Annotated in this window: 61 protein-coding genes, 1 tRNA gene, 1 pseudogene and 2 CRISPR repeat arrays (1 of these 65 cut by a window edge); of the genes and pseudogenes, 37 read left to right on the top strand and 26 right to left on the bottom strand. The window is 61.4% G+C overall.

What is annotated here, in order from left to right:
• The 6 genes from AC1AXT_RS00005 to AC1AXT_RS00030 all read right to left on the bottom strand — a co-directional run.
• Window positions 1-1,228 (bottom strand): IS481 family transposase (locus AC1AXT_RS00005; RefSeq protein WP_476552960.1); only part of this gene is annotated, 1,228 nt, incomplete at its 3' end.
• Between the two features lie 122 nt (window positions 1,229-1,350).
• A CRISPR array of direct repeats spans window positions 1,351-2,297; the repeat unit is 29 nt; unit sequence GTCTGCTCCGCACACGCGGAGATGATCCG.
• A gap of 72 nt (window positions 2,298-2,369) precedes the next feature.
• Window positions 2,370-2,732 carry a DUF2513 domain-containing protein gene (locus AC1AXT_RS00010; protein ID WP_476539466.1) on the bottom strand — a complete coding sequence of 121 codons (363 nt, stop codon included), beginning with the start codon at window positions 2,730-2,732 and terminating at the stop codon, window positions 2,370-2,372.
• Window positions 2,722-2,865 (bottom strand): hypothetical protein, encoded by a 144-nt coding sequence (locus tag AC1AXT_RS00015; protein WP_476539468.1) that lies wholly within the window; start codon window positions 2,863-2,865, stop codon window positions 2,722-2,724. The genes AC1AXT_RS00010 and AC1AXT_RS00015 overlap by 11 nt, the downstream gene beginning before the upstream one ends.
• A 72-nt stretch (window positions 2,866-2,937) precedes the next feature.
• Window positions 2,938-3,210, bottom strand: a complete 273-nt coding sequence (locus AC1AXT_RS00020) for a hypothetical protein (RefSeq protein ID WP_476539470.1) — start codon at window positions 3,208-3,210, stop codon at window positions 2,938-2,940.
• Window positions 3,211-3,292: 82 nt separating this feature from the next.
• Window positions 3,293-3,541 carry a hypothetical protein gene (locus AC1AXT_RS00025; protein WP_476539472.1) on the bottom strand — a complete coding sequence of 83 codons (249 nt, stop codon included), beginning with the start codon at window positions 3,539-3,541 and terminating at the stop codon, window positions 3,293-3,295.
• Window positions 3,542-3,543: 2 nt separating this feature from the next.
• Window positions 3,544-4,113, bottom strand: a complete 570-nt coding sequence (locus AC1AXT_RS00030) for a toxin glutamine deamidase domain-containing protein (RefSeq protein ID WP_476539474.1) — start codon at window positions 4,111-4,113, stop codon at window positions 3,544-3,546.
• Between AC1AXT_RS00030 and AC1AXT_RS00035 the strand changes: the two genes are divergently transcribed.
• From AC1AXT_RS00035 to AC1AXT_RS00105, 15 genes and pseudogenes are all read left to right on the top strand, one after another.
• Entirely contained in the window at window positions 4,067-4,696 is a 630-nt protein-coding gene (locus AC1AXT_RS00035) for a hypothetical protein (protein ID WP_476539476.1), read from the top strand. The genes AC1AXT_RS00030 and AC1AXT_RS00035 overlap by 47 nt on opposite strands.
• On the top strand, window positions 4,623-5,828 hold the full coding sequence (locus AC1AXT_RS00040) for a VG15 protein (RefSeq protein ID WP_476540478.1): 1,206 nt from the start codon (window positions 4,623-4,625) through the stop codon (window positions 5,826-5,828). The genes AC1AXT_RS00035 and AC1AXT_RS00040 overlap by 74 nt, the downstream gene beginning before the upstream one ends.
• A 12-nt stretch (window positions 5,829-5,840) precedes the next feature.
• Window positions 5,841-6,131 carry a hypothetical protein gene (locus AC1AXT_RS00045; RefSeq protein ID WP_476539478.1) on the top strand — a complete coding sequence of 97 codons (291 nt, stop codon included), beginning with the start codon at window positions 5,841-5,843 and terminating at the stop codon, window positions 6,129-6,131.
• On the top strand, window positions 6,121-6,483 hold the full coding sequence (locus AC1AXT_RS00050; protein WP_476562915.1) for a DUF2513 domain-containing protein: 363 nt from the start codon (window positions 6,121-6,123) through the stop codon (window positions 6,481-6,483). Before AC1AXT_RS00045 ends, AC1AXT_RS00050 begins: the two co-directional genes overlap by 11 nt.
• A 44-nt stretch (window positions 6,484-6,527) precedes the next feature.
• A tRNA-Trp gene (locus AC1AXT_RS00055) sits at window positions 6,528-6,599 on the top strand.
• Window positions 6,600-6,732: 133 nt separating this feature from the next.
• The gene (locus AC1AXT_RS00060) at window positions 6,733-7,332 is read left to right on the top strand and encodes a capsid assembly scaffolding protein Gp46 family protein (RefSeq protein WP_476539482.1); all 600 of its coding nucleotides are present in this window, start codon (window positions 6,733-6,735) and stop codon (window positions 7,330-7,332) included.
• A 28-nt stretch (window positions 7,333-7,360) separates the two neighbouring features.
• On the top strand, window positions 7,361-8,005 hold the full coding sequence (locus AC1AXT_RS00065) for an SU10 major capsid protein (protein ID WP_476539484.1): 645 nt from the start codon (window positions 7,361-7,363) through the stop codon (window positions 8,003-8,005).
• Window positions 7,924-8,808 (top strand): hypothetical protein, encoded by an 885-nt coding sequence (locus AC1AXT_RS00070; RefSeq protein ID WP_476539486.1) that lies wholly within the window; start codon window positions 7,924-7,926, stop codon window positions 8,806-8,808. Before AC1AXT_RS00065 ends, AC1AXT_RS00070 begins: the two co-directional genes overlap by 82 nt.
• A 122-nt stretch (window positions 8,809-8,930) precedes the next feature.
• Window positions 8,931-10,379 (top strand): IS21 family transposase, encoded by a 1,449-nt coding sequence (istA, locus tag AC1AXT_RS00075; RefSeq protein ID WP_476539488.1) that lies wholly within the window; start codon window positions 8,931-8,933, stop codon window positions 10,377-10,379.
• Window positions 10,380-10,383: 4 nt separating this feature from the next.
• Window positions 10,384-11,164, top strand: a pseudogene (istB, locus tag AC1AXT_RS00080) (IS21-like element helper ATPase IstB).
• Between the two features lie 122 nt (window positions 11,165-11,286).
• Complete coding sequence (locus AC1AXT_RS00085; protein WP_476540479.1) at window positions 11,287-12,078, top strand: IS3 family transposase; 792 nt, start codon at window positions 11,287-11,289, stop codon at window positions 12,076-12,078.
• Window positions 12,079-12,245: 167 nt separating this feature from the next.
• Window positions 12,246-12,410: a hypothetical protein gene (locus AC1AXT_RS00090; protein WP_476539489.1), complete on the top strand. Its 165-nt coding sequence runs from the start codon at window positions 12,246-12,248 to the stop codon at window positions 12,408-12,410.
• Between the two features lie 90 nt (window positions 12,411-12,500).
• Window positions 12,501-12,674, top strand: a complete 174-nt coding sequence (locus AC1AXT_RS00095) for a hypothetical protein (protein WP_476539491.1) — start codon at window positions 12,501-12,503, stop codon at window positions 12,672-12,674.
• Complete coding sequence (locus AC1AXT_RS00100; protein ID WP_476539493.1) at window positions 12,671-12,871, top strand: hypothetical protein; 201 nt, start codon at window positions 12,671-12,673, stop codon at window positions 12,869-12,871. Before AC1AXT_RS00095 ends, AC1AXT_RS00100 begins: the two co-directional genes overlap by 4 nt.
• A 696-nt stretch (window positions 12,872-13,567) precedes the next feature.
• Complete coding sequence (locus tag AC1AXT_RS00105) at window positions 13,568-13,945, top strand: hypothetical protein (protein ID WP_476539495.1); 378 nt, start codon at window positions 13,568-13,570, stop codon at window positions 13,943-13,945.
• 190 nt (window positions 13,946-14,135) lie between these two features.
• Here the strand turns inward: AC1AXT_RS00105 and AC1AXT_RS00110 are convergent, their stop codons facing one another.
• The 5 genes from AC1AXT_RS00110 to AC1AXT_RS00130 form a co-directional block, all read right to left on the bottom strand.
• Window positions 14,136-14,447: a hypothetical protein gene (locus AC1AXT_RS00110; protein ID WP_476539497.1), complete on the bottom strand. Its 312-nt coding sequence runs from the start codon at window positions 14,445-14,447 to the stop codon at window positions 14,136-14,138.
• A complete protein-coding gene (locus tag AC1AXT_RS00115; protein ID WP_476539499.1) occupies window positions 14,444-14,767 on the bottom strand; it encodes a hypothetical protein in 324 nt (107 codons plus the stop codon). The genes AC1AXT_RS00110 and AC1AXT_RS00115 overlap by 4 nt, the downstream gene beginning before the upstream one ends.
• Before the next feature lie 109 nt (window positions 14,768-14,876).
• Window positions 14,877-15,575: a VG15 protein gene (locus AC1AXT_RS00120; protein ID WP_476540481.1), complete on the bottom strand. Its 699-nt coding sequence runs from the start codon at window positions 15,573-15,575 to the stop codon at window positions 14,877-14,879.
• Window positions 15,496-16,035, bottom strand: a complete 540-nt coding sequence (locus AC1AXT_RS00125; RefSeq protein WP_476539501.1) for a hypothetical protein — start codon at window positions 16,033-16,035, stop codon at window positions 15,496-15,498. Before AC1AXT_RS00125 ends, AC1AXT_RS00120 begins: the two co-directional genes overlap by 80 nt.
• 28 nt (window positions 16,036-16,063) lie before the next feature.
• Entirely contained in the window at window positions 16,064-16,324 is a 261-nt protein-coding gene (locus tag AC1AXT_RS00130) for a hypothetical protein (RefSeq protein WP_476539503.1), read from the bottom strand.
• A gap of 63 nt (window positions 16,325-16,387) precedes the next feature.
• On the opposite strand from AC1AXT_RS00130, the gene AC1AXT_RS00135 reads away from it, so the two are divergent.
• A complete protein-coding gene (locus AC1AXT_RS00135) occupies window positions 16,388-16,735 on the top strand; it encodes a hypothetical protein (protein ID WP_476539504.1) in 348 nt (115 codons plus the stop codon).
• Window positions 16,736-17,299: 564 nt separating this feature from the next.
• On the opposite strand, the gene AC1AXT_RS00140 is transcribed toward AC1AXT_RS00135, so the two are convergent.
• From AC1AXT_RS00140 to AC1AXT_RS00150, 3 genes are all read right to left on the bottom strand, one after another.
• Complete coding sequence (locus tag AC1AXT_RS00140; protein WP_476539507.1) at window positions 17,300-17,458, bottom strand: hypothetical protein; 159 nt, start codon at window positions 17,456-17,458, stop codon at window positions 17,300-17,302.
• Window positions 17,459-17,849: 391 nt separating this feature from the next.
• Window positions 17,850-18,029 carry a hypothetical protein gene (locus AC1AXT_RS00145; RefSeq protein WP_476552820.1) on the bottom strand — a complete coding sequence of 60 codons (180 nt, stop codon included), beginning with the start codon at window positions 18,027-18,029 and terminating at the stop codon, window positions 17,850-17,852.
• Window positions 18,030-18,325: 296 nt separating this feature from the next.
• Window positions 18,326-19,153 carry a tyrosine-type recombinase/integrase gene (locus tag AC1AXT_RS00150; protein WP_476539511.1) on the bottom strand — a complete coding sequence of 276 codons (828 nt, stop codon included), beginning with the start codon at window positions 19,151-19,153 and terminating at the stop codon, window positions 18,326-18,328.
• Window positions 19,154-19,617: 464 nt separating this feature from the next.
• On the opposite strand from AC1AXT_RS00150, the gene AC1AXT_RS00155 reads away from it, so the two are divergent.
• Together AC1AXT_RS00155 and AC1AXT_RS00160 are read left to right on the top strand one after the other, a co-directional pair.
• On the top strand, window positions 19,618-19,818 hold the full coding sequence (locus tag AC1AXT_RS00155; protein ID WP_476539602.1) for a hypothetical protein: 201 nt from the start codon (window positions 19,618-19,620) through the stop codon (window positions 19,816-19,818).
• Window positions 19,811-20,176, top strand: a complete 366-nt coding sequence (locus AC1AXT_RS00160; protein WP_476539604.1) for a type II toxin-antitoxin system HicB family antitoxin — start codon at window positions 19,811-19,813, stop codon at window positions 20,174-20,176. The genes AC1AXT_RS00155 and AC1AXT_RS00160 overlap by 8 nt, the downstream gene beginning before the upstream one ends.
• A 676-nt stretch (window positions 20,177-20,852) precedes the next feature.
• Here AC1AXT_RS00160 and AC1AXT_RS00165 read toward each other — a convergent pair.
• The 4 genes from AC1AXT_RS00165 to AC1AXT_RS00180 all read right to left on the bottom strand — a co-directional run bounded on the left by AC1AXT_RS00165 (window position 20,853) and on the right by AC1AXT_RS00180 (window position 24,953).
• Entirely contained in the window at window positions 20,853-21,017 is a 165-nt protein-coding gene (locus AC1AXT_RS00165) for a hypothetical protein (RefSeq protein ID WP_476539606.1), read from the bottom strand.
• Window positions 21,014-21,322, bottom strand: coding sequence for a helix-turn-helix transcriptional regulator (locus AC1AXT_RS00170; protein WP_476539608.1), 309 nt, complete (start codon window positions 21,320-21,322; stop codon window positions 21,014-21,016). The genes AC1AXT_RS00165 and AC1AXT_RS00170 overlap by 4 nt, the downstream gene beginning before the upstream one ends.
• 318 nt (window positions 21,323-21,640) lie before the next feature.
• Window positions 21,641-24,354: a CRISPR direct-repeat array (repeat unit 29 nt; unit sequence GTTCGCTCCGCACGCGCGGAGATGATCCG).
• Window positions 24,355-24,363: 9 nt separating this feature from the next.
• Window positions 24,364-24,699, bottom strand: a complete 336-nt coding sequence (locus AC1AXT_RS00175) for a hypothetical protein (protein WP_476552818.1) — start codon at window positions 24,697-24,699, stop codon at window positions 24,364-24,366.
• Window positions 24,700-24,758: 59 nt separating this feature from the next.
• Entirely contained in the window at window positions 24,759-24,953 is a 195-nt protein-coding gene (locus tag AC1AXT_RS00180) for a hypothetical protein (RefSeq protein WP_476539612.1), read from the bottom strand.
• A 596-nt stretch (window positions 24,954-25,549) separates the two neighbouring features.
• On the opposite strand from AC1AXT_RS00180, the gene cas3 reads away from it, so the two are divergent.
• From cas3 to cas2e, 8 genes are all read left to right on the top strand, one after another.
• Window positions 25,550-28,675 carry a CRISPR-associated helicase Cas3' gene (cas3, locus tag AC1AXT_RS00185; protein WP_476539614.1) on the top strand — a complete coding sequence of 1,042 codons (3,126 nt, stop codon included), beginning with the start codon at window positions 25,550-25,552 and terminating at the stop codon, window positions 28,673-28,675.
• On the top strand, window positions 28,665-30,353 hold the full coding sequence (gene casA, locus AC1AXT_RS00190; protein WP_476539616.1) for a type I-E CRISPR-associated protein Cse1/CasA: 1,689 nt from the start codon (window positions 28,665-28,667) through the stop codon (window positions 30,351-30,353). Before cas3 ends, casA begins: the two co-directional genes overlap by 11 nt.
• The gene (gene casB / locus AC1AXT_RS00195) at window positions 30,350-31,090 is read left to right on the top strand and encodes a type I-E CRISPR-associated protein Cse2/CasB (protein ID WP_476539618.1); all 741 of its coding nucleotides are present in this window, start codon (window positions 30,350-30,352) and stop codon (window positions 31,088-31,090) included. The genes casA and casB overlap by 4 nt, the downstream gene beginning before the upstream one ends.
• 81 nt (window positions 31,091-31,171) lie before the next feature.
• Window positions 31,172-32,356 (top strand): type I-E CRISPR-associated protein Cas7/Cse4/CasC, encoded by a 1,185-nt coding sequence (cas7e, locus tag AC1AXT_RS00200; RefSeq protein WP_476539620.1) that lies wholly within the window; start codon window positions 31,172-31,174, stop codon window positions 32,354-32,356.
• 19 nt (window positions 32,357-32,375) lie between these two features.
• Window positions 32,376-33,233, top strand: a complete 858-nt coding sequence (gene cas5e / locus AC1AXT_RS00205; protein WP_476540483.1) for a type I-E CRISPR-associated protein Cas5/CasD — start codon at window positions 32,376-32,378, stop codon at window positions 33,231-33,233.
• 4 nt (window positions 33,234-33,237) lie between these two features.
• Complete coding sequence (gene cas6e / locus AC1AXT_RS00210; RefSeq protein ID WP_476539622.1) at window positions 33,238-34,008, top strand: type I-E CRISPR-associated protein Cas6/Cse3/CasE; 771 nt, start codon at window positions 33,238-33,240, stop codon at window positions 34,006-34,008.
• 197 nt (window positions 34,009-34,205) lie between these two features.
• The gene (cas1e, locus tag AC1AXT_RS00215) at window positions 34,206-35,192 is read left to right on the top strand and encodes a type I-E CRISPR-associated endonuclease Cas1e (RefSeq protein ID WP_476539624.1); all 987 of its coding nucleotides are present in this window, start codon (window positions 34,206-34,208) and stop codon (window positions 35,190-35,192) included.
• Window positions 35,193-35,233: 41 nt separating this feature from the next.
• Window positions 35,234-35,671 carry a type I-E CRISPR-associated endoribonuclease Cas2e gene (gene cas2e, locus AC1AXT_RS00220; RefSeq protein ID WP_476539626.1) on the top strand — a complete coding sequence of 146 codons (438 nt, stop codon included), beginning with the start codon at window positions 35,234-35,236 and terminating at the stop codon, window positions 35,669-35,671.
• Between the two features lie 90 nt (window positions 35,672-35,761).
• Here the strand turns inward: cas2e and AC1AXT_RS00225 are convergent, their stop codons facing one another.
• Window positions 35,762-37,279, bottom strand: a complete 1,518-nt coding sequence (locus AC1AXT_RS00225; protein WP_476539628.1) for an ABC transporter permease/substrate-binding protein — start codon at window positions 37,277-37,279, stop codon at window positions 35,762-35,764.
• The gene (locus AC1AXT_RS00230; protein WP_476539630.1) at window positions 37,276-38,019 is read right to left on the bottom strand and encodes an ABC transporter ATP-binding protein; all 744 of its coding nucleotides are present in this window, start codon (window positions 38,017-38,019) and stop codon (window positions 37,276-37,278) included. The genes AC1AXT_RS00225 and AC1AXT_RS00230 overlap by 4 nt, the downstream gene beginning before the upstream one ends.
• Window positions 38,020-38,286: 267 nt before the next feature.
• Between AC1AXT_RS00230 and AC1AXT_RS00235 the strand changes: the two genes are divergently transcribed.
• The 3 genes from AC1AXT_RS00235 to brnA all read left to right on the top strand — a co-directional run bounded on the left by AC1AXT_RS00235 (window position 38,287) and on the right by brnA (window position 39,626).
• Complete coding sequence (locus AC1AXT_RS00235; RefSeq protein WP_476539632.1) at window positions 38,287-38,673, top strand: hypothetical protein; 387 nt, start codon at window positions 38,287-38,289, stop codon at window positions 38,671-38,673.
• A gap of 430 nt (window positions 38,674-39,103) precedes the next feature.
• Window positions 39,104-39,379, top strand: coding sequence for a BrnT family toxin (locus AC1AXT_RS00240; RefSeq protein ID WP_476539634.1), 276 nt, complete (start codon window positions 39,104-39,106; stop codon window positions 39,377-39,379).
• Window positions 39,357-39,626, top strand: a complete 270-nt coding sequence (gene brnA, locus AC1AXT_RS00245; RefSeq protein WP_476539636.1) for a type II toxin-antitoxin system BrnA family antitoxin — start codon at window positions 39,357-39,359, stop codon at window positions 39,624-39,626. The genes AC1AXT_RS00240 and brnA overlap by 23 nt, the downstream gene beginning before the upstream one ends.
• A 296-nt stretch (window positions 39,627-39,922) precedes the next feature.
• On the opposite strand, the gene AC1AXT_RS00250 is transcribed toward brnA, so the two are convergent.
• Window positions 39,923-40,087, bottom strand: a complete 165-nt coding sequence (locus tag AC1AXT_RS00250; RefSeq protein WP_476539638.1) for a hypothetical protein — start codon at window positions 40,085-40,087, stop codon at window positions 39,923-39,925.
• 406 nt (window positions 40,088-40,493) lie between these two features.
• On the opposite strand from AC1AXT_RS00250, the gene AC1AXT_RS00255 reads away from it, so the two are divergent.
• Window positions 40,494-41,225 (top strand): hypothetical protein, encoded by a 732-nt coding sequence (locus tag AC1AXT_RS00255; protein WP_476552814.1) that lies wholly within the window; start codon window positions 40,494-40,496, stop codon window positions 41,223-41,225.
• Between the two features lie 200 nt (window positions 41,226-41,425).
• On the opposite strand, the gene AC1AXT_RS00260 is transcribed toward AC1AXT_RS00255, so the two are convergent.
• Window positions 41,426-41,776: a nucleotide pyrophosphohydrolase gene (locus AC1AXT_RS00260; RefSeq protein ID WP_476539642.1), complete on the bottom strand. Its 351-nt coding sequence runs from the start codon at window positions 41,774-41,776 to the stop codon at window positions 41,426-41,428.
• A gap of 156 nt (window positions 41,777-41,932) precedes the next feature.
• Between AC1AXT_RS00260 and AC1AXT_RS00265 the strand changes: the two genes are divergently transcribed.
• Window positions 41,933-44,128, top strand: coding sequence for a DNA/RNA helicase domain-containing protein (locus AC1AXT_RS00265; RefSeq protein WP_476539644.1), 2,196 nt, complete (start codon window positions 41,933-41,935; stop codon window positions 44,126-44,128).
• A 73-nt stretch (window positions 44,129-44,201) separates the two neighbouring features.
• Here AC1AXT_RS00265 and AC1AXT_RS00270 read toward each other — a convergent pair whose 3' ends face one another.
• Window positions 44,202-44,678: a GNAT family N-acetyltransferase gene (locus AC1AXT_RS00270; protein WP_476539646.1), complete on the bottom strand. Its 477-nt coding sequence runs from the start codon at window positions 44,676-44,678 to the stop codon at window positions 44,202-44,204.
• 365 nt (window positions 44,679-45,043) lie between these two features.
• Here AC1AXT_RS00270 and AC1AXT_RS00275 point away from each other — a divergent pair, with 365 nt between their 5' ends.
• From AC1AXT_RS00275 to lepA, 3 genes are all read left to right on the top strand, one after another.
• Window positions 45,044-49,312, top strand: coding sequence for a S8 family serine peptidase (locus AC1AXT_RS00275; protein WP_476539648.1), 4,269 nt, complete (start codon window positions 45,044-45,046; stop codon window positions 49,310-49,312).
• A 173-nt stretch (window positions 49,313-49,485) separates the two neighbouring features.
• The gene (rpsT, locus tag AC1AXT_RS00280; protein WP_476539650.1) at window positions 49,486-49,749 is read left to right on the top strand and encodes a 30S ribosomal protein S20; all 264 of its coding nucleotides are present in this window, start codon (window positions 49,486-49,488) and stop codon (window positions 49,747-49,749) included.
• 161 nt (window positions 49,750-49,910) lie between these two features.
• Window positions 49,911-51,791 (top strand): translation elongation factor 4, encoded by a 1,881-nt coding sequence (lepA, locus tag AC1AXT_RS00285; RefSeq protein WP_476539652.1) that lies wholly within the window; start codon window positions 49,911-49,913, stop codon window positions 51,789-51,791.
• A gap of 695 nt (window positions 51,792-52,486) precedes the next feature.
• Here lepA and AC1AXT_RS00290 read toward each other — a convergent pair.
• Together AC1AXT_RS00290 and AC1AXT_RS00295 are read right to left on the bottom strand one after the other, a co-directional pair.
• A complete protein-coding gene (locus AC1AXT_RS00290; protein ID WP_476539654.1) occupies window positions 52,487-52,948 on the bottom strand; it encodes a type II toxin-antitoxin system VapC family toxin in 462 nt (153 codons plus the stop codon).
• Window positions 52,902-53,135 (bottom strand): DUF6364 family protein, encoded by a 234-nt coding sequence (locus AC1AXT_RS00295; RefSeq protein ID WP_476539655.1) that lies wholly within the window; start codon window positions 53,133-53,135, stop codon window positions 52,902-52,904. Before AC1AXT_RS00295 ends, AC1AXT_RS00290 begins: the two co-directional genes overlap by 47 nt.
• Window positions 53,136-53,330: 195 nt before the next feature.
• On the opposite strand from AC1AXT_RS00295, the gene AC1AXT_RS00300 reads away from it, so the two are divergent.
• Window positions 53,331-53,486 carry a hypothetical protein gene (locus AC1AXT_RS00300; protein ID WP_476539657.1) on the top strand — a complete coding sequence of 52 codons (156 nt, stop codon included), beginning with the start codon at window positions 53,331-53,333 and terminating at the stop codon, window positions 53,484-53,486.
• A gap of 43 nt (window positions 53,487-53,529) precedes the next feature.
• Window positions 53,530-54,063: a GNAT family N-acetyltransferase gene (locus AC1AXT_RS00305; protein ID WP_476539659.1), complete on the top strand. Its 534-nt coding sequence runs from the start codon at window positions 53,530-53,532 to the stop codon at window positions 54,061-54,063.
• Window positions 54,064-54,285: 222 nt separating this feature from the next.
• Here the strand turns inward: AC1AXT_RS00305 and AC1AXT_RS00310 are convergent, their stop codons facing one another.
• Entirely contained in the window at window positions 54,286-54,471 is a 186-nt protein-coding gene (locus AC1AXT_RS00310) for a hypothetical protein (RefSeq protein ID WP_476539661.1), read from the bottom strand.
• A 16-nt stretch (window positions 54,472-54,487) separates the two neighbouring features.
• Between AC1AXT_RS00310 and AC1AXT_RS00315 the strand changes: the two genes are divergently transcribed.
• Window positions 54,488-54,898: the 5' portion of a PepSY domain-containing protein gene (locus AC1AXT_RS00315; protein ID WP_476539663.1), read on the top strand. The gene runs 51 nt beyond the window's last position; 411 of the gene's 462 nt are visible here — the first part of the coding sequence; the start codon lies at window positions 54,488-54,490; its stop codon lies off the right edge, out of view.

Genomic DNA, 54,898 nt, shown 5'->3' on the forward strand with positions numbered 1-54,898 from the left:
CTTGCTGTCCGGCATGCGCGCAGCCGACGCCCAGGCGCAGCGTGTGCCTGCCGAGATTGGGCGTCTTCACCGTGCCGTTGGCGCGCACGGTGACCGTCACGGGTCCCGCTTCGGGGCATTGCTGGCGGACGGGGTCCCATGCCGGCCGGTAGCGCCGGTAGTCGCCATGCGCCGCGTCGGGTTCGCCCGCGGCGGGGCGCATGGCGACCGCTTCCGCCAGCTCGCCGTCGGGCGTGGCCTTGGCGCGCTCCGTGTAGGCTTCCCATGGCGTGCGCCCTGCCAGCGCGCTGTGGGGCCGTTCGGTGTTGTAGTAGCTGACGAACTCGGCCAGCTGGGCGTTGAATTCATCCAGGTTCGCGGCCAGGGGGCGCGCGTCGAGCCATTGCTTGAGCGTCTGGTGCCAGCGCTCGATCTTGCCCTGGGTCTGGGGATGGTAGGGCCGTCCGTGCTTCTGCCGCACGCCGTGCGAATCCAGCAGCCCCTCGAGCCGGTGGCGCTGGCCGGATCCCGGCAGGCTCCTGAATACCTTGCCGTTGTCGGTCAGCGTGCTGGCGGGGATGCCGTGCTCCCCGCACGCCTCGAGGAACAGGGCGGCCACGTCGTCGACCCTGACCGGGTCGTAGGCGCGCGAGGCGAGCACGAACCGGGAGTGGTCGCCGAACCAGGTCAGCACCTGCGCGTCGGTGCCGTCCGCGAGGACCCAGTGCGTGAAATCCGACTGCCAGGTCTCGTTGGGCAGCTCCGCCTCGAAGCGCTGCACGCTGGCGCGCGGCCGCTTGGCCGGCTCCGGGGTCACCAGCCCCTCGTCCACCAGGATGCGGTGGATCGTCGACGCCGCCGGCGCCGCGCCGTCCCGGCGCAGCATCAGCGTGCGAATCGACCTGGCTCCTGCGTCCATGCCGCCGTCGCGCAGCTCGCGGCGAAGCTGCGCCACCCGCCGGCGCGTGTCTGCGTCGGTGCGGTTGGCGACCCGGCGCGCCGCGCGGCTGGCCGGCACCAGCGCCGCCTCGCCGTCCTGGCGGTAGCGGCGCTCGAGCTGGTAGACCCATTGCCTGCTCACGCCATAGCGGGCGGCCACCCTGGCGACCGCCTCGCCTTCGGCGAGGGCCTCGATGATGCGCACGTTGCGCTCGTAGAGGGAACGCGCCTGCCGGCTCAAAGCGGACGGATCGACCTCACGGGTAGTCTTGTGATTGTCGTTGCCTTGGTTGTGTTTGCTATTGACCATACCAATCACAACCACGGCAACGGCCTGAAAAATGTCAACCATCCCCTCGGACCACTGTCAACCATCCGCTGACACAGCTGTCAACTATCCGGTCGAACAGGACATTCGCCCCGCTGGTAGGAGTCTGCTCCGCACACGCGGAGATGATCCGGGTCAAGCATGGTGGGTTGTTCGTGCGTTTCCTGGTCTGCTCCGCACACGCGGAGATGATCCGAGCAATGAGATGGGCGACGACGAGCTACGCTGGTCTGCTCCGCACACGCGGAGATGATCCGGCCGTCACGGTACGCGCCAGTGTCAACCGGCGGTCTGCTCCGCACACGCGGAGATGATCCGCTGATTTTGCCATCGGATGCCATTTTCTTGACGTCTGCTCCGCACACGCGGAGATGATCCGGACACGCTTCCGCACCCATTGGCCTGACGCTCGTCTGCTCCGCACACGCGGAGATGATCCGAATTGAAGCGGCTGGAAAGGAAGAATCGTCATGTCTGCTCCGCACACGCGGAGATGATCCGTCGGGATCCACGGTCATTCGGACAAGCCACTCGTCTGCTCCGCACACGCGGAGATGATCCGTGGCTTTACTGATTTTTCCCGATAACCAGCGCGTCTGCTCCGCACACGCGGAGATGATCCGACACCACGACTGCTCAACCTGATTTTCACGACGTCTGCTCCGCACACGCGGAGATGATCCGACGGCATGATCAAGACCGTGTTCGTCAAGACCAGTCTGCTCCGCACACGCGGAGATGATCCGGAGCAGAAATGAACGAGGAACAGATCGAGCAGGTCTGCTCCGCACACGCGGAGATGATCCCACGTCGGTCAGCTCGTCGCACAGACCGGCGGCGTCTGCTCCGCACACGCGGAGATGATCCGCCGTGCGCAAAAGCGAGGAAGCCCTCGCCAACGTCTGCTCCGCACACGCGGAGATGATCCGCATCCTCCTGCACCTGTGGCACGACCACCGGGGTCTGCTCCGCACACGCGGAGATGATCCGCAGATTTCTCCGCCGTTGAGCATTTGAAGCACGTCTGCTCCGCACACGCGGAGATGATCCGTCCCGGCGTCCTTCCGGTTGGGCGAACTGCGTAAAGCAAAAGCCACCCCGATGGGGATGGCTGTAGGAATCCTTATAGGCCGAGCATGAGCCGTGCGACGCTGACGGCCACTTCCTTGACGACGGCCAGCGAAACGGAGCCTACCGTGCCGCCTATCCGCTCCTTGACCCTATGCCAGACCTTGTCGGACCTGACCGCGTCTAAAAAATCTTTGCCTTCCCATGTCAGGGAATGCGCTTCGGCGCGGATGACATTGCCACCGATGTCGCGTACCAGGGACGCGTCGATGAGGCCGGCCTGCTGCATGATGTCGAAATGATAGGCCACCTCGTCGAAACCATGCCGTTCGTCGGCGAACATGCCGGCGGACACGTCGCCCCCGGCATCCGCAATCCCCGTGAGTATCGTACGCACCAGATCCATATCACGTCGCATCGCATTCTCCTCCGTCTTGGCCGTCCTGCCGTTCGTATTCGTCGATGACGGCGATGAACGCGAGCGGCATCTTCCTGATCGCGCGCATATCCGGCTTCACCGTCACGTGCAGTTCCGACGCATTGCGCATCATGGTTCCTTTTCCCGGCATAACGGTTTTACTTAAAACAAAAGCCGCCCGGGTAGGCGGCTCGTCATCTTGTCTTTACGAATCTCTTTTTATTGGCTTGAACCCTGCATCGGGGTCATCACTAGCAACGGGGTCCAAACCCGGACCGTGATAGCAGGGAACGACTTTACCTGTCTGGAGATTAACCGCATAGAAAATCCCGCTGGCTGGGATTGCGACACTCAGGTATCTCATATCGATCTCCGCAACCGCATAATGGTCCATGATCGTTTCGGTTTTGCCTGTGTACCATTCTTCCGGCGTCCCAGTTGCGCGACTGAGAAGCCTGATAATCTCCTTGGATTCCATCTCATTCCTCCCAGGTATCGTATGCGTTCCACATGTCCCATCGTTCATCGGCGCGAATCATCTCCGCGCGTGCGGAGCAGACTCATACATACCGATATGGCACGTCATCGTTGAAGCATTCATCGAACTCCGGCGAGTCAACCAATACCATCTTTATGTCTCCGGTTTCCTTGTCGATTCTGTACTCCGGAATGTCAAGTTCCATCCGCGTGGCCTTGTCTTCCGTGTTAAGGAGGAAAAACCATGCAAAAGGGGTATCTTTCACCGCTTCCACGACCAGATTCGGGAAAATGGAGTTCGCCTTGGCCACTGCCTGCTCGTAGGTAACCATCTCTACCTCTCTACCCTGACTAGCCTTTTAATCAGATCGGTTGATGGGGCATTGTCTACTCTCATTATAACGGTTTGCCCTTCTCGCGCACGATCAAAATAGAACCCTACGTCATAGGCGCCAGTCTGCGGATCTAGGTATGCGATGCCGTCATCAAGGTACTCCGCGACAAAAGCATGGCCACCGGGCCTGTTTCTGTACCAGATTTCTATGATGGCCTGACAGCCTTCGCCCCAATCTTCCATTAGCGCTTCCAGCTTTTCCTTTCCGTTTCCCTCACTGCATTGAATAGGTGTCGCCTTGAACGCCTTGAGGTAGTTTCTGCCATCAATGTCATGAAGCTCGTCTGGAATGCCAGCGGAAAGCATCGGCCTCGGGCATGCAACGACGTTGTATCCACGCCTACGGAGAATGTAGGCGTCCACGCACCGCTGGCAATTGCTAGAGAACGCAGGGTCTTCGCCATAATGCGGATTGGTCCGTCTGCTCCGCACACGCGGAGATGATCCGGACGAGGACGGGGACGTGCCCAAGCTCGAGCAGGTCGCCCAGCAGAACGTGCAGCCCCACATCGAGCAGTTGCGGGAACTGGCCTGCCGGTTCAGCGGGGAAACCAGCGTGCCCGTCTCCTCCCTGGGCGTGGTGACCGACAACCCCAGTTCCGCGGAAGCGATGCACGCCGCGGAAAAGGATCTGTGCGTGGACTGCGAGGCCGCTACCCGCGTGTACGGGGCGAGCCTGCGCCGCGTCGCGCAGGACATCGTCATGCTGCGCGACGGGGTCACGGAAATCGACGATGAGCTCGCATCCCTGATGGCCCGCTGGCGCAACCCGGCAGCGCCCAGCGTGATCGATGCGGGCGACGCGATGGTCAAGCTCATCTCCGCGTTCCCGTGGATGGCGGACACGACCGTCGCATTGGAGGAAGTCGGGTTCACCGACGAGCAGATCATCCGCCTGACCAGCGAAAAACGCCGCGCACAGGCCAAAAGCACGATCGACGCGCTGATCGGCGGGCAGGGAGGTTCCGATGGTGGACAGGACGCAGGTCAACCTGCTGCTGGCGAGCCAGAACGCGGCGGTGGGGTACTGCCAGCAGCTTCTGGGCGACCTGTGGACGCAACTGCAGGGGCAGGCGCCGCAGACGCAGCGTGACCTGCTCCTGGACGCGGTTCCCGGCATCGTCGACCAGTTCTCCAACGTGGCAGCCACGGCCGCAGCTGAATGGTACGAGCAGGTACGCGACGACGATATCGGCAGCACCGGCTACCACGCCACGGTCGGCAGCGGATTCCCGTCCGAAGCCGTGCAGGATTCCATCCGCTGGAAAGCCGGCGTCCTATGGGACGATCCCGAGCAGATGGCGAGGTTCCTGCGCAACGCGTCAGACCGGTGGGTCAAGTACGGCGGACGCGCGACCCTGTACGAGAACATGTACCGGGACCAGCGGTGCACGTCGTGGGCGCTGGTACCGGCCGGCAAATGCTGCGCATGGTGCACGATGCTCGCCTCCCGCGGATTCGACTACGTCACCCGGGACACGGCATGCAAGTCCATGCACAATAACTGCGACTGCATGCCCACCCCGTCCTTCGACTCGAAGAAGGCGTTCATTTCCGGCTATGACCCCGACGCGATGTACGAGCAGTACGAGAAGGCATACGACACGCTGCATTCCAACGACCAGCCGGCATGGCTGCAGGACCTGAAAGGCGACGATCAAAGCAAGATCCTCGAAATCATGCGACGGGAATTCCCCGACGAATACACCGACGGGGAACACGGCTGGGTCAACAACAAGCAAAAGAGACAGAAGAATACTGTTGGCAACCTCAATCTTGCCAACTGGAACGACTACAGGGCGTCCTTGGCAGAACGCTTCATGGCCGCCAACAACCCAGAATGGAAGATGCCGCCAGAACAGCCGGTGAAAGTGCCTTCTTCATGGCGCCAGAGTCTGGGAAGACTGTCGGAGAAACACCTAAACCATATTCTGTATGGGAATATGGATTACCAAGACGATGAGTATGTTTACGAGGGTGGCCATCTCTACGGGTACGGATGGATTGGTAATCGTGATGAGTTCTCAAGTGGAATGACAGTGGATGATGTTCTTGATCTCTTGGAAAGGACGCTCGACGGCAATACCGGCATTACGTTCAATGTGAACGGTGAGGATGATGGAATAACCCGCTATTACAAGACGATCGACGGGAGAAAGTACGTTGCATTGTCGACCCCTAAACAAGGTATAATTAGCTTCTACCCAATCCACGTCTCAAAGTAGGAGGTGCCTGTCATGAATGCCAAAATTGACGGCAAGTACCTCGTCCAGAGCTTTGACAAGGCGTTAAGAGACGCAGGTTTACCTGACGAAGCCGATGCTCTGATGATGGATGCAGAGGCGGGAGAGGCACATGCTGGTTTAGTCTGGGCCGCATATGTTGCAGCTGATAGGAAAGTAGAGGTCCCGCGGGACGTCTTAGTCAAAACCATTGAGCTGTTATCGTCTAGTTCCCTCTACTCATGCGGTGTTTCGCCGTGTAAAGCCCTACTGAAACAAAGCGAGGATGCTGATTATGCGTCGTGACATGGATCTGGTCCGTACGATCCTCAAGGGCATCGCGGACGCTTCCGGCGATGTGCCGGCTAGCGTGTTCGTTACGGAACGGCATGATTTCGACGAAGTGGCCTACCATTTCGACATCATGCAGCAGGCTGACCTTATCGACGCTTCCCTGGTACGGTCGGCCAGCGGTTCGATCGTGCGCGCCGACGCGTATGCGCTGACATGGGAGGGCAATGATTTTTTAGACTCGGTCAGGTCTGACAAGGTCTGGAGCAAGGTCAAGGAGAGGATAGGCGGCACGGTCGGGACGGTGTCGCTGGCGGTAATCAAGGAAGTCGCCGTCAGCATCGCCAAAACCATGCTGGGCCTATAAGCCAGATCCCGTTAACCAAGCCACCTTCGGGTGGCTTTTGTTTTAGGCATGTAGCTCAACGGCAGAGCGCTGGTCTCCAAAACCAGAGGCTGCGGGTTCGATTCCCGCCATGTCTGCGAAACACGCCGCACGGCGTGGACGGAACCCTACCGGCCATCCGCAACAGGCCGGGCGTTTGCCATGCGGGATACGGCGCCCCGCTCCAATGCCGCCGGAAACCAGAACCACTCAACGTTTTGAGGAGCCATCATGTTCAAGACCAAGCACCGTCTGCACCGGCTGCATGCCATCGCCGCCGAACCGGAAACCGGCAGCGATACAGCCACGGAGGAAACCGCGGCCGCGGATGAAACCGGGGACGCGCCGGCGCGCACGTATTCGCAGGCCGAAATCGACCAGATCGTCGAGAAAAGGCTCGCCCGCGTCCGCAAGCAGTACGGCGACTACGAGGACATGAAGGCCAAGGCCGCCCGCCTCGACGAAATCGAAGCGGCCAGCAAAAGCGAGCTCGAACGCCTCGAAGACGCCAACAAGGCCCTCGAAGCGAAACTCGCGCAACGCGAGCACGAAGCGCTCATCCAGTCCGCATGCCTGAAGCACTCCATCCCCGAGGAATACGCCGACCTCGTGGCCGGCGCCGACGAGGAAGCCATCGAAGCGGCCGCGAAGAAGGTCGGCAAGCTCGTCGCCGCGAAGGCCAAGGACAAGCCCCGCCCGGTTCCAGGCGAAGGGGACATGCCGCAAGGCAAGCCAGTCCCGGACCTCGACGCGCGCATCCGCGCCGCCGAACAGTCGGGCAACGTGCGCGAGGCGATGCACCTGAAGACCATGAAGCTCGCATCCAACTAACCAGACCAACCAATAGACCAAGGAGGCCATGATGCCCGGAATCACCGGAATGGGCTTGACCTACAACCTGCCCAACTACGTCGGCGAACTGTTCGCCGTCTCGAAGGAAGACACGCCGCTGCTGTCCGCTATCGGCGGCCTGACCGGAGGCCGTTCCACCGGCCGGTCCACCACGTTCGAATGGCAGGGCTACGACCTGCGCGACGCGGCCAGCGACCGGCAGCGCCTCGAAGGCGCCGCAGCGCCCGACGGCGAGGAACGCGTCCGCTTCAACGCGTCCAACGTCGTCGAAATCCACCAGGAAGCCGTGGAACTGTCCTATACCCGCCAGGGCGCGCAGGGCATGGCCGACGTGTCCGACCAGGACACCGTCAACATCGGCGGCACCGTCGTCCCCGCCAACGAAATGGACTGGCAGCTCGAACAGCAGTTCAAGCAGATCGCCCGCGACGTGGAGCTCTCGTTCATCCAGGGCACCTACCAGAACGTTCGCTCCGCACGCGCGGAGATGATCCGCCGATTTAGGCGGAAGGGAGGTCGTTCCCTTTTCTTGGACTTTTGCGAAGGCCTTGGAAAGGGGCGTGATGGGAAATGTATTCGGCAGCTGAGCGCATACGCGCGATGGAGGTGCTGGAAGAGACGCGCAGCATCAGGGAAACGGTCCGCAGGCTAGGCTATCCGGGCGAGACGGCGTTGCGCCAGTGGCGGCGCCAGTGGCTGGCACGGGAGCCGGGCAGCCGGATGCCGCAGTCGTGGGCCAAGTGCTTCGGGACGACGGAGAAGCGGGTCGCGGTCGCGCACTGGCTCGAACACGGCCGGTGCATGGAGACGACGGTGCGCGAGCTTGGCTATCCATGCCGGCAGAGCCTGGCGGAGTGGATAGCCGAGCTGGTGCCCGACGCGCGTTTCCAGAAGAAGCATTCGGCAGGGCAGCGGCGCGCGGCCGCGATGCGGGTGCTGGCCGGCGAGAGCCGCGAAGGGATCGCGAAGGAGCATGGCGCCCTGGTGGCCACGGTGGCAAACTGGGTGAGGGAACTCAACCAGCAGCGGCAGGAGGCGATCGTGACGGCCATCGGGGAGGACGCGCACCGGCAGGACGCCGTGGCGTCCGGCATGGATGCGGGCATGCGCGAAGGCGGCGGCGCGCCGCCAGGCGTGCGCGAACGCGAGCTTGCCGAACGGGTGCGCATGCTTGAGGAGCGCCAGAAGGGGCTGCAGCGGCGGATCGCCGCCCTGGAGGAGGAGAACGGCGAGCTGCGCATCGACGTGGCAGTGGCCGAGGAGACCGCCGCGCTGCTGGGAAAAGAGCTGGGCACAGACCCTGACAACCTGGACAACGCGGACAAGGCCGCCATCGTCGACGCGGCCCGGGAACGATGCGGCGCGACGGTCGGGCAGCTGGCCGCGCGGGTGGCCGCGCGGGTGGTCATCTGTTTGTGTTCAATAAATATTGAACGGTGTGATCGCTGGATTTGAACAGGGTCAGCGTTCATTTTGGTCGGTAGCGTCGATGGCTGAATAGAACGCATCGGCGCCGCTGGTTTCCTGATAGGTTCCCGAGTGCTATCAACCATTTCGAGGTTCTCGGGAGGAAAGGAATGACGACGCCGATGTGCGTGCAACAGCGTATCAGGCAACTTGACCGGCAGGGAAGGACCCATGCCGAAATCGCGCGGGGCCTGGGGGTCTCGCGCACGACCGTGGCCAGGTACGCCGACCGCGAGGACTGGTCGCCTAGGCCGTCCGACGGCAAGGCGGGGCGCCCGTCGAAGATGGATGCCTACGCCGGCGTGGTCGACGCGTGGCTGCGCGAGGACCAGGGGCGCCGGCCCAGGCAGCGGCATACGGCCGTGCGCATCCATGAGCGCCTGGTCGCCGAGTACGGGTTCGAGGGCTCGTATCCGTGCGTGCAGCGCTGGGTGAAGAAGTGGCATGAGGAGCATCGCGCCGGGCAGGAAGGGTTCGCCGGGCTGGCGTGGCCGCCGGCGTCGGCACAGGTCGATTTCGGCCAGGCCGACGCGGTGATCGGCGGGGCGGAGCGCGTGGTGCATTTCCTGGTCGTGACGTTGCCGTATTCGAACATGCGCTACGTGGTCGCGCTGCCCGGCGAGGGCGCCGAATGCGTGTGCGCGGGCCTGCAGCAGGTCTTCGCCCATATCGGAGCGGTGCCCACGCTCCTGGTGTTCGACAACGCCACCGGCGTGGGCCGGCGCAAGCCGGACGGCACCGTGCCCGTCACGCGCCTGTTCGCGATGATGACGGCGCATTACGGGTTCGAGGCGCGGTTCTGCAACCCGCGGTCGGGCAACGGGAAGGGCAGCGTGGAGAACGCCGTCGGCTTCGTGCGCCGCCACCTGATGGTGCCGGTCCCGTCAGCCGAAAGCCATCGCGCGCTGGGCGAGGCGTGGCTGGCGCAATGCGACGCGCTGGCCGACGGCATGCACTACCGCAAGGGCCGCACGCTGGGCGAGCTATTCGAGACCGGCCTGGAGCACATGCTCGCCCTGCCGTCCACGCCGTTCGACCCGTGCGACTGGCGCACGCTGCGCGCCGGCCGGACCGGCACCGTCACGGTAGGCCGCGACCGCTTCCTGGCCGGCCCCGGATGGCACGGCATGCGCCTGCAGGTCGGGGTGCGCGCCTTCCAGGTCGGGCTGCGCGGCCCCGACGGCGAGCCGATCCGCACGTTCGAACGGCCCTGGGGCAGCGGCGAAACGACGCGGATCGACCCCGCCAGCCTGCTGGCCCTCCTGGCCCGCAAGCCCCGCTCGTGGCCGCAAAGCCCCGTCCAGGAACGCTTCCCCGCCACGCTGCGCGGCCTGCTCGACCACATGGCCGGCGCGGACCGGCGCGCCCTGATGGGCGACCTGCACCACGTCGCCGCCGCCTGCGGCTTTGACGCGACCATGCAGGCCGCCGGCGAGATCATCGCCGCCGGACGGCTGCTGGAACGCTCCGGCCTCGAGACCTGCGCCCGGCGCATCCGGCAGGGCGCGGCCACGGGAAGCGTCGGCCTAAGCGGCTACGACCGGTTCATGAAGGAGTAGGAACATGACGGATGCCGACACCACGGCCACGGCCCGGACGCGCGGCATGCGCACCATCGCCAAGGCCAGGCCCGAGACCGTGCTCGACCTGGCCCGCGGGCTGCCCCTGACCCGCAGCGTCCTGGCCCAGGCGGTCGAGAACGCCACGCCCGGCCAGCTGGGCTTCCTCGCGCAGTTCCTGCAAGCCGAACGCGACAGCCGCGCCGCGGCGAAACGCCGGCGCCTGGACAGGCAGGCCGGGTTCCCGCAGCGCAAGGAGCTGGACGGCTACGACTGGAGCATGGCCAGCTTCCCGCCCGACTGGGGGCGCGCAGCTGGCCAGCCTCGGGTTCGTCGACCACGCCGAGGACCTCGTGCTCTACGGGGACGTGGGCTGCGGCAAGACCCACCTGGCCATCGCGCTAGGCATCCAGGGCTGCCAGCAAGGCATCCCCACGCGTTTCTTCACCGCCTCGTCGCTGATCATGCAGCTGCGCCAGGCCAAGGCCCGCGACCGCCTCGAGCGTGAACTCGCCTCGATCGGAAAGGCCCGTCTCGTCATCATCGACGAACTGGGATACCTGCCCATCGACATCGAGGGCGCGCGCCTGCTGTTCCAGGTCATCGCGGACTCCTACGAGAAACGCAGCCTGATCTTCACCTCCAGCCTCGAGTTCTCCCGCTGGGCGGACGTGTTCGGCGACGGCGACATGGCCGCCGCCGTAATCGACCGCATCGTGCACCACGGGCGCATCATCCGCTTCCACGGCGACTCGTACCGCAACACCCACGCCCTGATGAAATAACCCCCCCCCAACCAACACCCCAACCAGGAAAACCATCAACCGATCAACGCGACCACAATGGACGATGAAAGCGTCCAATTCCCGTGATCACGCCGTACACGTCAATTTGACAAAACACAGGCATCGCGCGCAGCACCTATTTCCACCAGCGCCACCGGCGCTTCGGGCGCGACCAGGCCGCGCTCGTGCTGATCCGCGACGTGCTGGAGCAGTCCGGATTCCGCTACGGCGCCGAACGCATCCACGCGCAGCTCAAGTCCGCCGGCGTCACCGTGGGACTGCGGCGCATCAAGCGCATCATGCGCGAGAACGGCCTGCGCGTGGCGATGAAGAAGGCGCGCGGCCTGAACACGTACCGGGGCGCCGTCGGCACGGTGGCGCCCAACCTGCTGGAGCGCGATTTCACGGCCGAGGCGCCCAATGTCAAATGGGTGACCGACATCACCGAGTTCCGCCTGCGCGACGGCTCCAGGGTCTACCTGTCCCCGGTCATCGACCTGTTCGACGGGATGCCGGTGGCCTGGACCATCGGCACGCGCCCGGACTCGAAGCTGGCCAACGACATGCTCGAGCAGGCATGCGCCACGCTCGCCGACGGCGAGTATCCCCTGATCCATTCCGACCAGGGCCACCACTACCAGTGGAGCGGATGGGCGGCGATCTGCGAGAAGCACGGGCTGGTCCGTTCCATGAGCACGAAGGGATGCAGCCCGGACAACGCCGCGGCGGAAGGGTTCTTCGGGCGCCTCAAGCAGGAGTTCTGGCACGGGCGCCCGCACGTGCAGGCGCTGGCCGTCGACGGCTTCATCAGCGCGCTGGACGAGTACATGCACTGGTACCGCGACGAACGCATCAAGACGAAATTCGGCACCAGCATCCGCGAACATAGACAGCAACTCGGGCTTATGGCATAATCGAAACGCAATGCTCAAAGACGAGTCCAACAAAAAGGAACTATCCCCAAGGCTTCGCTTCGCCGACGTTCGCTCCGCACGCGCGGAGATGATCCGGCGACCGCGAATGAAGCAAAGCGCAAGGCTACGTTCGCTCCGCACGCGCGGAGATGATCCGGCGACCGCGAATGAAGCAAAGCGCAAGGCTACGTTCGCTCCGCACGCGCGGAGATGATCCGTGGCTGGTCTTCTTCGCGATTCTAATCATCGCATCACGAGAGGCGAGGAAATGGGTCAAGCTTTTGAAGCCGCCCAAGAAGAAGGGCAAGAAGACCGAGAAGGCCGAGAAGTAAGAACAGGTTCGGGATATGCCAGGTATCCCGAACCGCTTTCCATTTTCCTCAACCCTTTCCATTTCCGCAACTCTTAGAAAGGATGAAACCATGAAGAAGGTTCTGGACTCCATCAAGCCGAGCGAGGCAATCGAGGGGCTCGCCTTCGTCGGACTGGCAGTATTATCCCATCGGGAAGGATGGGGAGCCGCCTGCACCATCGCACTGGTGCTTGGCTCGCTGCTGACCACGGTAAGCCCGGCTGCCAGGAGGCTTATCAAGTGACCAAGCATTATCTCAGCATTACCGAAGCGGCCGAGCTTCTGGGGATTACCCGTGGAGCGCTTGGCGGATACAAGCTGCCTGAACCCGACGCGACAATCGGAACCGTGCGCGGCTGGAAGCGGGAGACCATCGAACGCTGGAACGCCGAGCGCCCCGGCAGGGGCGTGGACGGCGGCCGCCCGAGGCAGCGCCAGTGAACCCCATGGGGCGCCGCCACTCCCCTAGCACGGGACAACAGAAAAAGGCCCCGTTCGCTCCGCACGCGCGGAGATGATCCGAACTGCACTTTCACGAGGGTAAGCGACACGCAGTTCGCTCCGCACGCGCGGAGATGATCCGTACTATCCGCCGAAGAGCGAGGACGGTAAGGAGTTCGCTCCGCACGTGCGGAGATGATCCGCGTACGGCGTCGCGCCGAGACGTTCAGGCGGCGTCCGCTCCGCACGTGCGGAGATGATCCGTGGCAAGACTATCGTGCGTCCCTCGCCCAGCGGTTCATTGAAGCCAACAACCCGGAGTGGAAAATGCCGCCGGAAATGCCAGCGACCCCATCCAGACGGCTTCTTGAACCGCTTGAAGGGAAACTCACGGATAGGGTATGGAACCACATTCTTTACGGAGACCGAGTCTGGGCTAAGGTAAAGGGGGAAAAGAAGAAGGACTGGAAGCACAGGGGCGCGCATAAAAGCGGGTACGGATGGACTGCTAATGGGGACGAGTGGCCCAGCGATTATTCCGATGAGGATATAATAGAGGCAATCCGTCAGGTTACGCCGCAGAATCATAAGACAGAGCGTGGGACATACCCTGGTAGCGTTGACGGATTCAGCATCAAGGTATCCACATCGCCGGATGGGAAGATTACCAGCGCATATGTGTCAAGGAGGTAGGCCATGGAAACGATGGTTATAGAACCTCGTCAATCCGCTGATCTGGATGAAATAGACCTGCTTGTAGACTATTATGCGAAAACCCTGATTAACGCCGACCTGACTGACCTAGCGAGCGATATTTTGCAGGATTACCATGCTGGAGAGCCGACGATAGCTCTGGACGGTGGAGTTTTCTATGTGATTCGCAACAAGCTTCCGGTCAGCGTTGAAAAAGTGGAGGAAACCGTTCAATATCTCGACGACGATAGCTACGGGATGATCGAATGCAAAAAGTTCCTTGCAGGGAAGGGGGGTTCGCTCCGCACGCGCGGAGATGATCCGGCCGCCACATGCCCGACCAAAGCCTGCATGACGTTCGCTCCGCACGCGCGGAGATGATCCGCGCTCAACGTGCTCGGCTACTGCCCGGAATGCGTTCGCTCCACACGCGCGGAGATGATTCGAAGAGAGGGTGCCTGCGGTTCTTCATCATGGTGCTCCTTGATGGTGGTGGGCCCGTTCCGGGCATGAAAAAACCCACCCGTGCGGGTGGGCTGGGAAAAATCTTGGATGCCGCAGCTAGCGGCGTCTAGCCGCGTTCCTTGCGGCGCGCCCGGTCGTAGTATTCCTGGGCGAGGGGATAGTCGGTGTGTGGCCGCTTGTAGTAGAGGCACCACAGCATCCACAGGCGCATTTCCTCGTCGGATGCGTCCGGGAAGGGAATTTCGTTTTCAGGACGCGGCCCCCCAGTCTCGCCGCCGCATACGGTTTTCGGGGTGTACAGCGGGGTGTCGCTTAGCCTGCTTTCCATGTACTCGTACATAAGCATGTTCGAGTTGAAAAACGAACGCGCTTCGGCATATCGGAGGAATTCAGGCTCGTAGTCCATTGTTGTTTTCATGTCGCCTCCTTCGCCATTCCTAGGAATATTTTAGTCCCTTTGGGGAAGGTCTTGTTCCATGCGTCCCATCGTTCCGGTGATGCGATGACGGCGGAGACCAGTTCAGCCCACGCTTCCTGCTCGATTGCTCCTCCAGTGTCGTAGTAGCCTGCCGGATGCGACCACGTGGCGTAGGGCCTGCGGCCTTCGCCGAGACAGCCGAGGAGGATGTCGTCGAACTGGCTGTTCTCCTGGGAGATGCCTTCGTGTACGGAGTATGCAACGTTTTTGTATGCTGATTCGGAATACTTTGACGCTTCCTCCCTATGTGCATCTAGCACGAGTTTCAAGAGCCTTCGTGACCGTCCCCTTCCATGCTTGCCGGGTTCGTAATCCAGTCTTTTGACGTCATGGCATTGAGCTGGCTTGTGGTCAGGTGGCCGTTCTTCTTCAAGCTGGCGGACAGTTCGTTGATGAGCTCGATGTCCTGCTGGTTCTTGCGTACGAGTTCTGCGGCCGTCTTGCGGTAGTCCTGCGCTTCCTTGAACAGCGTGGCGCCCAGGCGCGAGCCAGTGCCGGAGGACAGGTAGCGGGCTTCGTCGCCGAGGATCCAGTCGAGCATGTGCCCGGTTTCGTGGAAGAACGTCGTGTGGTCCTTGTCAGTGACCCAGCTGAACCGGATGCCGTTGTCGGCGGGGGGAGAAGTAGGCGGTGCCGTCGTAGGCGAAGGTCGAGGATGCGGTACCCGTTGGCGTGCCTGCACCATAAGCGCGCCACGTCCTTGTCGGGCGCGTCGGCGAGGGCGCGGTTGATCTGGGCGGTGCGGTTCTTGCCAAGGGCGCGCGCCAGGGCGCTGTTGGGCGGGATGCTCAGGTCGGGGTCGAAGACGCTGCCGTCCTTGAGCAGGGATGCCAGGTTGTGGCGCAGCTGGGCGAGCATGTGCTTGACGCTGGCGGTCACGCCGCTGTCCTTGCAGTCCTGCCGGGCGGCCTGCACGGCCTGCTGCATGGCGCCGGGATCGTAGCCGCCCAGCACCGTCTGCTGGCCCCAGCTGGGCACGATCTTGCAGTCACAGCCGTCGTGGTAGCGGGTGCCGTCCCTGCCGGCGGTTTCCTCGGACAGGTGGACGAAGCCGTGGGAGGCGAGCAGGTAGCAGAACGCGCACGTTTCCCTGCCTTGCGGAACGCGCGCCCAGGGGGGGGCGGGACAGGTCGGCGGCGATGTTCTCGCGCATAGTGGTGCGCGCGGCGGTGGCGACCATGTCGCCGAGAAACTGCTGCCAGTCGTCGGCGGACTGCAGGGACGGCCACAGGTCGTCGATGCCCACGCCGGCGCGGCTGCGCCCATTGACGGCGTCCTCGTATTTGAGGCCGTTGTAGTCGGTGCCGGAGAAGCCGCCCTGGTTGTCCCACAGGATGCGCGACACCTGGGAGCCGATGGCGGCGTAGTCGTCTTCGGCGCCCCACATCTCGCGCAGCGTCCCGTAGTATCTGGAGGTGAGTTCCGCGGCCTGTGCGGCGTAGTCGGAGACGATGTCCTGCAGGTCGAGGGGGCTGGTTTTCCATGCCTCCTCGACCAGCTTGCAGCCTTCGTCCTCGATGGTTTCCATGAAGGACTGGTAGCGGCCGTATTCGGCGTTAAGCAGCCGCTGTGCCGGCGGTTTCGTTATCGGGGGTTCCGCCTTCCTCCTGGCCGAGCACGCGGGCTTCGAGTTCCCGGATGCGCTGGCGTGCCTGCTCGCGCTGTTCGTGGGCGCGCAGGGACTGGATTTCGCCCTGCGTCAGCCCGGCCTTGGCGAGCCCGACGTCGCTGGACGCGAGCGTTTTGCATTCGCCGGCGACCTTGGCGTAGTAGCCGGCGCGGGCCGCGTCGGACACTTCCCGGGTGGGCTCCCACACGCAGCGCAGGGCGGCCAGCCCGCCGGGGGGGGGGCGTCGAGGCCGTCGCGCAATTGCACGGCCATGTCCATCGCGTCGCGGATGGACGCGGAGAACAGCCGGTTCTGCCGGTCCGCTTCCCGCGACAGCTTGCGTTCTGCGGCGGACATCGCCTCGGCCGAGGCGGGGTTGTCGAGCGCGATGCCCAGGTCGTTGACGGGCAAGCTGGTTTCGGACGCGACGAGCATGGCGATGGTCTTGAGCATGTCCGAATGCGGCTGCATGGAGGCTTGCGACACCTGCTTGAGTTCGGGCTTCTCCCCGTTCATGTCGACGTCGATGGCGTTGATGACGCTCACGGCGCTCTGCCACAGGTCCTTGTTGAACGCGTCGCCGCTGGCGCCCAGGAACCACAGTTTGGGGGCGCTGTAGAATTCCGCGGTCGCGTTCGCTCCGCACACGCGGAGATGATCCGATGAGGGAATGGGCGAGCCAAGCCGCCCAATCGTTCGCGCCGCACGCGCGGAGATGATCCGGTTTCGGGCCCGTCGGCCGTGTCGATGATGGAGTTCGCTCCGCACGCGCGGAGATGATCCGCCAACGGAGCCGCGCGCCGCCGCATCCAGGCCGTTCGCTCCGCACACGCGGAGATGATCCGTCCTCCTCGTCGTGGCCACCTCCTGCGGCCTCGAGGAGTATTTCGGCGCATTCCGCCGCTAACAGATAGAAAAGGCCCCTCCGGTTCAACTCGGAGGGGCCTTTTCCTGTTGTTCCGCGCTAGTGGGTGCGCTGCGGCCTGTGAGCCTCACTGGCTCTTCTTCGGTCGGCCGCCGACTCCGCGCCTTGGGCGCGCGTTGTTCCACGCTTCAATCGACTCGCGCGTCCACCCTCTGGCGTGGCCCACCATTACGTCCGGTTCGGGCATGTTGTAAGAGGAAATCGCCGATTTGGACACGCCTAGCAACTGCGCAACCTCCGTCAGGCTTAGATACCGTTTCATTCCATATCCTCCATTAGCGCGGATGCCAGCGAGATAGCTGCGGCCGCAATCCAGCAGCCTGCAATCCAGCCAGCCCTATGGGTGGCGATGCTGTAGATGGCCATGACTGCCGCCCCTACGGGGACGAGCGCCTTCTTCCAGGCGTGTGCGTTCATAACGCCTCCTTGATTTCTTGCCGATGATAGCGGAAGATGGGAGGGAGGGGCTCTGGATACTTCCGCTATCCGGAACCCCTGTTTTTACTCCTTCCTATTTCCTATGTTTCCCCTGCGATGGCCGCAAGGCTTTGATGAGCCATTTGACCACCTTGAAGAGGAATTTCGCCGTCTCGAGCGCAACCGTGGCAATCGCCGCGATTCCAACAAGGTCGTGGTCCATAGGAACCTCCGCTATTCGGTTATTGCCAGGACCTTCCCAACACTCTTAATATCACCAAAGTTCAAACTGAATGGCAAGAAAAACCCAAGAAAAAAACAATCCTGCACAACTTACGCACAAACGGAAAAGACGCCCCGCGTCCGAAAGGCGCGGAGCGCTCGCAGGCACCTACCGGCGGCGCCAGATGATGGCCAGCACGCCGGCGACGGCGAGCACGCAGATAGCGTCCAGCGCCAGCGAATCCGCCCTTGTGGAACAGATCGCCAGAATCGCCAGCAATGCCGCCCACGCGTCATTGCCGCCAGAAGGTTTCCTGTGTTTTGGGCTGTGATATGTAGACATATCCATGTCCTATACTGTTAGGACCACGCCCCCGTAAGGGGACGCGGTAGCGTCGCCCCAACGGTTGTCGGTGCGGCCGCGACGTCCCCCCGCTAGAAGGGCTGTCTCGACAGCATCAATGCTACCGGATATAATGGGCCATGCAAGGTTTCGGCACCGCTAGCCTCCCCATCGCTGAGGGCGAGCACCAAAGCTTTCGGGGAGGAGCCAGACCTCGCGGGGTGAAACCGGGCTGTGGTATGCACCCCACTGTTAGAACCACGGGAGCCCCGCGCCGCAAGGTGCGGGGCTCCTGCGTTGTTTCAGGCAATGCGCACGGCGTCGGCCGCAGCCCGCATCCTATCCTCCGACAGCGCCACATACCGCTGCGTCGTTTCGGTAGACGCGTGCCCCAGCAGCTTCGACACCAGCATCAGGTCATGCGTAGCCTCATACGATTTCGTCGCATACCTATGTCGCAGGCTATGGCATGTGTATTCCGGGCCGAGCAGCCGCGAGACGTGCGAGCCGATATAGGATTCCTCCACATGGCCGCCGAAGCGCCCAGGGAAAACGTAGCCGCCGGCAGCCAGCAGCTCCTGCGCCAGATCCTCCGGCAACGGCACCAGCCGCAAGACGCCGCCCTTGCCGACCACGCGCAGCGAATGCCCGAGAAGATCCTCGACGACATCCTCCGACCGCACCTTTGCGATCTCCATGCGCCGCAACCCGCACTCAGCGCCAAGACGGATCATCAGGCGCTCGCCGTCAGTGGCCTGCGCCAACGCCTGCAGGATGACCTTGTCGGGACATGGTTTCGGTTTGGGTTTGGCGCGTTGTACCGGCGGCAGCCCTGCCGACGGATCCGCGCCGATCTGGCCAGATGTGTGCAGCCAGCCGAAAAAGCCGATGCACGCGTTGCGGAACCCCTTCCTAGTTTCCAGCGCCCAGTCTCTCGACGCGAACCAGTCGACGAGCATGTCGGTCGTCACGTCTCCCGGCGACGCTGCCAGAACATTGATTGAGACGAGAGCGATCTGGTGGTAGCGCGTCTTCAGCGTCGCCGACGAATAGCCTGCGGCCTTCAGACGTGCGAGCCAATTCCTTATATAATCCGCCCATCCGGCGGGAATCATCACCTTATCTACCATTGCCTAATAATGGCGCAAACCGGAAAGCAAAAAGCCCCTCTCGAATGATTCGAGAGGGGCTCCTCGCGGCATAAATCGTAGCGGGGCAAGGATTTGAACCTTGGACCTCTGGGTTAGTCTGCTCCGCACACGCGGAGATGATCCGACATTCGCGGAAACGGCTGCTGGCATGCTCACGTCTGCTCCGCACACGCGGAGATGATCCGCGACGGCGGTTCCAGCGGAAAGGCAGAGGCGCATCGAGGTGCCCCGCATCGGGCGCTTGACGTGCGCACAGCGGTTCGAGGGCATCCAGCGCGTCGCCGAAGAGCTCATCAACATCACATGACGGGGGAGGAGCCCAAGGTCAACGTGAGCGTCGCTGCCGCGGTTCCGGGGGTGACGGCTGACATCTGGCAGATGAAGCCCGAGACGCATAGTCTATATCTATTGACTTTTATGATAAATGCTTATAGACTATAATCATGAAACGCAAGGAACTCGAGAAGCGCATCCACGCCATCGCCAAGGCGCACGGGCAGACGGACATCTGGAGCGAAGGCGGCAACCACAGCAAGGTCGCCGTCGGCAGCCTCACCGCCATTGTCCCGCGCCACGGCGAAATCAACGAGCTGACCGCGAAAGGCATCATCAAATACCTGGAGAAAGGACTCGAGGATGACTGAACGCATCACCGCGCAATGTACGCGCAGCGGGGGATGGTGGGCCATCGAATGCCCCGAAATCCCCGGACTGTTCACCCAGACGCGCCGCCTCGACCAGGTCGAGGACATGGTACGCGACGCCGCCCGTATGCTCGGCCACGACGACATCGCCGTCACCGTCGAGCCCCGCCTGTCCGCAAGCGACGTCGCCATGCTGGAGCATCTGGAAGCCGACCGCAGCGACGCCGCCGAGGCGCAGGCCCGCGCCAGCGCCTCCCTGCGCACCACGGTAGGAAGCCTCAGGAAGGACGGCTACACCGTGCGTGACATCGCCCGCCTCATCGGCGTCAGCCCCCAGCGCGTCAGTGCCCTCGGTTGACCGTCTGGCGGCCGAGCAGGCATGGCGAGTGTAGAGAAGTACGAGACGAAGAACGGCTTCCTGTGGCACGTGCGCTGCAGGAAGCCCGACAGTTCAGCGGGTTCCAGGCGCGGGTTCGTTCGCTCCGCGCATGCGGAGATGATCCGAACCTGAAGGTGACGGCGCAAAAGACTGGGGAGTTCGCTCCGCGCATGCGGAGATGATCCCCTCTGACTGGCGCCGGTTCGTCAAGATCCAGGTCTGCTCCGCACACATGGAGGTGATCCGGACGTGTGATAACAACGGGGAGGGTTTCGGATTGGTCTGGAATCCGGAACCCCATCTCGCTTCTTCGCGTGTATACCTCGCGGCTTCCGCGGCCTGTCCTGCCGGTCCACGGTTTCCGAATGAACCTTAGCGGTTCAATCAGGGCGGCTGTAACGCAATCGCATTTTTCAGATGAGCTGTCTACTTTGCCCACGCGGAGATGATCTGCACGCCGCTAATCTGCTCGTGGGGCACCCCGTTCGCTTCGCGCACGCGGAGATAACCGGGCTTGGAGAAGGTACCGATATCGACGTAACGCAGTGGGTCACGCTGCGCATGCAGAAGCAGTGCTCCTATGCGCGCAGGGCTATCGCTATGCCCCGTTCGCACTGCTGGCTTACTCCGTCGATAGGCGCGGAAGCCATCTTTCCTATCTGGCTCCTCGCCAGATGGCAGTGGTGCGCGGCATTGAAACGGACGGTGGCAAGCCGGCGTCGTCATCGTAATGAAGCTCATGGCGTCCGGTGCCGTTTTCGATGAGCGTGCCGACATGCTCGCCGTAGAGATAGACGCCGAGTTCCTTGGCCGCGCTCATGACTCGCTCCCTTCGCGCTGCTGTGCGGCCGGTCGCGCTCGCATCTGTTCATACGTGAACAGCTCGGGCGCGGCCTTCGGCCCTTGCGCCGGCATGGTGTGAACGTTCATTTCCAGCCCGAGGATCCGGAAGATTTCAAACAGTCGCCCTATGCCCGGATTGGCCAGCCGTCCCTTCTCCAGCAGGCTTACCCAAGATTTGCTGACTTCGGCCTGCCGGGCAAGCTCTTCCTGCGTCAAGCCTTTTTGATGGCGTGCCGCTGAAACCGCATGTCCGAGCGACGCAAGGTTGTTTACTTTCGTCACGGCCGCCATCCTTTCCGCGCATAAGAATGAATATATTCATATCTTATGAAATGTTAATATATTAACGCAGACTGGAAGGGCAATCCGAGGGAGAGCATTCAGGGCATCAGCTTTCCCGCATCCATTCTCCGCACGCGGAGATGTAAAGAGATCGACGAATCGAGTGAATCATTTCTAGCGTGGTGCGGTAGACTTGTTTTCCAATGACCAGATTTTTGGGCCCGCGAAGCGAATCCCTTCCCTGGACTTGAAGGAGCGGTTGTGCAAATCCAATTTTTCAATAGGATCGCCAACCGGTTTTCCGTGTAATCGCAGACCGTTCGCTCCGCACGCGCGGAGATGATCCGGGCATCCGGCCGATGAACGCGACCGGCAAGCCGTTCGCTCCGCACGCGCGGAGATGATCCGCGATCGCGCACAATCACGACGTGAAGCACCTTGTTCGCTCCGCACGCGCGGAGATGATCCCGGCTGGTACCGGGACGCTTCCGGCAGCGTCGAGTTCGCTCCGCACGCGCGGAGATGATCCCGAGCACGCCAAGAAGCAGGACGCGGCCACCAAGTTCGCTCCGCACGCGCGGAGATGATCCGGCCGAGCGCGCGTTGCTTAGCGCGCTGTGCGCGTTCGCTCCGCACGCGCGGAGATGATCCGGTGTGCATCCGTGCATACGCTAGACCCTGCACGTTCGCTCCGCACGCGCGGAGATGATCCGTATAAGTGCGGAAAGCACGCGACCTACACCGAGTTCGCTCCGCACGCGCGGAGATGATCCGCATATCCGAAATGGTAGCGCATGAATGAGGTCGTTCGCTCCGCACGCGCGGAGATGATCCGTTCTGATTCATTCTTCTTACGTTTATCATTCCGTTCGCTCCGCACGCGCGGAGATGATCCGAACGCGGAATAGTCGTGGCCGTAGATGCCGAAAGTTCGCTCCGCACGCGCGGAGATGATCCGTTCATGTGCCGCTGCTGCTACGACCGGGCGCGGTTCGCTCCGCACGCGCGGAGATGATCCGTAGGTGTCCGGGTCGGTATGGTCGGAACCACCGTTCGCTCCGCACGCGCGGAGATGATCCGGACGTGCACAACCGGCATGGAATGCACGGAGAGTTCGCTCCGCACGCGCGGAGATGATCCCAGTGGCTGCGGGACAACGGCATCACGTACCGTGTTCGCTCCGCACGCGCGGAGATGATCCGCAGGTGCACGACCTGATCGCCGCGGATGACATGTTCGCTCCGCACGCGCGGAGATGATCCGATGGTCGCGCAGCTCGAGGCGCTCACCGGCGCGTTCGCTCCGCACGCGCGGAGATGATCCGCTTCCCTCGCCGACGAGCCGCTGCACGGCGCCGTTCGCTCCGCACGCGCGGAGATGATCCGCCGCGCCTGCCCGACATCCTGCGCGACGACATGTTCGCTCCGCACGCGCGGAGATGATCCGAACGCTACCTCGCCCATGAAAGCTTCGGCAACGTTCGCTCCGCACGCGCGGAGATGATCCAGCGGCGCACAACAGCACGTCCTGCCGCACGCCGTTCGCTCCGCACGCGCGGAGATGATCCGGCGGCGGCCCAGGTCGGCCAGGAACGGCAGGCGTTCGCTCCGCACGCGCGGAGATGATCCGAGCGGCCACGACAATACGTGTCTTGCCCGTCCGTTCGCTCCGCACGCGCGGAGATGATCCGAACAGGTCAACGCCCGACGGACAATCGTAGGCGTTCGCTCCGCACGCGCGGAGATGATCCGAGCTGGACATTCCCTCGTTTTCGTGGTCTATGGTTCGCTCCGCACGCGCGGAGATGATCCGCGTTTCATCAGCGTAGCTGACGCCCAGACGGCGTTCGCTCCGCACGCGCGGAGATGATCCGATACGCGGAGTAACGACGCCGTGCGCGTCGTCGTTCGCTCCGCACGCGCGGAGATGATCCGGGCGCCGCCGAACTGGCGCGCAGCCTGAAAAAGTTCGCTCCGCACGCGCGGAGATGATCCGGGGGAGCTTATAGACGTGGCCGCTGGCAGTCAGTTCGCTCCGCACGCGCGGAGACGATCCGACGAGACCATGCAATCCGGGGTGGACCAGCAGGTTCGCTCCGCACGCGCGGAGGTGATCCGTGGGCATGGCGCGGGCACGGCGGAGCTTCGCAGTTCGCTCCGTACGCGCGGAGATGATCCGGCCGCGGTTTCCGGCGGCCTGAACGTCATCCGGTTCGCTCCGCACGCGCGGAGATGATCCGGCTTTTGCGGCTGTGACGCTCGGCCTGAAGTCGTTCGCTCCGCACGCGCGGAGATGATCCGGCGAGCCATGACATTCTCAGCCATGCGTTTTCGTTCGCTCCGCACGCGCGGAGATGATCCTGAAACGGCTCAGTTCAAAAACCATCACGCTAAGTTCGCTCCGCACGCGCGGAGATGATCCGTACTGGTAGAGTGCGGCTGGTTTGACGGCCTGGTTCGCTCCGCACGCGCGGAGATGATCCGAAGGGGTTGACTCAACAACAGTTGGCGGAGAAGTTCGCTCCGCACGCGCGGAGATGATCCGTACAATCCCCTCACCATCGAGGCCATCAGCTAGTTCGCTCCGCACGCGCGGAGATGATCCGCGTTGGCGATTCCAGCGAGCGCTTCCGCTATGGTTCGCTCCGCACGCGCGGAGATGATTCGAACTGGCAAGCCTTCGTGATGCGTTGGGGCCTGTTCGCTCCGCACGCGCGGAGATGATCCGCGCAAATCGAAATCACGGCGCCTGACGATACCGTTCGCTCCGCACGCGCGGAGATGATCCGAAGACGCTGCAAACCGCCTGTAGGACGATACGGTTCGCTCCGCACACGCGGAGATGATCCGGCGTTGGCGTTGAGGGGCAGGGGCGGGTGTGGGTTCGCTCTGCACACGCGGAGATGATCCGCGTTGATTCGTGAAGCGTTCACCGAGCTTGGCGTTCGCTCCGCACGTGCGGAGATGATCCGGCGAAGCAGGCGCACCTGGGCGGCGACAACTGGTTCGCTCCGCACGCGCGGAGATGATGAGGTTTGCTGATCAGGTGAGGATGATGGGCAGGCAGACGGCCAGCAGGATGACGAATCCGGCCAGCGCGAACCAGAGCAGCATGCGGGAGCAGCTCATGGTGGTCTGCCGGTCATGGTTCGCCTCGACCCAGTAGAGGGCCAGCTCGTTGAGGACGAAGAGCGCTATCAGGGCGATGATGGACAACCCGATCAGCAACCGGTTGTGGTTGGCGATGGGGTCAGGCAGGATGGCCGCCGCGCTAATGAGTGTGTAGAGCAATGCTTGCACGTGGACAGTGAAGGGATAGCGGGCGGTGTGCTCGCTGTTCTTTGCGATGATGTCCTTAATCCGCGCCGTCAGTGTCATCGGTATCGCCTCATTTCCTAGATGTCTCATCAGCTGAGAGAGTGCCATGCCGGGTTCAATCATGAATGCTTCGTGGAAAGCCACAGGTAGAAGCCGATGGAGAAGGAGATGATGCCGAAGACGAGGGATCCCACTACTCCGGTAGCCTGAAGGCGGATGTCGCATACGTGGGTGACGCCCACGGCGATTCCTATGGCCGCCGCGTCGGCAATTGCTGCGAGTGCGACGGCCTCCAGCATACGCTTCCGCTTCATGACTCTCCTTCTTAGCTCCCTTCAGACTGGTGGCTTCATGATAGGGCGCTTTGATAGCGGTGGAAGCGGGGCTTGTCTGTTGAGGCGAAAAGTGGATTACTTATGGGCGTTCCGGGATGTCGTGTCGGCCGTTGCTTGGCAGGTTTTGTGCGGTGTTGTGCTGATTAGCGTCGAGCATGTCAGGGTTGAATGAGGTAGTAGAGCTGTCGGAAAGCGGTTGGGTAGCAAGTTGGTTGCGAGAGATGCGCGTGGGGATGGTTTTGCGGGGGCTGATGACGCGAACGCTTGCACTTTTCTTGGTTCAATCAGCTATCGGTCCGCATGGTAAAGTGGTTTGGTTCCGCATGTGCGGGAGTGAACCGTGTATATCGAGCTATTAAGAGAGTGCTCCGCAAAGGCGGAGATAGACATTTCATTATGCGGATAGTTAATTTTAAGACAAATGTATGTCGAGTTAAACTGATTCACGGCTGGAAGGGGACGGGAATGGACTTACTGATTAGACTCAGCGACTTGGTCTTTGGAGGAGTGCGGCCTGATGGGGTGGATGTGGCCAGTTTTGATCTTCGTTGCATGTTCAAGGAAGGAATAGCTTGATGCTCGCGCGGAATTCTGATTGGCGCTCGCTGTCATCTTCGACTGCCTCCATCTGGGCCAAGACTGCTTATGTCAATGGAGTTTACTCCGACAGTGCAAGCCTGCGCCTTTACCAGCACATGGCCGATACGGAGGCAATCGCGGAGCTGCTGTGGCGCGATTTTGTGCCGCGAAATGTTAAAGCGCTCCTCATCTCCGATGTTGGAGACGAAGAGAGTGTGCGAAAACTGTTCTGTTTTCTGGCTATGACCCATGACGTTGGCAAGGCGTCGCCGGCATTCGAAGTGCAAAATGACCGGTTGGCTGATGAAGTTCGAAAGCATAAGCTCTGTATTGACTCAACGTTGAAAGACGATGCGGACCGATCCGAATATCGTCATGAACTTGTTGGTTACAAGGCCGTTCTCGACTGGTTCGAGGGCATGGGATTCGATACCTCCGAAGGGTCGTTCGCGTATGCCGTGGCATCAATCATTGCCAACCACCACGGCACCTGCGTTGATGACATCAAGACAGTGCTGATGGACCCGAACGAGAACTGGAATATCGAACGTTACGTCGGCGACCAGACGTGGAGGGACGTTCGCGAGGAACTGTTGAAATGGGCGGCGGAATCTACAGCGGCCATGCCAGTGTTCGACCGGTTGCGTCACCATCCGCTGCGCCGGCGTTCCCAGCTCATTCTCATCGGCCTGGTCGTCATGGCCGACTGGATTGCCAGCAACGCGAAGCTGTTCCCGCTCAATACTTGCGATGCCGATCTCGTCACCTATGATTCCGACCGGCGTGCACGGCGAGCGTGGCGGCTGCTCGATTTGCCCAAGCCATGGCAGCCGGTCAATGATGGTGAATCGCCGGATGCCATGTTTGCCAAGCGGTTCGCCATCGAGGGTGCATCGTTGCGTCCGATGCAGCGTGCGTTGGTCGAGCTTGCGGAACGTGCCGATGAACCGGAACTGTATATCGTCGAAGCGAACATGGGTGAGGGAAAGACTGAAGCTGCGTTGCTTGCCGCCGAGATTCTTGCGCGCAAATTCGGTTGCGGCGGCATCTACTACGCGTTGCCAACGCAAGCCACCGTCAACGCCATGTTCCATCGCGTGCTCGGATGGATCGGCAATCTTCTGCAAGACAATCCTGGCACGCTTGGTTCTGTATATCTAGCGCAAGGCAAGAACGAACTCAACACGGAGTTCGTGGAGCTGCGCAAGCGTTTCTATGACGACGGACGATCCTGCGAAGGGAATCTGACAGGAAACGATTGCGCTGGAACGACCGCCGATGGACTTGTCGACAGCGAGAGTGACGGCAATAGCGAACGAGTTGACGATGCGCGCAATGCGTTGCAGTCCGTGGTCAATTCGTGGCTGACCGGGCGCCGGCGCGGCAACCTTGCCGATTTCGTCGTCGGTACCGTTGACCAGGTGCTGATGGCTGGTCTGCAGAGCAAGTACGTGGTGTTGCGGCACTTGGCGCTTGCCGGCAAGGTGGTCATTCTCGACGAGATTCATTCCAACACGGCGTATATGGACGTCTACATGGAAACAGTCTTGACCTGGCTGGGTGCGTATGGCGTGCCGGTCATCATGCTGAGCGCCACGCTGCCGCAGGACAAGCGCGAGAAGTACCTCGAGGCGTACCGGTCCGGCATCAGTTCGAATGAACGGCACGCAGCGTGCAAGGCCCTGCGGGCCGGCTCTGACGAAGCCGCAGGTTCCGCGGGTTCCGAGGCTTCTGCCACGCAGGAAGGTGCCCCGGCTGACATTGACTTGCGCTACCCGCGCATTTCCCACGTCGGACCGTCGATGGCGGCGTCCGAAGCCATTTTCCCGGACCCGTCGGGCCGTGCGTCCACGATTCGTCTGTCGATGGCGCCGGATGATGACGACGCCACGCTGGTGACGCTGCTGGCTGACAAGCTGCAGGATGGTGGCTGCGCCGTAGTTGTTCGCGACACGGTCACTCGTGCCCAGCAAACCTATGCGACGCTGAAGGAGACTTTCCGGGACCGGATGCCAGTCATCCTCGACCATTCCCGTTTCCTTGCATCCGACCGCACCCAGCGTGACGCCGAGCTGCTTGAACGGTTCGGCAAGGACAGCACGCCCGAAACCCGTCAGGGCATTGTCGTGGCCACACAGGTTGTCGAGCAGTCGCTGGACGTCGATTTCGACCTGATGATTAGTGACATCGCGCCCATTGATCTCATTCTGCAGCGTGCAGGCCGTCTGCACCGGCATCACCGGGGCGACGGCGAGCAGGACCGTCCGGAACGGCTGCGTGATCCTGAACTGATTCTGACCGGAGTAAAGACCTGGCCAACGCAGGCACCTCCCGAGTTCGGCAAAGGTATTACCAGGGTTTATCAGGAGTACTTCCTGCTACGCACGCTGGCCCAGTTGGAAGTGGCGCCTGACCATCCAGTCCAGCTGTCCATTCCGCATGATATTCCCTCGTTGATCCAGACCGTCTATCACACGGAAGGTGACGGTGCGACGATTTGTTCTCCAGCATGGCAGGAAGCGGAGGACGAGGTACACGAACGTCTTAAGCGCGATATTGCAGTGAGTGAAGCCAGGGCAAGCACTAATCGGATTATGGATGCCGGCTGTACACTGAGCCCATGTTCCATCTACGAGTGGACGGCGAACGGGTTGGAAGACCCCGACGTTGAATCCCTGATGAAGAGGCATCATCCGGCTGCCAGCGTGCGCGAGGGGGAGGACTCCTTCGAGATCATTGTGCTGCAGCAGGACCGTGATGGCAATCTCTCGTTGCCGCAATGGGGTGATTTCAACACAGACTGCCCACTGCCGACAGGACCGGCTGCCCCTGATGACAATCAGGCCAGGGATATCCTGTCCTGCACAATCGCCCTCAACCGCTTTTCGCTGGCCAATCTGGACCTGGATGCGGCCATCGCCGCATTCGAGTGTGCCACGCCGGATCAGTGGTACACCTACATGAACCTCAACCGGAAACTCAACGGCCAACTGGTGCTCGTGCTCGACGAGAACGGCAACGCCACGCTGCCGGTCGAGACGACCAGCAAATCGAAGACCGCAACCAAGACGATGACTATCCACTACTCGGTGGAGAAAGGATGGGAAGCCCATGTCGAATGACGTATCATTCAACTTGATGGGACGGCAATGGATACCCGGAGAACGTGCCGACGGCTCCGAAATCATGCTCTCGATCAAGGATGCCTTCCGCCAGTCCGACCGCATCCGAAGATTGTCGGGCGACAATCCAATCCAGGAGTTCGCCCTACTCCGCCTGCTCCTTGCCATCATGTACGGCGCTCTGGGCGACGACTTTACCAAGGAAGATTGGCAGGCCATGCTTGAGGCAGGTCCTTCGGGCGAGCATCTTGCGAAACTGCTGGAATACTGCGACCGGTACGAGCCACGGTTCGACCTGTTCGACGGACGGCAACCGTTCTTCCAGGTTGCGGACCTGCACACGGACAAGGGCGAAGTCAAGAGCTTGGACACGCTCGTGACGGACATGCCTAGCGGTAACACTGTCAAGTTGTTCACGCACCGCGGCGCAGTGAAAGCATTGGGTGCTGACGAAGCGGCCCGATGGCTCGTCACTTGCCAGGCCATTGACTACTCGGGCATCAAGTCCGGCGCTGCGGGCGACCCGCGCGCAAAAAACGGCAAGGGCTATCCCATCGGTACCGGCTGGGCAGGCACCCTCGGGGGCATAGCTCTGGAGGGCTCCAACCTCTGGCAAACGCTCATGCTGAACTTCTGCAGCGGCCGCGTCAATGACCGCGCCAACCGAAATGGCGTGGCGTGGACCACTCAGGGCGCGCTGCCGTGGGAGCGGCCACAGGACACCGCATGCGCGACCGAAGGATACGATCAGCCTGCCGACGCTGACGGCACCACGCTGTACTTCCATTCGCCAGCCACGCTCTACACTTGGCAATCCCGTCGCATCCGACTCTTCCACGATGGTGAAACCGTCACTGACGTACTCATCTGCAACGGCGACCGGCTTAAACCGCAGAACGCCCAATACTACGAGCCGATGAGCGCATGGCGGCGAAGCGACGCGCAGGAGAAGAAACTCAAGATGGCGCCGGTCTTCATGCCCAGGAAGCATGACCCATCACGGGCCCTATGGAGAAACCTGCCAACGCTGACCACCATTACCGGCAACCAGGACGTGGCCAAATACCTGCAACCGCTTACGCTGCAATGGCTCAAGCAAGTCAAGCCGCACAATGTACCCGTGCGGCTGCATGCCTATGGCGTGGAATATGGCTCGCAGGAAGCAGTCATCGACACCACGGTCGACGACATCCTTGACCTGCAGCTCGCCATCCTCACTTCCACCGACAAACGGACAGGCAACATGATCGAGGCATCCATCAACCTCGTTGACAAGGGCGTCAACGCACTCGCCGACCTCGCCAGGCACATCGCCATCGCGGGCGACCTCGACGTGGACAGTGCTTGCAGCCATGCGCGAGACATGGGGTTCTCCGCATTCGACAACGCCTACCGGCAATGGGTACGCACTGTGGACGTCAACAACCTGCCGGCGTCCTATGCTACTTGGCAGGCCACCGTCCGGCGCATCCTCATGCGCTTGGCCAATGACCTCGCCAACAAGGCGCCGAGCCACGCCCTGGTGGGGCGCGAGAAAGCCAAGAAAGACGAGAGCGGCAATGCCAAGAGCAGGCACTACAGCGTGGCAAGCGGCATGAACTTCTTTATCGGAACGCTCAACACCATCGTTCCCGCTCCTCGCGAACGCAACCAACAATCTCAGAAAGGAGAAGCATGAGCAACCAGGCAGACAAGCAGCCTGATAAGCCGGCTACCACACCGCGGCAGGCATTGAACCGCTGGGTCAACGCGCGGGCGAACACCCTCATCGGCATTCACACGGATAAGGATGACGAAGATGGCTATCTCGATGACAATCCCGCGTCCGTGCGAGCCATCGCCATGCTGGCGCGTAGCGCCGAACACGAAGTGGGAAAGGACCCGGAAATCTTCCAGTGGACCATCCCCGACATCGACGAGACGGACATCTATCCGCATGGCGTAGGCAACGATGGGGGCCCCACTGCGCAAGAAGAAGCTGCCCATACGGCCATGACGTTGTTCGCCATACACCAGCAATCCAAGCGCGAACAGGCTATGCATACCGACGAACGCATATCGCTGGGCCGCGCCGTCGGCGAACTCGCCTTCCGCAATTCCGAAGAAGCTCGCAATGAATACCCCTACCACAACGAAAAGGGCATTCGCGCCATGTTTGACAGCCTGCAGACGGCATCCAGCTGGAAGGAAACGAGGCGGCATGCACGCAGGCTCATCAGACTGCTCAAACGCGAAGACCTTCCGCTTAATTACGGTCTGCTCGCCTCCGACCTGCTTGCCCTCCGCGGGACGCGGCAGCAAGCCAACAGCGTACGGCTCCAATGGGGCAGGGACTACCAGAATGGCTACGGCATCGCCCGCAAACGCTACCAGGACAAAATCGGCAGCAAAGGCAGCTCGGCCACGGCCGCGTAACCGGCACGCATCTGCAATCTTGCGAAATCTAGCTATTAACAATCCAAACAACCCATGCATCCACGAAAGGAACGCATAACCATGGCACCGAACAATCGCACCATCGTCGAACTCCATATTCTCGAAACCACCGCCGCGGCAAACCTCAACCGTGATGATACCGGCAGTCCCAAGACTGTCGAATACGGTGGCTCCACTCGTGCCCGCGTGTCTAGCCAGGCATGGAAGCGGCCAACCCGGGAAATGTTCGATCAGTTCTTCGATAGGAGCGAACTCGGCGTCCGTACCAAGAAGGTCGTCGAGGAACTGGCCGGACGAATCGTCGGCAAGAACGCCGATATCAGCGAAGAAGATACCGAGGCGCTCGCGGAGGAGACCCTGAAGGCTGCCGGCATCAAACTGACGCCCCCCCGCCAGAAGAAGGATGTGCCGCAGGGAGCGCAGGAAAGCGGCTATTTGCTCTTCCTCGGCAACAGCCAGTATGACAAGCTCGCCGATCTTGCCGTCGCTGCAGTCGGAGAAGCTGCTGGCGACGTGGAGGCGGCCAAGACCGCACTCAAGTCCAGCAAGAAGCAGATCAAGGCTATCCTGCAGGATGACCATGCCGTCGATGTCGCGCTGTTCGGCCGCATGGTCGCCGATGATGCAGATCTGAATGTCGATGCCGCCACGCAGGTCGCCCATGCCATCAGCGTGCACGCAGTCGACGCGGAATCGGATTTCTTCACTGCCGTCGATGACCGGAAGAAGAAGGGCGATGAGGATGACGAGGCTGGCGACAACGGCGCCGCCATGCTCGGCCAGATCGAGTTCAACGCGGCCACCTATTACCGGTATGCGAACGTGGACGCCAACCGACTGTACGAAACGCTCGGCGACGTGGACGCAACTGCCAAGGCGATTGGCGCGTTCATACAGTCGTTCGTCATGAGCATGCCGCAGGGCAAGATCCATGGGTTTGCGCAGGGCACGATGCCTGAGCTCGTCGTCATCATGGTGCGTGATTCGCAGGGCGTCAATCTTGTAGGCGCGTTCGAGCGGCCCGTCACTCCCGATTTCGTCGAGCATGCGACGAGGAAGCTCGTCGACCGCGAGAAGGGTATTGAGAAAGCATACGGACTCAAGCCGCTGGAAACGTGGGTGGTGCGTGTTGATGACGACGACACGGCCGCGGCGAGCGAACTGGCCGACGGCAACGACACGAGTCTGCTGGAAGCCGTCGCCGGTGTGGAAGCGTGCGTCAAGACCCGCCTGGAGCAGGAGTGATCGGATGCCCACGCTACTCATGGTCTTGAAAGGTCCTATGCAGTCATGGGGCGCGTCCAGCCGGTTCCGGCGCCGCGAAACGGAGATGATGCCGACGAAGAGCGGCGTCATCGGCCTGGTCGCCGCCGCCCTCGGTGTCGGCCGCAATGATTCTCTCGACCAGTTCGCAAACTTGCGGTTCGGCGTACGCGCGGACCAGCCGGGAACGCTGCTCGACGACTTCCATACCGCCCTCAAGGAGGGGGAGAAGAACGCCGTCGTCTCCCACCGCTACTACCTGCAGGACGCCGTCTTCGTCGTAGGGCTGGAAAGCGGCGACAAGGCGCAATTGGAACGGTACGCCGACGCCATCCATGCCCCGCATTATCAGCCATTCCTAGGCCGGCGTGCCTGTGTGCCGGATGGCCCCATCGAAACGTCCCTCGTCGACGAATCCCTTGAGCAGGCGCTCAATCAGGAACCCTGGCATGCCGCCAACTGGTATCAGAAGAAGGCCGACCGGCTGGAACAGTGGGGCGATGATGCGCTCCGGTACGCCGAAATCGTCGTCGAACCGGCGAGGGGAGAGGACAGCGCGGTTGCCGGCTTCGTGGAGACGCTGAACGACGAGCCGGTGAGTTTCAGCCCGCAACGTCGCCAGTGGCGTCCACGCCAGTACCGACGGCAGGAGCAGGCAGCCAGACCGGCGTTCACGATTGCGCAGCATGAAGTGCCCGACGAGCGGCTGGAGGAGGATTCCCAGATGTATGACTTCTTCGGTGCCGTGCGCCGGCAGGCCGAAGTCCCTGGTGATTCGGGCGGTTCTGGCGATTCTGGTAGTTCTGACGGTTCCGGTGTTGCTGACGGTTCTGACAGCCCCGATGGAAAGGAACGGTGACTGTATGCCCGTATTCTCACAGGTACTGATCAACCCGCGCCAGCGCGGCGCCCGCTACGTACTGGGATCGCTGGAACGGATGCACGCGGTCATTGCTAGGGCCGCCGCGGGCGCCGCGGCCGATGGCAACACCATGCGGCCGCTGTGGCGGCTCGAGCGGCGTCCGGCTGCATTGACAGGGGCGCCGAATACGGGTGCATCCGGAACGGACACGTCCCTGGGCCTGCTCAAGCTGTACGTGGTGTCCGAGAGTCAACTGGACGGCACCGTGCTGTACGAGGAACTCGGTGTGACGGCTGGAAATGTGCGTTCTACCGATTACCAGCCGTTCCTCGATCATCTGGCCGACGGACAGCGATATGTGTTCCGGCTCAAGGCCAATGTTACGAAGTCGACGCCGAGTGAACGGATTGAGGGGGAGAACCGGCAACCAGACAGTCAGCAACCCAGCCGGCAACCCCGGGCTCGTGGCACCCGTCACGGCATCAATGATCCGAAAGAACAGATCGCGTGGCTGGAACGGCAATGTACTCGCGCCGGTGCCGAACTCCAGGAGAACCGGTTCGGTCAGCCGGATGTCGCCATTCGCTGGAGCGGCAAGGAAACGTTCCGTCGCAAGGGCAAGCCGGTCACGCTGACCTGCGTGGTCTTCGACAGCATCCTGACCGTCGACAATGCGGAGAATCTGCGGAAGGCGCTCGTCGACGGCATCGGCCGCGGCAAGGCATACGGCTGCGGCCTGCTCACGCTGACGCCGTTCCGGCCACGCAGCTGACGGGACTTCTAGCCGCGTGGCCGGCGTGACTTCTGTCCGCGCCGGCCCGTTCGACAGCGTGACTGCCCCCGTTCCACTCGTCCTCCATCGTTTCGGTTCCGTAACCAATCATAATTTGTTCATAACAATGCATGTTGGAACAGTTGCTGTCTATCAAATTTTGCAATGCGTTTCATCTTGTAGTCAAGGAGTCGGTCATGAGCAACATCCCCGGCGTGCGGCCGCCGTCAGTGAAGTCGCTGGCACGAATAGAAGATCGACTCACGTTTCTCTATTGTGAGCATTGTGTGGTAAATCGTGATAATAATGCGGTAACCATTACCGACCATCGCGGAACTGTTCACGTGCCGGCGGCCGTACTCGGCGTGCTCATGCTCGGCCCTGGCAGCAACATTACGCACGCCGCCGTCTCCCTGCTTGCGGAATCGCGATCCACCTGCATCTGGGTAGGGGAGCGTGGCGTGCGGTACTACTGTCACGGACTGTCGCTTGCGACGTCCACTCATCTGCTGGAAGAGCAGGCGAAGCTCGTTTCCTCGGAACGTGGCCGTCTGAAAGTGGCCCGGAAGATGTTCGAAATCCGGTTTCCAGATGAAAAGACATCCGGTCTGACCATGCAGCAGCTGCTCGGCAAGGAAGGCACGCGAGTGCGCCGTGCGTATGCGCGCGAATCGGAACGCACCGGCGTACCATGGTCGGGCCGTTCCTACAAAATGGACGATTTCGACGAATCCGATCCGGTTAACCGCGCGCTCTCGGCTGCTAATACGTCACTGTATGGCGTCGTTCACGCCGTTATTGTCGCGTTGGGATGTTCGCCGGGTTTGGGTTTCGTTCACGCGCATCATGAACGCAGCTTCGTCTACGATATTGCCGATCTATACAAAGTGGATTTCACCATTCCGCTTGCGTTCGAGCTTGCGTCGCTGAAGGTTGCGGATGTTTCCTCCGCCGCCCGCAAAGCGGTACGGGACCGCATGAAGGATGGAAAGTTTCTTCAGAGATGCGTGCGCGATATCCGATTCCTTCTTCTTCCGGAAGATGAGGTGAATGAGGAGGATGTCGTGGTCGAGGATATTACCGCGCAGGTGTGGGCAGGCCGCACTGGCTTCTTCGAAGGCGGCAAGAACTACTCGAACGAGGCTGACATGGAGGATGAAGAGGATGAATCGTTGCGATTCTAACGATTCTGTCAATGAATTGTACCCAAGGAGGCGACTCCGGCATGGTTGTCATCGTGGTGACGCTAAGTCCTGCGAAATTGCTTGGCCACCTTACGCGCTGGCTGTTTGAAATTTCTCCGGGCGTGTACGTAGGAAAGGTGTCGGCGAGGGTTCGAGAACTGCTGTGGGATCAGGTTTTGGAGAATATCGGTAGTGGCCGCGCCATTATGGTGTTTTCTTCGGACAATGAGCAGGGTCTGGAATTTCGAACGCACGGTCAGGAATGGCAACCGGTTGATTTCGACGGCCTGGAATTGATCATGCGTCCGAATAATCGTAATTCCGCTGGTACAAACCAGCCGAAAAGCAATCCTGCAGATTCGGAACGTCTTGCATCATTCGATGACGATGCTGACGATGTCCAGCCGAGCCGCCCGGTGCGCCCAGTCCGTTCCGGCTGGAGTCTGGCTGCGAAACGCAGGAAATACGGGCATCGGTAATCCATCGCCGAGAAGGAGAATCTGCGTACTGGTTGAGCTGCCAAATGGGCACTGCATCAGCTTGCAGCCGCGGCGTGATGCATCCTGGCGTCAGATCAGTCCGTTGGCGCTCAGGTAGTCATGCGCGACGGTGGCGGCGCTTTTGTTCTGGAACTTGACCTGGAAGTTCATGGAGCTCATCTGCTTGTCGGTGATCTTGCCGGCAAGCTTGTTGAGCGCAGGCTCAAGCTCGGGGTGCTTCTTGAGCAGCGACTCCTTCATCAGGGGCGCTCCCTGGTACGGAGGGAAGAGCTGCCGGTCGTCCTTGAGGCAGGTCAGGCCGTATTGGCTCAGTTCGGGATCGGTGGAGTATGCGTCCACGATCTGCACGTCGCCGTTGGAGATGGCTTCGTAGCGCAGCGATGGCTCCATGGTCCTGACGTCCAGCTCGAGGCCGTAGCGGCTCTTGAGCCCGCGTCCCCCATCGTCCCTGTCGTTGAACTCGAGGGTGAAGCCGGCTACGGCGTTGCCCTGCACTTTCGCGAGATCCCCGATGGCCGCCAGGCCATGTTCCTTGGCATAGTCCGTCTTGACTGCGATGGCATAGGTGTCCTGAAAGGCCATGGGCTTGAGCAGTGCAAGGCCGTCCTGCTTGAGAATGCCGTCGTGCGCCTGCCGGTAGACCGTTGCCGGATCGGTGGAGGGCGCGGGCTTGTCCGTGAGCAGGCTTTCGGTGATGGTGCCCGTGAACTCGGGGTAGATGTCGATGTCGCCGCGCTTGAGAGCCTCGTATACGAAGGCGGATTTGCCGAAATCGGGTTTGATTTCGGTGTGCAGGTCGGTGTCATGCTCGATGAGCTGGGCGTACATGTTCATCAGGATCTCGGGTTCGGTGCCGAGCTTGCCGGCGATGACTACGGTGTCGGCATGGCGCGTGGCGGAAATCGCCTGCGGAACGAACGAGCCGGCCAGCGCGACCGCGAGCGCAACGAGCGAGGCGAGCACGACCTTCAGGGAACGGCGCTCGAGCCATCCGAGAATCTGGTTGAAGAGCAAAGCGAGCACGGCCGCGCTGATTGCGCCGATGAGAATCAGGCTGTTATCGTTGCGGTCGATGCCCAGCAGGATGAACGAACCCAGTCCGCCCGCACCGATCAGCGCCGCCAGGGTAGCGGTGCCGATGATCATGACCGCGCTGGTACGCACGCCCGAGACGATGACGGGCATCGCGATGGGCAGCTCGAATTTGCGCAGCCGCTGCCACCGGGTCATGCCGAACGCCGTGCCGGCCTCGACCAGGCTGGAGTCGACGCCATTGAGCCCGGTAATGGTGGCCTGCATGATCGGGAACAGCGCGTACGCGATCAAGGCCGTCACGGCCGGCCCCGTGCCGATGCCCATGAACGGAATGAGCAGGCCGAGCAGTGCCAGCGAAGGAATGGTCTGAACGATGCCGGTAATCTGAAGTGCGGCCGCGGAGACTTTGCGGTGTCGCTGGCATGCGATGCCCAACGGAACCGCGATGGCGATTGCGGCCACGAGCGCCAGCAGTGAAATCTGCAGGTGCTGCAGCAGCGCGGTACCCCAGTCGGCCCAGCGATTGTGCCATGTGGACAGCAATGCGTTCACTGGCGTCCCCTTCCGTTCCTGTGGGCGAAGAATTCCTCGACGAACCCATCCGCGGGCGCGTCGATCAATTGCGGAGGCGTGCCGATCTGGGCGATTCCTCCGTCGTGGATGACGGCGATGCGGTCCGCCAGGTAGAGCGCTTCGTCGATATCATGCGTGACGAACAGCACGGTGGTGCCCATCTCCGCGTGCAGCCGCTTGACGAGATCCTGCAGCTGGCCGCGCACGATCGGGTCGAGCGCGCTGAACGGCTCGTCCATCAGCACGATGCGCGGCCGCGCGGCCAGGGCGCGCACGATGCCGACGCGCTGCTGCTCGCCTCCCGACAACTGCGATGGCATTCGGTCCATGTAGGTGTCCGGATCGAGGTCGACCTGGCGTAGCAGCCCCCGCACGCGTTCGTTGCGCCTGCGCGGCGGCCAATGCCTGAGTTCGGGAATCAGGGCGGCGTTCTGCGCGACGGTGAGATTGGGGAACAGCGCGATCTGCTGGAGCACGTACCCGGTCGATAGCCGCAGCGCGCGTATGTCAGTCGCCGCGATGTCGGCTCCGTCTACGAGCACCTTCCCCGAGTCGGGTTCGACCAGGCGGTTGACCATCTTGAGCATCGTGGTCTTGCCGCCGCCGCTTGGCCCCACCAGCACGAACAGTTCCCCCTCGCGCACCTTCAGCGACACGTGGTCAAGCACCGTATGTCCTTCGAAGCTTTTCGCTACGTCGGCAAACTCAATCATCGCCATGTCCCGTCCCTTCGTTTCCGCGAACCCATCGGCGGCATACGGAGGCTGATTACGGCGCGATTGGCGGCGGTCATGGCACCTGCCATCATGATGAAAATGATTTTCGCAACGAAACCTGCGTACAGCTCATGGATGCGTTCCTTCCTGTCAACCGGACAGCCCTCGGAAGCGCGATATCCGATGGCTTCAGCATAGGAGGAAACCAAGCGGGATGGAACAGGCAACACTCGCTTCCGCCGACTAGACAACGGTCCCTTCCCTGCCCACATGTCCGTCGCGGGGAAACCCGATCCGACAGGCTGCGCTGGCGTCGCCTTTATAAAACAACAAGATTGTCTGCATCCGTTTAATCGCCGCCATTCCGTTTCGCTGGGGACAATTACCTACGATGAAAGCTATTCAGACAGCATAGTGGACAGCGAACTGCAGGAGCACCGCGACTCTCCTGGATCCTGGTCGTCGGTATACGGGGCAATCGAAGATTACGGGCAGCGCAACATTGCTATCGTGAGCACGGAATTCACTTGCGAAGACGGTGGCGAAGACCACTCGTGGAGCACGGAAAACACACCAGACTATTACTACGCCTACGTTCCCGACAGTCACGAAGCAGGCCGCGGCGCCTGGGTCTACATCGATTCTGGCTACCTCTAGAAACGTTATGCCTTGGCCGGTTCGAACGGACAGCGGCTCAGTCGAGGTCGCAGGAAAGTCTACTTAAACATGCTAGATTGCATGGTGACGTTCGGCTGCCTATCGCCAGCATAAGCTGGATTTTTCTGGACTTCGATTGCGTCGCCTGAATCTCGCGACGTTATTATCCCGAAGAAATCAGCATATGTATTCATCAGAAAATGACGTCCTAAGTGAATCATCTCTAGAGCGGCGCGATAAGCTTGATTCTAAGGATTGGAATTCCGGACCTGCAAAGCGAAGGAGCCGTTGTGCAAATTCAATTTTTCACTAGGATCACCAGCCACTTTTCCGTATAATCGCAGAGTTCGCTCCGCACACGCGGAGATGATCCGAACCGTCATTTTTATGTCTATCTGATATAGAATAGATGTCGACTGGAGGTGAGGTGATGGAATTTGAATACGATCCGGAGAAGAGCAGGAAGAACCTTTCCAAGCACGGCATCGACTTCGAAACCGCGAAACGGCTCTGGGAAGGCGAGACCGTAGAACTCATTTCACGCAACAGCGGCAACGACGACGAACGCCGCCTGGTGATGGGGATAATCGACAGCAAGCACTGGACCGCCATCACCACCATGAGGGACGGGCGCACCAGGATCATCTCTGTACGGCGTTCACGCAGCAACGAGGAGGAATACTATGAGCAGCAATGCCAAGCGTAGCGTCACCGCGGAAAAGATTGACGAGATCTTCGACAACGGCGACGACGTCATGGACTACTTCGACACCGAACACCCCATCGTCAGAAAGGGGACGGTACGCCAGCAACGCGTCACCCTGACGATGCCGGAATGGATGGTGCAGGAGCTCGACGACGAGGCGCAGAACCTCGCGGTCAGCCGCAACGCCATCATCAACACCATGCTCGCCGAACGGCTGGGACAACGCCACGCGGCAATGGCCCGCTAAACGAACATCAGGAACGCCTAGAATGCCTAGGCGTTCGGGCGCCAGTGGCTTGCTGGTTGGAGGAACGTGGCAATGCCCTCCTGCCGGCTACGGCAATCGGTTTTTGCCGACGCGTTCTGAATGCCTAGCGGCTCGGGTAATGTGTCCAGACTTTTGCGTCGTGGAAACCACTGGACGTAAACGGCGAGGCGCCCGTTCGGCTCAACACGGCAAAAGAGCGTAATTCCAACGGTTTCGGATTTATACCATCAGGCTCGTGTGTCCAGTGGCGACGGGGAGGGGCAAACTGTGGACGCCTATTGCGCTTTCTGACCAATCTCGCCTTCGTTATGCATGGACTGCCGGCGCGCGTCAAGCACGTCGCGGTACTTGCGCCACTGCCTGCAGGCGTACGCGAGCGCGGCGATGACGGCGATCAGCACCAGCGCTTCCGCAATGACCGCAATCCAGACCAGATCCATCTCAAGCTCCTTCCGGAGTGCCGCCAGCCCTAAGCGACGCCAGCGGGAAACCGATGACATCAGCGTAGGGCCGATTCCGTCTTGGTGAAACGGGCGACCTCTCAGTGCGGCGTCTGGGCAACGACCGACCTGATGATGCATCCACGGCGGCAAGTGCGGAGGGGGAGGACGGCGAACCAGTACGGCAACGGCGGACTTCAAGGCCTACAAGCCCTCAAACCCTTGACATGGGCCGAAAACGGCATTCGAACATTTGTTCTATAATGAGCTGAGAGAGAACGCTGAAGGAGGCGATGGCATGGCTGCGCGGTTGGAGCTGGGGCAGTACGAAGGCGAACGCCGCACGTTCCGCGGCCGCTTCGAACGGCTCGGGAAGAAACGGTGCGAAGGGCGCGAAAGCCCCACCGTGCTGCTGCGCGACATCATCGACGTCCAGACGGGATGGCTCGTCACCGACCACCTCTGGCTCAACCTCACCAAAGGCTTCGCCGAACTCAACCTCCAATGCGGGGACGTGGTGCAGTTCAATGCTCGCATATCGCTGTACGAACGGGGCCGCGCCAACCAAAAGCGCAAGAAAACCGCTTCGAAAAACCGGGACTGGGGCCTCGTGCGACCGACGAAGGTCAGCCGCTACAATCCCCAGGAAGACGGCTGCCTGATCGAGCATGCGGGCCGGCTGTTCCTGCTGGCATTCCCGGCGTCCGGCATAAGCGCGGTACAGGAACGGGTAGAGCGCCTGCGCAAGCTGGAGGAGGAAGCCTGGCGGCGCAAAGCCGAAGAAGAGGCGCCCCCGGAAATGCGCGGGCCCCGGCTCAGCGAACTGATCAAGGATGGTACGCCATTGACTCCCGCGGCAACCAAGGCAGCCTTCCTCGAGGAATTCAGGAAGCGGCTTCCGGCGCTATGCGACGCCTACGGCATCGGCAGGGAACGTGCCCTGACCATCGCGGCGCGCGTCGCCAAGGCGAAGGACTGGCAGGCCGCCGACTACTGGAAGGCGCAGGCCGAGCTTGAACGCCGGTTCGAGCTGATACAGCGCAGCGAGGAAAAGGCCCTGCAGCCAGCCAAACCCAAGAAAAAGACGAAGAAGAAAAAGAAGAAGGCCAAGGGCAACGCCACGGCCAGTGAACAATAATGAGGGGCGGCAAAAACATCGCCGCCCCTTCGCCCACATCCTCGCCGGGGAACATCAATGCGATGTGGGAGAACCACGAATCCGACGCCGCGCCATGCCAGTGCTTCACGTTCGGCGGCACGACCACGACGGTTCCCGGCACCATCCGGACCGGCTCCTCGCCCCACGCCTGGTACCAGCCTTTTGTACGGGCGTTCCGCTCAGATCTCGCCATTCACCGGCACTGGATATTTCGAGGCATTCATCGCCAGCTTGTCTACGATGATCTGCGGAATATCCGCGCCGATGGCATCGGCGAACTGCATGCAGTAGATCATGACGTCCGCCACCTCTTCCTTCATCCGATCGCGCCGTTGCGGAACGTCGACATCGCCGCCGCTCCACTGGAACAGCTCAAGCAGCTCCGCCGCCTCCAGCGAAATGGAAATCGCCAGATCCTTTGGATTATGGAACTCGCTCCACCCGCGCGCATCCCGGAAGCCGCGCACCCGGCCAAGCGCATCCTCAAACGAAAGGGAGACTCCCTGCCGTTCGCTTTCCTCATCCGCCATTTTTCCGCTACCTCCATTACGCTGTCTTCCTGCCCTTACGTGACGAAGACATTCTATGCCACGTCCCGTGGCACGTAGCCGGCCAAAGACCATCCAATGCGTTGCGTGGCGGCGTATACTCGCCAATAGCAAAACCGGCAGGAGGATGGGGTGCGCATGGCCAGGACGACGGATGAAACGATTATCCTCGATTTCCCCTACGGGGTCGAAGGCCTCAAGGCCATCGACGACATCTGGGAGGCAGGCGGCCAGCGCTCGCAGCTGGAGGAGCGCACCAGCGAACTCGTCGAAGAGACGATACGGAAAGGATTCCCGCGGGAAGGCGACTGGGAACGCAAGAACGCGGAACTCATCTTCGACTATCCGGTGGTCTATGTCGCGCATACCGGTGGAGGGCAGCACGGCTGGTACGACGCCTATGTCGGGGAGACCAACGACATCATCCAGCGCACGGGAGAGCATGTGCGCGAGATGCACGGCGACGGCAAGTGGAAGGAGTTCGCCGACAAGCGCGGCGAGGAGGCGTTGCGTCAATACGTCATCGGCAATGCGAGGTTCAACAAGTCGCTGACGCTGGACGTCGAGAACCGGATGATCGAGTACCTCAGCAGCTGCGAGCGGGTGCGCGAGCTCTACAACGGTCGCCCGAATCCGCAGCGCGACTACTATACGCATGACGACCTCGACGACATCTTCGCGCAGATCTGGAGCCAGCTCCACGACGACAATCCCGAGCTCTTCCCCGCGGAAGGGCTGATACGCGATTCAGCGCTGTTCAAGGCATCGCCGTTTCACCGGCTCAGCGACGAACAGTACGAGGCTGAGCGCGCCGTGCTTGACATCGTGCGCAACGCCACGCGGCAGCAAGACGGTGTTCCGACGCTCATCCTGGTGTCCGGCATGGCTGGAACGGGCAAGACGGTGCTGCTCAGCAAGCTGTTCTACGATCTGGTGGAGGAACAGCGCGCCGGGGAATTCGGGGAAGACGGGAAAGCGCCGATCCCGATTGCGCTCATCGTCAACCACGACGAACAGCACACCGTATACGAACAGATAGCGAAGAAGCTGCGGCTGAAGCCCGACAAGGATACCGACGTGGTGTTCAAAGGCTCCAAATACATCACCAAGGCACGCGAACAGTTCGACAGGACTGGTCGCAAGGTGCGCGTCGCGCTCATCGACGAAGCACACCTGCTGGCCACGCAAGGCAACCAGGGGTATCAGGGCAAGAACATGCTCGAAGACATCCTCAAATACACCGACGTAGTCATCGCGGTATTCGACCCGTACCAGATCCTGCGTTCGTCGCAGCGATGGCCGCAGCGGCAGATGGAAATCCTGGCGCCGAAAAGCAATGGAGAAAAACCTGATCCGGAGACCCCGGAACTGGTCACATTCAACGAAGAAACCGGGCAGCTGGTCGAAGTGCGCCGCATCGCGCTCACGCACCAGTTCCGCATGGATGCCGACAACCTCACGCTTGCCTGGTTCGACGCCTTCATCAAGGAAGGGGAGGTCCTGCCGCTGCCGATATGCGGACGCCATGAACGCAACGACAAGGAACGCAGACGCGAACGCAAAAAGGAATCGCGCAAGTACGGCACCGGCATGGTTGAACAGGACGACTTGATGGATATGCCATACGTCCTCGAAGTCTGTTCATCGCCGCTGGACGTGATGGAGCGAATCTGGGAACATGCACGCCGTGAACAGGCATCGGGATACGGCGGCAAGGGACTGTCGCGCGTCGTCGCTTCCTATGACTGGGAATTCAGCAGCGCCCGGCCCAATCCATCGGGCTTCGACAATCTTTGGAACGTCGAACTCTACCGTTGGCAGGACGGAACGTGGCGTTGCGAGCCGCCGGAAGGGTTCGACGAAAGCTTGCGCGGGCATGCCGTAGCTTCTGCGGACGCCGAAGCCAAAGCGAAGCAAGGATATTTTTCCTTCCCCTGGAACCGGGAAATAAAGCGCTGGCAGAAGAAGGAAAGGAAATCCCGCCGCGTCGACGATAACGAGAAGGCCTGGGCGGAACGCGACGAAACGCTCTTTGAAATCGGCTCGACGTATACCATCCAGGGGTTCGACCTGAACTATGCCGGCGTCATCCTCGGGCCGTCCATCGGATACGACCGCGAGACGGAGCGCATCGTCTTCCATCCGGAACGCAGCAAGAACTACCAGGCGACGCAAAAGCGCGGCGGCAAAATCGACTACTCGATCGAGAACCTGCGCAACGAACTCAACGTGCTGATGACGCGCGGCGTGCACGGCACATATCTGTTCGCCGCCGATCCCGACCTGCAGCAAGCGCTGCTGGAAGCCCAACGCAACCGCGGGGCAACCTGGTAAGCCGTAAGCGCCTTGGCGCGGATGGAGTGCCTTGACATTGCAAGTGCAGCAGGAAAATCTTAAGCCGCAACGCTCAGGAAGGGTTCCTGAGCATTTCGACGTGGGGGATGCCGTCTTCGTCGAAGGGGGCGGAGCAGGGTTCGAAGCCTTCGCGGGCGTAGAAGCCGGTCGCGTACTGCTGGGTGGCGAGGCGGATGACGGGGTGGCCGAACGCGGCGTCAATGCAGGCGACGGCCGCGTGCAGCATCCTGCCGCCCAGGCCGGTGCCCCGGGCGCCGTTGGTCAGCACGCGACCGATGCCGACGGCGTCGGCGTAGGCGACTCCCGGCGGCAGGATGCGCAGGTAGGCCGCGATCTCGGTGCCGTCGGCGTTCCAGGCGAACAGGTGCATGCAGGCGGCATCGAGGCCATCGACGTCCTGGTACACGCACTCCTGTTCGACGACGAAGACGGCGGAACGGACGCGCAGGATCGCGTAGAGCTCCGTTGTCGTGAGGTCGCCGAACGTCTTGACAATGAACGATTCCCCCGATGCTTGAATGGTACTCATAGAATTTAATCCTACGGCTCTTCCGGCAGTCCCGGCGCCGCTAATCGATGTGCGCCGGTTGTGCGATGCCCGACGGAGACGGGGTGGAACAAAGACCGATACGCGCCATTGACGGCATCCCGGATCCTGAAAAGTTGAGCGCTTAGCCAGGCACGGGTAAGGTTGGACACAATGTTATGCTCTCGGAGAACAATGGTGTGCTCCGAGCTGGCTTGAGGGGAGAAGTTGCGATGAGTGGCAACAGTATAGTGGGGTGGAAACGCGCAGTTGGGTGGTTTGCCGCGGCGGCCGTAGGTGCCGGACTGCTGTCTCCGGCCGCGTTTGCTCTGGATACCGCCAGCGCCGTGGGAGAACCTCTGGAAACTATGGAAACGGAAACGACGCTGGATTTGCAGGACGGCACCTATGTGCCCGGCCAGGCCATCGTCGTCTATCACGAGCAGTTGGACGAAGAAGACGGGGAATCGACCGCGCAGGATGCCGAGCCGTCACTTGACGACATGGCGCTGGAATTGGAAGGCGAACCGCTTGACGATGCCGGCTTCACGGTGCGCCAGACGTGGGATTTTTCCATATGCGACGAATTCGACGACGGTGAGCCGTCTGCTGAAAGTCTGGATGACGGGGACGGCACCGTCTGGGAAACGCTGGACGGCATACCATCCGGCGATGACGTGCGCATTGCGTTGGTTTCGGAACCCTACACGAGTACCGAAGAGCTGATTGCCGAGCTTGAACAGCTCGATTTCGTCGAATCTGCGGAACCGAACTATCTCATGGAATTCGAGGACGCCTATCCCACGAACGATCCTCTCGTTCCCATGCAGTATCCGGTCCTCAACGGCGACGGCGGCATCAACCTGCAGGCGGCACTCGATGCGGCAGGGGAGGTAACGGACACCAATGTTGTGGCCGTCATTGACACTGGCGTCGACTACACGCACCCCGACCTGGTGGACAGCATGTGGACCGGCGGCGACGAACTGGCGGCGCAGGGCATCCCATCCGGCACGTACGGCTACGATTTCGGTGCGGGGGATACCGATCCGATGCCTACATGCGAAGGCTGTGCCCACGGCACGCACGTTGCCGGCATCATCGCGGCGACTGCCGACAACGGCATTGGCGTCACAGGCGTTTCCGCATCCAGCGAAATCATGGCGCTCAAGGCGGCATCCGACAACCTCGGGATGATGACGATGAGCGCACTTGTCGGCTCGTTCCAGTACGTCATCGCCGCCAAGCTGGCTGGTGTGAACGTCGCCGCCATCAACTATTCCATTGGCAGCTACGGAGCGGAGACCACGGCGGAAAACTATGCCGTGACGCAAGCCGGCAAAGCTGGCGTCTTGACGGTTCAGGCAGCCGGCAATGATTGTGTGGATGCCGACGATCCGGACAACCTTTCGGCGGGGGAGACCCGTCAGACGCCGTATCTGCTGGTGGTTGCCGCGACGAACGATGAGAACGAATACGCTCTCTTCACCGATTACGGGCGAACCAGCGTGGACGTAGGGGCACCGGGCGTGAGCGTCCTGTCGACAGTGCCAGTGGCGGAAACAGCCGACTATGCACAGGCCGATTTCTCTGCCCTTGAAAATGGCGCTATCTACTCGATGCCCATGGAGGACCTCGCCCCAACTGTCCATTATGCTCCCATCGAGGAAGCGCGGCAGGTCTCCGATGGTGAAATCGTCTATGCGGTGGGACGGCAGGATGCTGAGAGCGAGACCTTTGCCGACGATGAGGAAGCGGCTGCGGCAACGAGTGTCGAGGCAGTGGAACGGAACGGCGAAACGGTGATCAAGGTGACCGTCGACCCGGCGCTCCTCGATGATCCCTCGTCGATCAAGGACCTGTATATCAACTTTCTGTGGCGTGACGATAATCCGTTCTTCGGCATGAGCGACGAGGATGCCGCCTCCACCATCGGCGGCCTCGCCAGCATCGGCTGGTCGGATGACAGCCCGATAGCCGCCGGTCTCTTCAGCTCGTTGGGGCTGGGCAACGACACCATGGCGATGTTCCACTATGACTGGGAAGCCCTGTTCAACAAACAGAGAGGCAATGGCGGCAGTGGCTCCGGCGAACCCGACACCGCTTCCGAACAGGTGCTGTTCGTGGATTCGATTCAATTGAAGCCATCGACGTATTACGAGATGGAAGATGGTGCGTGGACGTTCTACGCCGGCAGGCCAATCATCGCCCAGGACATGGCGCCATACGGCTACATGTCTGGCACGTCGATGTCTGCTCCCGTCGTCGCCGGCATGGTCGGTGAGCTGGCCGCACTCTACCCGGATGCCAGCGCCCTCGAGCTGCGCGGCATGATTGTCGGGGGCACCACGCCCGTTGACGATAACCCGTGGCACACGTATGACGACATCATCGATACGGCCACCGACGGCCGCGTTGACTACGGCGTCATCCTCAATGGCCACATCAATGCCAATGCCTGGTCGCTTTCCGTGGATGCCGCCAGCGGAGACGCCATCCTCGAAGGGTACCATCTGTCGAATGCTGCGCTCGCCGTCGACGGCGCGGATGTGGGCAGCGTGGCGGATGGCCGGTTGCAGTTCTCCGGCGACGAGGACGGCATTGGCTGGCTGGCCTTCTCGCTGGCCGATCTCGACGGGGATCTGAAAGCCATCCTCGACGGCGACGAGCATTGGTTCACCGTTACCGACATGGATTCCGGTCGCACGCATGAAGGCTCCTATACGGTGCCGCTCGTCAACGAGGAAAGCGTGCTCATGCAGGCGATCGAGCTGCCGGAAGGCTTCGTCGGCGCGGCGACGGGCAGTCTGGTGACCAAGTCCGACGGGCTGTTTCTGGCAGACGCGTCCGATGGCTCCTATGCCTGGGAATGGACTGGCATGCTCGAGCAGACCACGAACGAGGACGAGATGGATGCCGTCGCGGCCATTGGCGAATGGACCGAACTCGAAGCTCCAGGTGTTCCCGACTGCACCGGTTATGCAGCTGCCTGCACCGCTGACCGTGTACAGTTCGTTGGAATTCAATACGAGCAGATGGACGGCAACCTAGTGGCGCTCGGCTATGTCACGTTGACCAATGAGGACGCCACCGTAAGCACGTCAGTGCAGTATTATGCCAATGTCTATGATCGCGAAAGGCAAGCGTGGAGCGGGTGGACCTGGCTGTGGACGCTCGATGAGGACTGGATGAACATCGGTGATCGCGATCTGGCCCTGTTCGAGAGCTACGCCATCAGCATGACGGCCTACGACGGACGCATGTGGGTAGTGGCCGAGGAGTACATGTGCGACGACGAATACGACTTCCTCTTCACTCGACTGGTCAGCTTTGACCCGGCCGATTTGTCCGACGCGAAGCTGGAAGCGTTCACCGACCTCGAACCCGTGCCAATGGATATTGGCGTCGGTAGCGGCACGCTGGTGCGCACCGGAGACGGCCTCGGCTGGATGCAGCTCGTCACGTTCCTCGACGAGGAGACAGGAGATGAATCGTTCAACGTATGGGGAGCCAGCCTCACCGGCGACGACAGTCTCCTCCTCCACGAACCGGCATCCGAGCCGATTGCCACCGTCTTCGCGGATACGGGTGACGACAGCGTCGACGACGGCTGGGTAGACGACGACTGGACTGATGACGAACTCTGGCTTGACGGCGAAATCTGGATTGACGAAGGCCTCGTCGAAGGGCTTGGGGACTTCTCCTACCATGACGCTTTCACACTGTTCTCCGGAGACGAGCCGATGCGCATTGCCAACGGCGCCATCCTCTACAACGTGGGCATGGCGGCCGTCGGCGACGCCGTCGCCATCCAGCGTTCCGTCGACGGCGACACCGCGACATGGACCGCCACCCCGCTCGGCAACGCCGGATTCACCGGAGGCAATGGCGTGGCCGCTGTTTCCGGCACGATGATCGGCGACGTGCCCTGCTTCCTCGCCGTGCCGCAAAACGCTGTCGACGGCAATGCCAACGTCGCCGGCGCCATCTACGCGATGGTCGGTTCGGCGGCGGAATCGTTGCGGGGATTCGAAACGACGGTCACCGCCGGCATTGCGGACGCGGCCGCGCTGCCGTCCGCCCAAAACGAGGAGAGAACCGTCGCCGACGATTCCGCCGGAGGCACGGCCACCGTCGAAGACTGGCGTGGCGTTTCCGGAACGACAATCATGGCGCTTGCGAAGGACCACGCGACCTGGCAGGCAAGCGCGGCGGACGGATACCGGTTCGCCGGTTGGCTTGATCCTGTCAGCGGCGACATCGTCTCTGCGGCCGAGCGCTATACGGCACCGATCGACTCGCTGCGTGAGCTTGACGCCGTCTTCGTAGCCGACGACGGGGATGGCGACGATCCCTCCGGTGATGGTTCGGGCGGCTCTTCCGGCAGCTCGTCCGGCGATAGCACGTCGGATGGAACCACCGGCGGAACGTCGTCGGGCGGTTCATCCAGCTCAACGACCACGGCTTCCGGCTCATCGGCGCCACGCAAGGCTACGGCGTCCGCCAAGTCAGGGACCGTGAAGACGCCCTCGGTCTCGTCGCTCGCGCGCACGGGCAGCGCCATCGCGCTGATTGCCGCCGTTGGCGTCACGCTGCTGCTTGGCGGCACCATGCTCCTTCGGCGCAAGCGTGACTGACCGTGGCCAAGCGCTAGCGTAGGATGTGAAGAGTCGGCTCCCGTTGGCCACGCGGTCAACGGGAGCCACCGTATGGAGGGCGCAGACCGCAAGCGGGGCGTTGATCGACGGGGCGTGTTATACTCTTTCTTCGTATGTCCTAATAGGTAAAGCATTCGTTTGGAGAATACATAGTGGCAAACATCAAGTCGCAGAAGAAGCGCGTGATCACCAACGAGAAGCGCCATCGTCGCAACGTGTCGGTCAAGTCGGCCCTCAAGACGTACGTGCGTCACGTGCGCGAAGCCATCGCCGCCGGCGACAAGGCTCTCGCCGAGGAGAAGTTCGCAATCGCCGCCAAGAAGCTCGATCAGGCTGCTGGCCGCGGCTTCATCCCGAAGAACCAGGCTGCCAACCGCAAGTCCAGCCTCGCTCTTCAGATCAACGCGATGGACTGATTTCCAGCTTATAGGAAAGGCCCCGGCATTGCCCGGGGCCTTTCCTTTTGTCCCGTTGCCGGCGCGCTTGACGGCGCGGGCTGACTGGGCACGAAGCGGACGGTTGCCTTAATCTAGGGCAACGGTAGAATCGTAGCGTTGGAACTTCATAGGAGGAACGCGTGAGCGAGCAGCACAACCAGCCGGGGTCGACCGATCAGTCTTTGATCCGCAATTTCTGTATCATCGCCCATATCGACCACGGCAAGTCGACGGTGGCCGACCGCATCCTGCAGCTCTCCGGCATCGTTCCCGAACGCGAGATGCACGACCGGTTCCTTGACCGCATGGACATCGAGCAGGAACGCGGCATCACCATCAAGTCCCAGGCCGTGCGCGTGCCGTGGACGTTCGACGGCGTCGAATACACGCTCGGCATGATCGACACCCCGGGCCACGTCGACTTCACGTACGAAGTATCGCGCGCGCTGGCGGCATGCGAAGGCGCCGTGCTGCTCGTCGACGCCACGCAGGGCATCGAGGCGCAGACGCTGTCCAACCTGTACATGGCCATCGACCATGACCTCGCCATCATCCCGGTGCTCAACAAGATCGATCTGCCGAGCGCCGAGCCCGACAAGCATGCCGAGGAAATCGCCGGGCTCATCGGTTGCGACCCCTCCGACGTGCTGCGCGTGTCCGGCAAGACCGGCGAAGGCGTCGCCGAGTTGCTCGACCGCATCGTCATGGACGTCCCGGAACCCAAGGGCGACCCGGAAGCGCCGGCACGCGCGCTGATCTTCGATTCCGTCTACGATTCCTACCGCGGCATCGTCACCTACATCCGCATGGTCGACGGCGAGCTGCGCAGCCGCGAAAAGCTCCATATGATGGGCATCAGCATGACGCATGACCCCATCGAAATCGGCGTGATCTCGCCGGAAATGATGCCGACGAAGGCGCTGGGCGCCGGCGAGGTCGGCTATGTCATTACCGGCGCGAAGGACGTATCCCAGTCGAAGGTCGGCGACACGATCACCTCCGCGAAGGATCCGGCCGCCGAGGCGCTGCCCGGCTATCGCGACCCGCAGCCGATGGTGTACGCGGGCCTGTTCCCGATCGACAACGCGCAGTTCCCGGAACTGCGCGAGGCGCTCGACAAGCTCAAGCTGAACGACGCCGCGCTCATCTACGAACCGGAAACGTCGGTGGCGCTGGGCTTCGGCTTCCGCTGCGGCTTCCTGGGCCTGCTGCATATGGAAATCGTTTCCGAACGGCTCGAGCGCGAGTTCGGTCTCGACCTCATCTCCACCGCGCCGAACGTGCCGTATGAAGTGACGTCGGAAGACGGCACCGTGCATCGCGTGACGAATCCGAGCGAGTTCCCGGAAGGCAAGATCAAGAAGATCGTCGAGCCGATGGTCGCCGCCGACATCATCACGCCGAAGGAGTTCATCGGCGCCGTCATGGACCTGTGCCAGGACCACCGCGGCATCATGGGCACGATGGAATACATCTCCACCGACCGCGTCGAAATGCACTACCGCATTCCGCTGGCCGAAATCGTCTTCGATTTCTTCGACCAGTTGAAGAGCCGCACGAAGGGCTATGCGTCGCTCGACTACCACGAGGACGGCGAGCAGGCGGCCGACCTGGTGAAGGTCGACATCCTCATCCAGGGGGAGAAGGTGGACGCGTTCTCCGCCATCGTCCACCGCGACAAGGCGTACAGCTATGGCGTGATGATGACGAAGAAGCTGCGCGAGCTCATCCCGCGCCAGCAGTTCGAGATCCCGATCCAGGCGGCCATCGGCTCGCGCATCATCGCCCGCGAGAACATTCGCGCGCTGCGCAAGGACGTGCTCGCCAAGTGCTACGGCGGCGACATCACCCGCAAAAGGAAGCTTCTGGAGAAGCAGAAGGCCGGCAAGAAGCGCATGAAGATGCTCGGCCACGTCGAGGTGCCGCAGGAAGCGTTCATCGCCGCGCTGTCCACCGGCGAGGGTGCCAACGACCGCGACACGAAGGACAAGATCCGCGCCGCGCAGAAAACCGAAGGCTGAGTTCCGGCATCTTCGCGGGATTCCAAGATTTCCTGCACGTCCCGGGTGCCGCTATCCGGCAATCCGGGCGGCGACATACGGATACCGGCTTGCCGATTTGTTCATAGCAGTGCAGAATCGTTCGCCATCTCGGCAGCGCTCCGAGATGGCGGCGAATTTTTGGTTATAAAAGGGTATAAAGAGTTATATAAGGGTATATAAGGGTATATAAGGCCTGTACCACTCCCGCTGGCAGCGGGCCACTCCAGCGGGACGTCGCTACATGGAGGCATTGGCCGCCGTAGGCATGGACACGGCATCCTCTGCAAACGTTGCGGCGCACTTGGGGAAGACAAGCAGCCAGCTTTCCAAGGTCCGGTCCCAGCTTATCGAGCAGGGACTGATCTACATGCCCCTCCGTGGCGAAGTCTCCTTTACGGTTCCGGGAATGGGGGACTACATCAACCGCAACCACCCATCAAGCTCCGAACCGTACGACCGCAATCGTCAATGAGCGACAAGTCGGGAGGTGTACAGACTTGCACTTTCGGTTCAGTTTCCCGCCCACAGCTGCTGTTTTCCGGTTTCTTGCAGCGAGGTCACCATTGCGTGGATGACGGCGTTGTGATGTGCACCTGTTTTTGTTCCGACTCAAAGTAGAGCCGGAACAAAAAACAGGTGCACATCGGATATCGGCTTTTTCTTCTGTCCCGTAGCTATGACTGTTGCTGCTGAAGATATTCTTCGGGGGAGATGGGTGGGACCGGGGAACCTTTAAAATCCTTGGCGTTGCGGGTGACGATGTAATCGGCATGGAGGTTTTCAGCTATGGCGGCAACGAAAGCGTCCTCCGTATCGAGGAACCCGAAGCCCAGCCCCCGGAGAATCGCCTTTTCGTCCAGCGCGCCGACGCTGGCGTAGTGCAGAAGGCCGGCGACTATCCGACATGCTTCCTTTTCGGGAATGCGGTTCCGGCGGCAAATATAGATGAACGTAGGTATGGCATGCGCTGGGATGAACAGTTCGCAATCCCTATGGAAGTCAGGCAGGGAGAGGATGGCTGCCGATGCCTCCCACAATCCTTCCCGCTTCAGGGTCGCATCAAGGAGGATATTGGTATCGAGGAGAAGCCTAGTCATCGTATTTTTCCGCGAGGTGCTGGCGGTAGTCTTCTTCATCCGCGTCTCCCTCCATCGATCCTACGAGAGCCATGACGCCGGGGGAAATCTTGTATTCCGCCAGCTTCGGATCGAATCCATTGAGCTGCTCTTCGACGATGGCGGAGAGCGATCGTCCTTCTCGGGCTGCCCGGTCCTTGCCAAGCCGGATGGCGCCGTCGCTGATGCTAAGCGTGAGTTTGCTCATCGGAAACCTCCTTACGTACTTTTTTCAATCATATACGTATCATCGGCGTGGCTGCAAGCCATGAAAGATGGCTAGATGACGGATCGCTCGTTGAACGCAACTACGAACGGCTAGAATGGACGACTATGAGACAGCATTCGCAATACTTTTCAGGTTTCCGCTAGGTCCCTAACCGACCTAGCAAAGGAAACCAACATGAGCAAGACCTATAAGGACAATGCCGTACGGCGCATGAAGGCCGAAGCCGATGCCGCGGGATTCCGTGAAGTATGGGAAGGCAACACCGGCCTGGTCGATGACGATTGGGACGATTCCGTCGTCTACCAGCGCCGCCGTCGCTGGGTATGCTGAATCCAGCGTACGAACCCGCAGGTAGCAGGAAGGATTGATAGGCATGGCAGAACGGATGGAGAACGTACGTATCGCGCAGGCAACCGATGACAATCTCGATACGCTGTGTGCAATCGGGGCGCGGTGTTTCCAGGAGACATTCGCAGGCGACAATACCGCCGCGGATATGCAGGGATACCTCGACGAATCGTTTTCCTGGGAGCGTGTCGCCGAAGAGCTGCACAATCCGGACTCGTCGTTCACCATCGTCTACGTCGGTGCCCAGCCGGCCGGATACCTGAAAACCAATGTCGGTTCAGCTCAGACCGAGGTAGGAGGTGATGATGCGCTAGAAGTGGAGCGCATCTACATCCTCAAGGCCTACAAAGGGCTCGGCCTTGGCGGCCGACTCATGGACCTTGCGTTCGAACAGGCGGAGCGACAAGGTAAGAATCGTATCTGGCTAGGCGTCTGGGAACATAACGACGCGGCCCGCGGATTCTATGAGCACCGCGGATTCACGGTGATCGGCGACCATGTCTTCCAGCTGGGAACCGACGCCCAGCGCGACCTGATCATGGAACGCGCCGTGGAGTAAAAGACCGCGTCGCGATACGGCATCCGTCTGCGGAGACAGGCGAGGAACAAGAAGGTGCGCTATAGGCACAATGGAAACCGGCAGCGCGACATGCAGCCGTATACTGTGTTCCGTAGATGATGCTTTAGCCAAGGGTGCAGCCCGGCCGCGGAAAATCATAAACGGCTGCGTGCTCCCTGTCGTTGTCGGGAGGGGCGTTATGAACAACGATTCGCACCAGAATCAAGCAGGGCGTTGGGGACGTGCCGGCGCGGTCGTCGCTGGTTTGCTTGCCATTGCGTTGAGCGCGGGCTGCGGTTCTTCGGGAGCTGTCTCGTCATCCAATGAAGGCGCATCGGCGTCGCAGTCGCAATCGTCGTCATCATCCTCATCGGCATCCGCATCGGCGTCGTCTTCATCCCAGGCCAAGGTACAGTCCACGGAAATGACGTCCGACGCTGCCGTTGACGTCGCCGTTTCCGATGCGGGCTTCACGGTGAACGACGTGCAGGTGACCAAGTCCAGCTTCCAGGTCGACGATGGCAATGGCGAATACGAGGTGGAGTTCTACCGGAACAACGTCGAGTACGACTACACCATCGACGCCAGGAGCGGCGCCATTCTCGAACGTTCCAGCGAAGCGTTCAAGAAGTCCGCTTCCTCGCAGTCGGCGTCCGCATCCACGACTTCGTCCGCCAACGGGGTGCTGAGCGCGGATGCAGTGAAGGCCATCGCGGCGGAGCATGCCGGGCTGAGCGCCCAGAAGGTGACGTTCACGCAAGTGAAGCTCGAGGTCGATGACGGCGTGCAGGTGTACGACGTTTCCTTCATCAACAACAACATTGAATACGACTAC

It is taken from the genome of Bifidobacterium sp. LH_450 (assembly GCF_056356715.1).

What these genes read in the sequence shown, in the direction of transcription:
- AC1AXT_RS00010 (WP_476539466.1), bottom strand. Translation starts at nt 2,732, where the DNA reads ATGCGACGTGATATGGATCTGGTGCGTACGATACTCACGGGGATTGCG.
- AC1AXT_RS00015 (WP_476539468.1), bottom strand. Translation starts at nt 2,865, where the DNA reads ATGATGCGCAATGCGTCGGAACTGCACGTGACGGTGAAGCCGGATATG.
- AC1AXT_RS00020 (WP_476539470.1), bottom strand. Translation starts at nt 3,210, where the DNA reads ATGGAATCCAAGGAGATTATCAGGCTTCTCAGTCGCGCAACTGGGACG.
- AC1AXT_RS00025 (WP_476539472.1), bottom strand. Translation starts at nt 3,541, where the DNA reads ATGGTTACCTACGAGCAGGCAGTGGCCAAGGCGAACTCCATTTTCCCG.
- AC1AXT_RS00030 (WP_476539474.1), bottom strand. Translation starts at nt 4,113, where the DNA reads ATGTGGGGCTGCACGTTCTGCTGGGCGACCTGCTCGAGCTTGGGCACG.
- AC1AXT_RS00045 (WP_476539478.1), top strand. Translation starts at nt 5,841, where the DNA reads ATGAATGCCAAAATTGACGGCAAGTACCTCGTCCAGAGCTTTGACAAG.
- AC1AXT_RS00050 (WP_476562915.1), top strand. Translation starts at nt 6,121, where the DNA reads ATGCGTCGTGACATGGATCTGGTCCGTACGATCCTCAAGGGCATCGCG.
- AC1AXT_RS00060 (WP_476539482.1), top strand. Translation starts at nt 6,733, where the DNA reads ATGTTCAAGACCAAGCACCGTCTGCACCGGCTGCATGCCATCGCCGCC.
- AC1AXT_RS00065 (WP_476539484.1), top strand. Translation starts at nt 7,361, where the DNA reads ATGATGCCCGGAATCACCGGAATGGGCTTGACCTACAACCTGCCCAAC.
- AC1AXT_RS00070 (WP_476539486.1), top strand. Translation starts at nt 7,924, where the DNA reads ATGTATTCGGCAGCTGAGCGCATACGCGCGATGGAGGTGCTGGAAGAG.
- istA (WP_476539488.1), top strand. Translation starts at nt 8,931, where the DNA reads ATGACGACGCCGATGTGCGTGCAACAGCGTATCAGGCAACTTGACCGG.
- AC1AXT_RS00090 (WP_476539489.1), top strand. Translation starts at nt 12,246, where the DNA reads ATGAAGCAAAGCGCAAGGCTACGTTCGCTCCGCACGCGCGGAGATGAT.
- AC1AXT_RS00095 (WP_476539491.1), top strand. Translation starts at nt 12,501, where the DNA reads ATGAAGAAGGTTCTGGACTCCATCAAGCCGAGCGAGGCAATCGAGGGG.
- AC1AXT_RS00105 (WP_476539495.1), top strand. Translation starts at nt 13,568, where the DNA reads ATGGAAACGATGGTTATAGAACCTCGTCAATCCGCTGATCTGGATGAA.
- AC1AXT_RS00110 (WP_476539497.1), bottom strand. Translation starts at nt 14,447, where the DNA reads ATGAAAACAACAATGGACTACGAGCCTGAATTCCTCCGATATGCCGAA.
- AC1AXT_RS00125 (WP_476539501.1), bottom strand. Translation starts at nt 16,035, where the DNA reads ATGGAAACCATCGAGGACGAAGGCTGCAAGCTGGTCGAGGAGGCATGG.
- AC1AXT_RS00135 (WP_476539504.1), top strand. Translation starts at nt 16,388, where the DNA reads ATGTCCATCGCGTCGCGGATGGACGCGGAGAACAGCCGGTTCTGCCGG.
- AC1AXT_RS00140 (WP_476539507.1), bottom strand. Translation starts at nt 17,458, where the DNA reads ATGAACGCACACGCCTGGAAGAAGGCGCTCGTCCCCGTAGGGGCGGCA.
- AC1AXT_RS00145 (WP_476552820.1), bottom strand. Translation starts at nt 18,029, where the DNA reads ATGGATATGTCTACATATCACAGCCCAAAACACAGGAAACCTTCTGGC.
- AC1AXT_RS00150 (WP_476539511.1), bottom strand. Translation starts at nt 19,153, where the DNA reads ATGGTAGATAAGGTGATGATTCCCGCCGGATGGGCGGATTATATAAGG.
- AC1AXT_RS00155 (WP_476539602.1), top strand. Translation starts at nt 19,618, where the DNA reads ATGAAACGCAAGGAACTCGAGAAGCGCATCCACGCCATCGCCAAGGCG.
- AC1AXT_RS00160 (WP_476539604.1), top strand. Translation starts at nt 19,811, where the DNA reads ATGACTGAACGCATCACCGCGCAATGTACGCGCAGCGGGGGATGGTGG.
- AC1AXT_RS00165 (WP_476539606.1), bottom strand. Translation starts at nt 21,017, where the DNA reads ATGAGCGCGGCCAAGGAACTCGGCGTCTATCTCTACGGCGAGCATGTC.
- AC1AXT_RS00175 (WP_476552818.1), bottom strand. Translation starts at nt 24,699, where the DNA reads ATGACACTGACGGCGCGGATTAAGGACATCATCGCAAAGAACAGCGAG.
- AC1AXT_RS00180 (WP_476539612.1), bottom strand. Translation starts at nt 24,953, where the DNA reads ATGAAGCGGAAGCGTATGCTGGAGGCCGTCGCACTCGCAGCAATTGCC.
- cas3 (WP_476539614.1), top strand. Translation starts at nt 25,550, where the DNA reads ATGCTCGCGCGGAATTCTGATTGGCGCTCGCTGTCATCTTCGACTGCC.
- casA (WP_476539616.1), top strand. Translation starts at nt 28,665, where the DNA reads ATGTCGAATGACGTATCATTCAACTTGATGGGACGGCAATGGATACCC.
- casB (WP_476539618.1), top strand. Translation starts at nt 30,350, where the DNA reads ATGAGCAACCAGGCAGACAAGCAGCCTGATAAGCCGGCTACCACACCG.
- cas7e (WP_476539620.1), top strand. Translation starts at nt 31,172, where the DNA reads ATGGCACCGAACAATCGCACCATCGTCGAACTCCATATTCTCGAAACC.
- cas5e (WP_476540483.1), top strand. Translation starts at nt 32,376, where the DNA reads ATGGTCTTGAAAGGTCCTATGCAGTCATGGGGCGCGTCCAGCCGGTTC.
- cas6e (WP_476539622.1), top strand. Translation starts at nt 33,238, where the DNA reads ATGCCCGTATTCTCACAGGTACTGATCAACCCGCGCCAGCGCGGCGCC.
- cas1e (WP_476539624.1), top strand. Translation starts at nt 34,206, where the DNA reads ATGAGCAACATCCCCGGCGTGCGGCCGCCGTCAGTGAAGTCGCTGGCA.
- cas2e (WP_476539626.1), top strand. Translation starts at nt 35,234, where the DNA reads ATGGTTGTCATCGTGGTGACGCTAAGTCCTGCGAAATTGCTTGGCCAC.
- AC1AXT_RS00230 (WP_476539630.1), bottom strand. Translation starts at nt 38,019, where the DNA reads ATGGCGATGATTGAGTTTGCCGACGTAGCGAAAAGCTTCGAAGGACAT.
- AC1AXT_RS00235 (WP_476539632.1), top strand. Translation starts at nt 38,287, where the DNA reads ATGTCCGTCGCGGGGAAACCCGATCCGACAGGCTGCGCTGGCGTCGCC.
- AC1AXT_RS00240 (WP_476539634.1), top strand. Translation starts at nt 39,104, where the DNA reads ATGGAATTTGAATACGATCCGGAGAAGAGCAGGAAGAACCTTTCCAAG.
- brnA (WP_476539636.1), top strand. Translation starts at nt 39,357, where the DNA reads ATGAGCAGCAATGCCAAGCGTAGCGTCACCGCGGAAAAGATTGACGAG.
- AC1AXT_RS00250 (WP_476539638.1), bottom strand. Translation starts at nt 40,087, where the DNA reads ATGGATCTGGTCTGGATTGCGGTCATTGCGGAAGCGCTGGTGCTGATC.
- AC1AXT_RS00260 (WP_476539642.1), bottom strand. Translation starts at nt 41,776, where the DNA reads ATGGCGGATGAGGAAAGCGAACGGCAGGGAGTCTCCCTTTCGTTTGAG.
- AC1AXT_RS00265 (WP_476539644.1), top strand. Translation starts at nt 41,933, where the DNA reads ATGGCCAGGACGACGGATGAAACGATTATCCTCGATTTCCCCTACGGG.
- AC1AXT_RS00270 (WP_476539646.1), bottom strand. Translation starts at nt 44,678, where the DNA reads ATGAGTACCATTCAAGCATCGGGGGAATCGTTCATTGTCAAGACGTTC.
- AC1AXT_RS00275 (WP_476539648.1), top strand. Translation starts at nt 45,044, where the DNA reads ATGGAAACGGAAACGACGCTGGATTTGCAGGACGGCACCTATGTGCCC.
- AC1AXT_RS00290 (WP_476539654.1), bottom strand. Translation starts at nt 52,948, where the DNA reads ATGAAGAAGACTACCGCCAGCACCTCGCGGAAAAATACGATGACTAGG.
- AC1AXT_RS00295 (WP_476539655.1), bottom strand. Translation starts at nt 53,135, where the DNA reads ATGAGCAAACTCACGCTTAGCATCAGCGACGGCGCCATCCGGCTTGGC.
- AC1AXT_RS00300 (WP_476539657.1), top strand. Translation starts at nt 53,331, where the DNA reads ATGAGCAAGACCTATAAGGACAATGCCGTACGGCGCATGAAGGCCGAA.
- AC1AXT_RS00305 (WP_476539659.1), top strand. Translation starts at nt 53,530, where the DNA reads ATGGCAGAACGGATGGAGAACGTACGTATCGCGCAGGCAACCGATGAC.